Source organism: Nakamurella endophytica, assembly GCF_014646215.1.
GTDB classification, from domain to species: domain Bacteria; phylum Actinomycetota; class Actinomycetes; order Mycobacteriales; family Nakamurellaceae; genus Nakamurella; species Nakamurella endophytica.
The window spans coordinates 395796-452048 of the sequence record NZ_BMNA01000004.1; the positions used below are offsets into that span (position 1 = coordinate 395796).

56 protein-coding genes (1 of these 56 cut by a window edge) are annotated in these 56253 nt (G+C 76.1%); 18 read left to right on the forward strand and 38 right to left on the reverse strand.

Translation table 11 applies throughout. The features are described 5' to 3' along the window. Window positions 1–773: 773 nt before the first annotated feature. Complete coding sequence (locus IEY37_RS12350; RefSeq protein WP_188941877.1) at window positions 774–2048, forward strand: isochorismate synthase; 1275 nt, start codon at window positions 774–776, stop codon at window positions 2046–2048. 77 nt (window positions 2049–2125) lie between these two features. On the opposite strand, the gene menD is transcribed toward IEY37_RS12350, so the two are convergent. The 7 genes from menD to IEY37_RS12385 all read right to left on the reverse strand — a co-directional run bounded on the left by menD (window position 2126) and on the right by IEY37_RS12385 (window position 9505). Further along, window positions 2126–3880 carry a 2-succinyl-5-enolpyruvyl-6-hydroxy-3-cyclohexene-1-carboxylic-acid synthase gene (gene menD / locus IEY37_RS12355; RefSeq protein ID WP_188941879.1) on the reverse strand — a complete coding sequence of 585 codons (1755 nt, stop codon included), beginning with the start codon at window positions 3878–3880 and terminating at the stop codon, window positions 2126–2128. Next, window positions 3877–4905, reverse strand: coding sequence for an o-succinylbenzoate synthase (locus tag IEY37_RS12360; protein WP_188941881.1), 1029 nt, complete (start codon window positions 4903–4905; stop codon window positions 3877–3879). The genes menD and IEY37_RS12360 overlap by 4 nt, the downstream gene beginning before the upstream one ends. Beyond that, on the reverse strand, window positions 4902–6038 hold the full coding sequence (locus IEY37_RS12365) for a winged helix DNA-binding domain-containing protein (protein WP_229674345.1): 1137 nt from the start codon (window positions 6036–6038) through the stop codon (window positions 4902–4904). Before IEY37_RS12365 ends, IEY37_RS12360 begins: the two co-directional genes overlap by 4 nt. 59 nt (window positions 6039–6097) lie before the next feature. Further along, window positions 6098–7552, reverse strand: a complete 1455-nt coding sequence (locus IEY37_RS12370; RefSeq protein WP_229674346.1) for a sensor histidine kinase — start codon at window positions 7550–7552, stop codon at window positions 6098–6100. Further along, on the reverse strand, window positions 7542–8252 hold the full coding sequence (locus IEY37_RS12375; protein WP_188941883.1) for a response regulator transcription factor: 711 nt from the start codon (window positions 8250–8252) through the stop codon (window positions 7542–7544). The genes IEY37_RS12370 and IEY37_RS12375 overlap by 11 nt, the downstream gene beginning before the upstream one ends. Window positions 8253–8342: 90 nt before the next feature. Then, window positions 8343–8828: a hypothetical protein gene (locus IEY37_RS12380; protein WP_188941884.1), complete on the reverse strand. Its 486-nt coding sequence runs from the start codon at window positions 8826–8828 to the stop codon at window positions 8343–8345. 194 nt (window positions 8829–9022) lie between these two features. Then, on the reverse strand, window positions 9023–9505 hold the full coding sequence (locus tag IEY37_RS12385) for a hypothetical protein (protein WP_188941887.1): 483 nt from the start codon (window positions 9503–9505) through the stop codon (window positions 9023–9025). Window positions 9506–9809: 304 nt separating this feature from the next. On the opposite strand from IEY37_RS12385, the gene IEY37_RS12390 reads away from it, so the two are divergent. The 5 genes from IEY37_RS12390 (at window position 9810) to IEY37_RS12410 (ending at window position 15052) form a co-directional block, all read left to right on the forward strand. After that, complete coding sequence (locus tag IEY37_RS12390) at window positions 9810–10763, forward strand: 1,4-dihydroxy-2-naphthoyl-CoA synthase (RefSeq protein WP_188941889.1); 954 nt, start codon at window positions 9810–9812, stop codon at window positions 10761–10763. 28 nt (window positions 10764–10791) lie between these two features. Next, window positions 10792–12054 carry an o-succinylbenzoate--CoA ligase gene (gene menE, locus IEY37_RS12395; RefSeq protein ID WP_188941890.1) on the forward strand — a complete coding sequence of 421 codons (1263 nt, stop codon included), beginning with the start codon at window positions 10792–10794 and terminating at the stop codon, window positions 12052–12054. A 155-nt stretch (window positions 12055–12209) separates the two neighbouring features. Then, window positions 12210–13226, forward strand: a complete 1017-nt coding sequence (locus tag IEY37_RS12400; protein ID WP_188942377.1) for an adenosine deaminase — start codon at window positions 12210–12212, stop codon at window positions 13224–13226. Window positions 13227–13370: 144 nt separating this feature from the next. Then, window positions 13371–14243: a 1,4-dihydroxy-2-naphthoate polyprenyltransferase gene (locus IEY37_RS12405; RefSeq protein WP_188941892.1), complete on the forward strand. Its 873-nt coding sequence runs from the start codon at window positions 13371–13373 to the stop codon at window positions 14241–14243. A 152-nt stretch (window positions 14244–14395) separates the two neighbouring features. Continuing rightward, window positions 14396–15052, forward strand: coding sequence for a hypothetical protein (locus IEY37_RS12410; protein ID WP_188941894.1), 657 nt, complete (start codon window positions 14396–14398; stop codon window positions 15050–15052). Window positions 15053–15058: 6 nt separating this feature from the next. Here IEY37_RS12410 and menC read toward each other — a convergent pair whose 3' ends face one another. From menC to IEY37_RS12435, 5 genes are read right to left on the reverse strand one after another with little or no spacing between them, the layout of a single operon-like run. Continuing rightward, window positions 15059–16213 carry an o-succinylbenzoate synthase gene (gene menC / locus IEY37_RS12415; protein ID WP_188941896.1) on the reverse strand — a complete coding sequence of 385 codons (1155 nt, stop codon included), beginning with the start codon at window positions 16211–16213 and terminating at the stop codon, window positions 15059–15061. Further along, entirely contained in the window at window positions 16210–17175 is a 966-nt protein-coding gene (locus IEY37_RS12420) for a GNAT family N-acetyltransferase (RefSeq protein ID WP_188941898.1), read from the reverse strand. The genes menC and IEY37_RS12420 overlap by 4 nt, the downstream gene beginning before the upstream one ends. Further along, entirely contained in the window at window positions 17168–18268 is a 1101-nt protein-coding gene (gene cds1 / locus IEY37_RS12425; protein ID WP_229674348.1) for an L-cysteine desulfhydrase Cds1, read from the reverse strand. Before cds1 ends, IEY37_RS12420 begins: the two co-directional genes overlap by 8 nt. A 50-nt stretch (window positions 18269–18318) precedes the next feature. Next, window positions 18319–18726, reverse strand: coding sequence for a DUF4229 domain-containing protein (locus IEY37_RS12430; RefSeq protein ID WP_188941900.1), 408 nt, complete (start codon window positions 18724–18726; stop codon window positions 18319–18321). A gap of 23 nt (window positions 18727–18749) precedes the next feature. Then, on the reverse strand, window positions 18750–19217 hold the full coding sequence (locus tag IEY37_RS12435) for an Lrp/AsnC family transcriptional regulator (RefSeq protein ID WP_188941902.1): 468 nt from the start codon (window positions 19215–19217) through the stop codon (window positions 18750–18752). A gap of 570 nt (window positions 19218–19787) precedes the next feature. On the opposite strand from IEY37_RS12435, the gene IEY37_RS12440 reads away from it, so the two are divergent. Together IEY37_RS12440 and IEY37_RS12445 are read left to right on the forward strand one after the other, a co-directional pair. After that, window positions 19788–19988: a BldC family transcriptional regulator gene (locus IEY37_RS12440; protein ID WP_188941904.1), complete on the forward strand. Its 201-nt coding sequence runs from the start codon at window positions 19788–19790 to the stop codon at window positions 19986–19988. 429 nt (window positions 19989–20417) lie between these two features. Then, entirely contained in the window at window positions 20418–20618 is a 201-nt protein-coding gene (locus IEY37_RS12445) for a hypothetical protein (RefSeq protein WP_188941906.1), read from the forward strand. A gap of 340 nt (window positions 20619–20958) precedes the next feature. On the opposite strand, the gene ccsB is transcribed toward IEY37_RS12445, so the two are convergent. From ccsB to IEY37_RS12505, 12 genes are all read right to left on the reverse strand, one after another. Continuing rightward, entirely contained in the window at window positions 20959–22059 is a 1101-nt protein-coding gene (ccsB, locus tag IEY37_RS12450; protein WP_188941908.1) for a c-type cytochrome biogenesis protein CcsB, read from the reverse strand. Between the two features lie 5 nt (window positions 22060–22064). Beyond that, entirely contained in the window at window positions 22065–23840 is a 1776-nt protein-coding gene (gene resB / locus IEY37_RS12455) for a cytochrome c biogenesis protein ResB (RefSeq protein ID WP_229674349.1), read from the reverse strand. Window position 23841: 1 nt separating this feature from the next. Continuing rightward, window positions 23842–24666 carry a cytochrome c biogenesis CcdA family protein gene (locus IEY37_RS12460; protein ID WP_188941910.1) on the reverse strand — a complete coding sequence of 275 codons (825 nt, stop codon included), beginning with the start codon at window positions 24664–24666 and terminating at the stop codon, window positions 23842–23844. Window positions 24667–24708: 42 nt separating this feature from the next. After that, window positions 24709–25299 carry a TlpA family protein disulfide reductase gene (locus IEY37_RS12465; RefSeq protein ID WP_188941912.1) on the reverse strand — a complete coding sequence of 197 codons (591 nt, stop codon included), beginning with the start codon at window positions 25297–25299 and terminating at the stop codon, window positions 24709–24711. Then, window positions 25296–25952, reverse strand: coding sequence for a histidine phosphatase family protein (locus tag IEY37_RS12470; protein ID WP_188941914.1), 657 nt, complete (start codon window positions 25950–25952; stop codon window positions 25296–25298). Before IEY37_RS12470 ends, IEY37_RS12465 begins: the two co-directional genes overlap by 4 nt. 280 nt (window positions 25953–26232) lie before the next feature. Next, window positions 26233–26550, reverse strand: a complete 318-nt coding sequence (locus IEY37_RS12475; RefSeq protein WP_229674350.1) for a hypothetical protein — start codon at window positions 26548–26550, stop codon at window positions 26233–26235. Window positions 26551–26677: 127 nt separating this feature from the next. Further along, window positions 26678–27400, reverse strand: a complete 723-nt coding sequence (locus IEY37_RS12480) for a hypothetical protein (protein WP_188941918.1) — start codon at window positions 27398–27400, stop codon at window positions 26678–26680. 159 nt (window positions 27401–27559) lie between these two features. After that, window positions 27560–28327, reverse strand: a complete 768-nt coding sequence (locus IEY37_RS12485) for a hypothetical protein (RefSeq protein ID WP_188941920.1) — start codon at window positions 28325–28327, stop codon at window positions 27560–27562. A 215-nt stretch (window positions 28328–28542) separates the two neighbouring features. Continuing rightward, entirely contained in the window at window positions 28543–30066 is a 1524-nt protein-coding gene (locus tag IEY37_RS12490; protein WP_188941922.1) for a bifunctional uroporphyrinogen-III C-methyltransferase/uroporphyrinogen-III synthase, read from the reverse strand. Window positions 30067–30202: 136 nt separating this feature from the next. Further along, entirely contained in the window at window positions 30203–30910 is a 708-nt protein-coding gene (locus IEY37_RS12495; RefSeq protein WP_229674351.1) for a redox-sensing transcriptional repressor Rex, read from the reverse strand. Window positions 30911–31123: 213 nt separating this feature from the next. Next, the gene (locus tag IEY37_RS12500) at window positions 31124–31384 is read right to left on the reverse strand and encodes a glutaredoxin family protein (RefSeq protein WP_229674352.1); all 261 of its coding nucleotides are present in this window, start codon (window positions 31382–31384) and stop codon (window positions 31124–31126) included. A gap of 47 nt (window positions 31385–31431) precedes the next feature. Beyond that, window positions 31432–33222 (reverse strand): class I adenylate-forming enzyme family protein, encoded by a 1791-nt coding sequence (locus IEY37_RS12505; protein ID WP_188941924.1) that lies wholly within the window; start codon window positions 33220–33222, stop codon window positions 31432–31434. 135 nt (window positions 33223–33357) lie between these two features. Between IEY37_RS12505 and IEY37_RS12510 the strand changes: the two genes are divergently transcribed. Continuing rightward, the gene (locus tag IEY37_RS12510) at window positions 33358–34251 is read left to right on the forward strand and encodes an HAD family hydrolase (RefSeq protein ID WP_188941926.1); all 894 of its coding nucleotides are present in this window, start codon (window positions 33358–33360) and stop codon (window positions 34249–34251) included. A gap of 58 nt (window positions 34252–34309) precedes the next feature. Here the strand turns inward: IEY37_RS12510 and IEY37_RS12515 are convergent, their stop codons facing one another. The 4 genes from IEY37_RS12515 to IEY37_RS12530 form a co-directional block, all read right to left on the reverse strand. Next, window positions 34310–35359 (reverse strand): lysophospholipid acyltransferase family protein, encoded by a 1050-nt coding sequence (locus IEY37_RS12515; protein ID WP_188941928.1) that lies wholly within the window; start codon window positions 35357–35359, stop codon window positions 34310–34312. After that, window positions 35356–36546: an NAD-dependent epimerase/dehydratase family protein gene (locus IEY37_RS12520; RefSeq protein WP_188941931.1), complete on the reverse strand. Its 1191-nt coding sequence runs from the start codon at window positions 36544–36546 to the stop codon at window positions 35356–35358. Before IEY37_RS12520 ends, IEY37_RS12515 begins: the two co-directional genes overlap by 4 nt. A gap of 34 nt (window positions 36547–36580) precedes the next feature. Next, entirely contained in the window at window positions 36581–36682 is a 102-nt protein-coding gene (locus tag IEY37_RS12525; RefSeq protein ID WP_015746237.1) for a 30S ribosomal protein bS22, read from the reverse strand. A gap of 269 nt (window positions 36683–36951) precedes the next feature. Next, on the reverse strand, window positions 36952–37176 hold the full coding sequence (locus IEY37_RS12530; protein ID WP_188941933.1) for a helix-turn-helix domain-containing protein: 225 nt from the start codon (window positions 37174–37176) through the stop codon (window positions 36952–36954). 232 nt (window positions 37177–37408) lie between these two features. On the opposite strand from IEY37_RS12530, the gene IEY37_RS12535 reads away from it, so the two are divergent. Further along, the gene (locus IEY37_RS12535; protein ID WP_188941935.1) at window positions 37409–37804 is read left to right on the forward strand and encodes a DUF952 domain-containing protein; all 396 of its coding nucleotides are present in this window, start codon (window positions 37409–37411) and stop codon (window positions 37802–37804) included. A 7-nt stretch (window positions 37805–37811) separates the two neighbouring features. Here IEY37_RS12535 and proC read toward each other — a convergent pair whose 3' ends face one another. Beyond that, complete coding sequence (proC, locus tag IEY37_RS12540) at window positions 37812–38618, reverse strand: pyrroline-5-carboxylate reductase (protein WP_188941937.1); 807 nt, start codon at window positions 38616–38618, stop codon at window positions 37812–37814. 49 nt (window positions 38619–38667) lie between these two features. Between proC and IEY37_RS12545 the strand changes: the two genes are divergently transcribed. Beyond that, window positions 38668–40035 carry an MFS transporter gene (locus IEY37_RS12545; protein ID WP_188941939.1) on the forward strand — a complete coding sequence of 456 codons (1368 nt, stop codon included), beginning with the start codon at window positions 38668–38670 and terminating at the stop codon, window positions 40033–40035. A gap of 45 nt (window positions 40036–40080) precedes the next feature. Here the strand turns inward: IEY37_RS12545 and ispD are convergent, their stop codons facing one another. Both ispD and IEY37_RS12555 read right to left on the reverse strand, forming a co-directional pair. Beyond that, window positions 40081–41256 carry a 2-C-methyl-D-erythritol 4-phosphate cytidylyltransferase gene (gene ispD / locus IEY37_RS12550; protein ID WP_308426382.1) on the reverse strand — a complete coding sequence of 392 codons (1176 nt, stop codon included), beginning with the start codon at window positions 41254–41256 and terminating at the stop codon, window positions 40081–40083. Further along, window positions 41253–41735 carry a CarD family transcriptional regulator gene (locus IEY37_RS12555; protein WP_188941941.1) on the reverse strand — a complete coding sequence of 161 codons (483 nt, stop codon included), beginning with the start codon at window positions 41733–41735 and terminating at the stop codon, window positions 41253–41255. Before IEY37_RS12555 ends, ispD begins: the two co-directional genes overlap by 4 nt. A 347-nt stretch (window positions 41736–42082) precedes the next feature. Here IEY37_RS12555 and IEY37_RS12560 point away from each other — a divergent pair, with 347 nt between their 5' ends. The 3 genes from IEY37_RS12560 to disA all read left to right on the forward strand — a co-directional run bounded on the left by IEY37_RS12560 (window position 42083) and on the right by disA (window position 45790). Then, window positions 42083–42646 carry a copper chaperone PCu(A)C domain-containing protein gene (locus IEY37_RS12560; RefSeq protein ID WP_188941943.1) on the forward strand — a complete coding sequence of 188 codons (564 nt, stop codon included), beginning with the start codon at window positions 42083–42085 and terminating at the stop codon, window positions 42644–42646. A gap of 214 nt (window positions 42647–42860) precedes the next feature. Then, complete coding sequence (gene radA, locus IEY37_RS12565; RefSeq protein WP_188941945.1) at window positions 42861–44327, forward strand: DNA repair protein RadA; 1467 nt, start codon at window positions 42861–42863, stop codon at window positions 44325–44327. A 374-nt stretch (window positions 44328–44701) separates the two neighbouring features. Next, window positions 44702–45790 (forward strand): DNA integrity scanning diadenylate cyclase DisA, encoded by a 1089-nt coding sequence (gene disA, locus IEY37_RS12570; RefSeq protein ID WP_229674354.1) that lies wholly within the window; start codon window positions 44702–44704, stop codon window positions 45788–45790. Between the two features lie 21 nt (window positions 45791–45811). On the opposite strand, the gene IEY37_RS12575 is transcribed toward disA, so the two are convergent. After that, a complete protein-coding gene (locus IEY37_RS12575; RefSeq protein WP_188941949.1) occupies window positions 45812–46180 on the reverse strand; it encodes a hypothetical protein in 369 nt (122 codons plus the stop codon). Between IEY37_RS12575 and IEY37_RS12580 the strand changes: the two genes are divergently transcribed. The 3 genes from IEY37_RS12580 (at window position 46179) to IEY37_RS22135 (ending at window position 48565) form a co-directional block, all read left to right on the forward strand. Beyond that, complete coding sequence (locus tag IEY37_RS12580; protein ID WP_188941951.1) at window positions 46179–47033, forward strand: hypothetical protein; 855 nt, start codon at window positions 46179–46181, stop codon at window positions 47031–47033. The two genes, IEY37_RS12575 and IEY37_RS12580, sit on opposite strands and share 2 nt — an antisense overlap. A 126-nt stretch (window positions 47034–47159) precedes the next feature. Continuing rightward, complete coding sequence (locus tag IEY37_RS22130) at window positions 47160–47672, forward strand: beta-class carbonic anhydrase (protein ID WP_229674355.1); 513 nt, start codon at window positions 47160–47162, stop codon at window positions 47670–47672. Then, window positions 47672–48565 carry an HhH-GPD family protein gene (locus IEY37_RS22135; RefSeq protein WP_229674356.1) on the forward strand — a complete coding sequence of 298 codons (894 nt, stop codon included), beginning with the start codon at window positions 47672–47674 and terminating at the stop codon, window positions 48563–48565. Before IEY37_RS22130 ends, IEY37_RS22135 begins: the two co-directional genes overlap by 1 nt. 160 nt (window positions 48566–48725) lie before the next feature. Here the strand turns inward: IEY37_RS22135 and IEY37_RS12590 are convergent, their stop codons facing one another. The 3 genes from IEY37_RS12590 to lysS all read right to left on the reverse strand — a co-directional run bounded on the left by IEY37_RS12590 (window position 48726) and on the right by lysS (window position 53965). Continuing rightward, the gene (locus IEY37_RS12590; protein WP_188941955.1) at window positions 48726–51269 is read right to left on the reverse strand and encodes an ATP-dependent Clp protease ATP-binding subunit; all 2544 of its coding nucleotides are present in this window, start codon (window positions 51267–51269) and stop codon (window positions 48726–48728) included. Window positions 51270–51870: 601 nt separating this feature from the next. Next, window positions 51871–52236 carry a histone-like nucleoid-structuring protein Lsr2 gene (locus IEY37_RS12595; protein WP_188941957.1) on the reverse strand — a complete coding sequence of 122 codons (366 nt, stop codon included), beginning with the start codon at window positions 52234–52236 and terminating at the stop codon, window positions 51871–51873. Between the two features lie 214 nt (window positions 52237–52450). Continuing rightward, entirely contained in the window at window positions 52451–53965 is a 1515-nt protein-coding gene (gene lysS, locus IEY37_RS12600; protein WP_229674357.1) for a lysine--tRNA ligase, read from the reverse strand. A 71-nt stretch (window positions 53966–54036) separates the two neighbouring features. Between lysS and IEY37_RS12605 the strand changes: the two genes are divergently transcribed. Continuing rightward, a complete protein-coding gene (locus IEY37_RS12605) occupies window positions 54037–54957 on the forward strand; it encodes a 3-methyladenine DNA glycosylase (RefSeq protein WP_188941959.1) in 921 nt (306 codons plus the stop codon). A 124-nt stretch (window positions 54958–55081) separates the two neighbouring features. On the opposite strand, the gene IEY37_RS12610 is transcribed toward IEY37_RS12605, so the two are convergent. The 3 genes in view from IEY37_RS12610 to folB are tightly spaced (each overlapping or abutting the next) and all read right to left on the reverse strand, a layout consistent with a single transcriptional unit that may run on beyond the window. Continuing rightward, window positions 55082–55585 carry a DUF3180 domain-containing protein gene (locus IEY37_RS12610; RefSeq protein ID WP_229674358.1) on the reverse strand — a complete coding sequence of 168 codons (504 nt, stop codon included), beginning with the start codon at window positions 55583–55585 and terminating at the stop codon, window positions 55082–55084. Further along, window positions 55575–56063 carry a 2-amino-4-hydroxy-6-hydroxymethyldihydropteridine diphosphokinase gene (folK, locus tag IEY37_RS12615; RefSeq protein WP_188941961.1) on the reverse strand — a complete coding sequence of 163 codons (489 nt, stop codon included), beginning with the start codon at window positions 56061–56063 and terminating at the stop codon, window positions 55575–55577. Before folK ends, IEY37_RS12610 begins: the two co-directional genes overlap by 11 nt. Then, window positions 56060–56253, reverse strand: partial view of a dihydroneopterin aldolase gene (gene folB / locus IEY37_RS12620; RefSeq protein ID WP_188941964.1) — the 3' portion only. 199 nt of this gene lie beyond the right edge of the window; 194 of the gene's 393 nt are visible here — the last part of the coding sequence; its start codon lies off the right edge, out of view; it ends in the stop codon at window positions 56060–56062. The genes folK and folB overlap by 4 nt, the downstream gene beginning before the upstream one ends.

Sequence of the window (56253 nt, forward strand, 5' to 3'; positions counted from 1 at the left end):
ACCCGACGCCGGCGGTGCGGAGCCGGCGCGGTCCGCGCAGCCGCCGGCAGGCCCACCACAGCAGCCCGACGACCAGCCAGGTCAGCACCGCCGTGCGGACGATCATGGTGGTGCCGACCGCCGCGGTGCGGCCGGCCACCCGCACCACGTCGGGATCGGCCGTCGAGTACTCGACCAGGAACCGCTCCCCGACGGACAGCAGCCCCGGATAGAGGACACCGCCGGGTGGGCGCACGGTGAGACCGGCGGCGTCGACGAACTCGATGCCGGTGCGCAGCGGCGACACGGTCAGCACGGTGGCGGTGGCGGTGGCCAGGTGCGCGTCGATCTCCCGGTCGTCGATGCGCAGCGCCGCGAACAGCGTCACGCAGAGCACGGTGACCACGACGCCGACGCCCAGCACCAGCCGCTCGAGGCGCCGGCGGACGACCGTCCGCGGCGGCCGGTCCCGGCGGTCGGTCCCGCGCGGCCACCGCCGCCGAGCGGCCGGTGCGTCCGGGCCGCCGTCCCGCCGCCTGGCCATTCCGGCGAGTCTAGGTCCCGCAACCGGGCAGCAGGAGGCCCGCGCCGGCGGCGGGCGGCGCCGCGGGGTGCGAGAGCGGAAGCGCTCCGGGTGCACCGGGGCGTCGCGGGGTGCCCGGGGCATGTGGCGGGGTGCCCGGGGCATGTGGCGGGGTGCCCGGGGCATGTGGCGGGGTGCCGAAGGGGTGTGGCCACCGCCGCAGTTCGCGGCGCCCGGTCGCCGCGGCCGCCGCGATTAGGCTGCGAGGACCATGACCGCGTCCCGTTCCGCCACCGGCAGCGCACCCGCGCGGCGACCGGCACCCGGGACGCGCCCCTCGACCACCCGCCCGGTCGATGCCGTCACCCGGGTGCTGCCGGACGGCACCGGCGACCTCGTCGGGGCCATCCCGGCGCCGACCGGGGTGCTGGCGTTCGTCTCCGGCGGCGAAGGGCTCGTCGGGTGGGGCGAGCACGCCCGGCTGACGATCACCGGGCCGGGCGCGGCCGACCGCATCGCCGCCTGGTTCGCCGACGTGGTGGACGGGCTGCGGGTCCGGGACGAGGTCGCGGCCGCCGGGTCCGGGCCGGTCGCCTTCGTCTCGCTGGGGTTCGAAGACGACGACGAGTCCGTCGCCGTGGTGCCGTCCGTGGTGCTCGGCCGGCGCGGCGGCGTCACCTTCTCCACGTCCATCGGGACGCCGCCGCTCGCCGCGCCGGTGCCGGTGCGGTCCCCCGGACAGGTCCGGTACTCCGACGGGGCACTGTCGGCGGCGGGGTACGCCGGCGCCGTCCGGGCCGCGCTGGCCCGCATCGCGGCTGGCGAGGTCGACAAGGTGGTGCTGGCCCGGGACCTGCACGCCCGCACCGAGCGCCCGGTCGACGAGCGCCACCTGCTCGCCCGGTTGGCCGCCGGCTACCCGAGCTGCTGGACGTACGCGGTGGGTGGGCTGGTCGGGGCGAGCCCGGAGATGCTGGTGCGCCGGCACGGCCGGACGGTGACGTCCCGGGTCCTGGCTGGAACGGCCTGGCCCGGCGGCACCGGCGCGTCGTCCTCGGCCGCGCTGATGACCAGCAGCAAGAACCTGTCCGAGCACGGCTACGCGGTGGCGTCGGTCGCCCGCGCGCTCGGGCCGGTCACCGAGACGCTCGCCGTCCCCGACGTGCCGCACCCCCTGGTACTGGCCAACCTGACGCACCTGGCGACCGACGTCACCGGGACGCTGATCGCCGACGCCCCGGGAGCCCTGGCCCTGGCGGCGTCGCTGCACCCGACGGCCGCCGTCGGCGGCGCGCCGGCGGCCGCGGCCCGGCGGGTCATCCGCGAACTGGAGCCGGTCCGGCGTACCCGCTACGCCGCGCCGGTGGGCTGGCTGGACACCCACGGCGACGGTGAGTTCGCGATCGCCCTGCGCTGCGGGCAGGTGTCGGGCACCTCGGTCCGGCTGTTCGCCGGCTGCGGCATCGTCGCCGGGTCCGATCCCGCCGTCGAGGCCCGCGAGTCCCAGGTCAAGATGCTGCCGATCCGCGAGGCGCTGGAGGGCTGAGCCCGGCCGCCCGGCACCCGACTGGTGCTGGGCGGAAACCGGGCCGAGGCCGGGCCGCGGTGATGCGCTCCGGTCGCTCAGCCGCCGGCGCCGACGGCCCGCGCCACCGCCGCGCGCAGTCCCGCGTGCTGCGCGCGCAGGTCCGACCGCTCGACCCGCACCCGGACCACCCGCAGCCCGCGTCCCGGACGCACCGCGTCCGCCAGCTCCGCGCGGGCTCCCGTCGCGGCCCGCGCCAGGTCCACCACCTCGGCGCCCGCCGCCCGGGCCAGCGCGGCCGGGTCGGCCTGCACCGGCGTGCCGAACACCCGCTCGAACACCGCCGCGTGCGCGGGACGTCCCGGCTCCAGGGTGTGGAAGATGCCGCCACCGCCGTTGTCGGCGACCACCAGCACCAGGTCCGGGCGGGGCTCGGCCGGCCCGACGAACAGGCCGGTCACGTCGTGCAAAAAGGTCAGGTCGCCGACCAGCGCGACGGTCGGCCGGCCGCTGCCGAGGGCGTGCCCGGCCGCGGTGGAGATCGTCCCGTCGATGCCCGCGACGCCGCGGTTGGCCCGGATACGCAGCCCGTCGCGCGCCGCGGACGCCAGCCCGACGTCGCGCGGACCCTGGGACGAACCGAGCACCAGGTCGGTCCCGGACGGCAGGGCCCGGACCAGTTCGGCGGCCAGCCGCGGGCCGGCGCCCGGGTCGAGCGCCGCGACGGCCGCGGCGAGCGCGGGCGCGGCCCGGTCCTCGGCCCGGCGCCACCGGGCTGCCCAGTCCGCGTCGCCGGTGGGGCCGACCGGACCGATGCGGGCCAGCCGCGGGGCCACCCGGCGGGCCAGCCCGGCCGGGTCCGGCCAGGCCGTCACCGGGGCCACCACGTCGACGGCCACCCGGGCGTCGCGGAGCAGCGCGGTGAGCGGCCTGTGCAGGGTCAGCCGGCCGAGCACGACGACGCGGTCCGGCCGGTGCTCCGCCAGCCAGTCGGGCAGGCCCAGCAGGTGGACGCCGGTGGACAGCACGGCGGCACCGGCGGCGCCCCCGGCCTCGGCGACGACCGGGTGGCCCAGGGCGGCGACGGCGCCCGCGGCCGGGTGCTCGAGGTCGGCCAGGAACAGCACCCGCTCCCCCGGCGCGGGCGGGGGCACGGCCGGTCCGGCCGACCCTCCCGGGTCGTCGGCCGTTCCGTCACCGGCAGCGGGGTCCCCGGGCACCGGGACACCCGCGACCCGCACCCACGGGCCGTCGCGTCCGTCGAGCGGTTCCGGCCAGGGCTCGGCGCCGTCGTCACCCCCGGGCAGCAGCGGCTCGACGAACGGCACGTCCAGCTGCACCGGGCCGGGCAGTCCCGCCGCACCGACCGCGGCGGCGACCGCCCGGCACACCACCGCCCGCCATCCCGCCTGCTGACCGTCCCGGCGGGCCGGCACGCCGAACTCGTGCACGAACCGCGTCGCGGAGCCGAAGATCCCGGGCTGGTCCACCACCTGGTTGGCGCCGACGTGCCGCAGCTCCGGCGGCCGGTCCGCGGACAGCACCAGCAGCGGGACCGCGGTGTGGTGGGCCTCCAGGACCGCCGGGTGCAGGTTGGCGACCGCGGTGCCGGACGTGGTGACGACCGGCACCGGCCGGCCGGACCCGCGGGCGAGCCCCAGCGCCAGGAAGCCGGCGGTGCGCTCGTCGACCCGGACGTGCAGCCGCAGCCGGCCGGCCGTGTCGGCGGCCACCAGCGCCAGCGACAGCGGCGCGTTCCGCGAGCCCGGGGACAGCACGGCGTCCCGAACGCCGTTGCGGACCAGCTCGTCGACCAGGACGCGGGCGAGCGCCTCGGACGGGTGGACGGTCACAGCAGCGCCGCCACCCGGGCCAGCCGGCCGAGCCACCAGCGGCGGGTCGCCAGGTCCGCCACCACCCGGGACCGCAGGTCCGGTTCGGGCGCGGCCCGCGGGACCGGCAGCCGCCCGGCGTCCGGGCGGACGGCGGCGCTGCTGACGTCCGCGGCCAGCAAACTGCCGGTGCCCAGCCCGCAGGCGAACGGCAGCTCCGGAAGCGCACCGGCCAGCGCGGCTCCCGCGGCCAGCCCGACCGCGGTGTCGACCGCGGACGACACCACCACCGGCAGTCCGGTCTGCTCCGCGATGCGCAGCGCGGCCCGCACGCCACCCAGCGGCGCCACCTTCACCACGGCGATGTCCGCCGCGTCGGCCCGCACCACCTCGAGCGGGTCGCGTTCCCGCCGGATCGACTCGTCGGCCGCGACGGCGACGTCCACCCGGCGCCGCACCGCGGCCAGTTCCGGGATGCTGCGGCAGGGCTGCTCGACGTACTCCAGCTGCCCGGCCGCCCGGTCCAGCACCCGGATGGCCGCGACGGCCGCGTCCTCGGTCCACGCGCCGTTGGCGTCGACCCGGATGCGGCCGGACGTCCCCAGCGCCTGCCGGACGGCGGCGACCCGCTCGGCGTCCGCGGACAGCGGCACGCCGGGCTCGGCGACCTTGACCTTGGCCGTCCGGCAGCCCGAGGCGGCGACGAGCGCGGCGGCCCGGTCCGGGTCGAGAACCGGCACGATGGCGTTGACCTCGAACCGGTCCCGCACCGGCGCCGGCCAGCCGTCCTGCGCAGCCTCCAGCGCCGCCCGCAGCCAGGGCACGCAGTCGGCGTCGGAGTACTCGCGGAACGGCGCGAACTCACCCCACCCGGCGGGTCCGCGCAGCAGCACGCCCTCCCGCTGCAGGATCCCCCGGAAGCGGTGGCGCAGCGGGATGCTGACCACCTCGGCCGAGGCCAGCACCGCCGCCGTATCACCCGTCGCGCCACCGTTGGGGCCGCCGTCCCGGGCCGCGCTCCCGTCCCCGGCCGTCGCGGCGGTCATGCCGACCACTGGACGGTGTGCCGCCCGCCCGGCGCGAGCCAGCCCAGCGCGCGGCGGACCTCGGTGTCGACCGCGGCGCGGTCGTCCCGCGACCACGCCGACAGCGGCTCGACCTCGGCGCCGGCGGTGCTCGGCGTCCACCGCACCTTCCACGCTCCCTGCACGAACCCGTCCAGCAGCACGCCGCCGCGGATGATGCCGTTCTCGGTGAACACCTGCCGCCGGACGTCCTCGTCCATGATCCGCGAGCGGTCGCGGTGACCGAGCAGCACGCTGTCCCATTCGGCCAGCAACCGGACCGGGGCGGGGGTGTCGCCCGGCGGCCGCGGCGCGTCAGGCACGTCGAACAGCTCGGCGCCGTCCTCCGACGTCCAGGTGCACAGCCGGGGACGCAGCCGCTCGAAGACGGCTGCCAGCCGGGTGAGCCCGGACCACGCCTGCATGTCGGCGGGTGTGGCGGGGCCGAACGCGGCGAGGTAGCGCAGCACCAGGCCGTCCGGGTCGGGCTCGGCCGCCATCGGCCGGCCGAGCCAGTGCTCGGCGGAGGTGCAGGCGGACCGCCCGGAGCGTCCCCACAGCCCGCGCGGCGGTACCTGGACCAGCGCCAGATCGACCCGGGCCGCCATGCCCAGCGCCGTCGGGTCGCGGCCCGGCAGCTCGCGGACCAGGGCCGCGCCCAGCTCGGCCGTCGTCAGCGGCCGCTCCTCGACCAGCTCGCGCGCCCGCCGGGCCAGCAGTTCCCGGTCCACGCCGGCGAGGGCGCGGCCGTACGGGGACCCGGGCGTCAACCCGCGGGCGACGGCCGGCTGCAGCACGGGCCGCAGCGCCAACGCGTCCTCGGCGGTGACCAGGTGGACGGTCGAGCGCTGCAGCGCCAGCCGCACCGCGCGCCGGGACTCCAGCAGCACGGACAGGTCCAGGGGGGCGACCTGGGCCATCCGGCTCCACAGGGCCAGGTACGGCGGGTACGGGCTCTGCGCCTGCAGGCCCAGCAGGTGCGTCAGCACGGACTCGACGGTGGTGCCCGGCGGCGCCGGCTCCAGCAGGTACTGCCGGGCGAGCAGCGCCCGGTTCAGCTCACGCCGGGTCAGCACGCCGCCGTTCACGGCTCGCCGCCCCGGGACCTGTGGCACCCGGCCAGTCAAACACGGTCCACCGACACCGCCCGCCGAGCGGTGGACCGCCCGTCCCGTCAGGCGGGCAGCTCGATGGTGACGGCCAGGCCGCCCTCCGGAGCGGGCCCGGCGGCGATGGCTCCGCCCAGCCGGCGGACCAGGCTGTCGGCGAGCGCCAGCCCGAGGCCGGCGCCGGACGGGCGGTGGGCGCGGTACCGCTCGTGCAGGACGCCGGGCAGGAACGCGACCGGATAGTCGTCGGGCGCCAGACCGGGACCGCCGTCGCGCACCTGCAGCCGCACGGATCCCGTGGCCGGGACCGGCTGCACCCCGAACACCAGCGGGCGTCCCGGCTCGAGCAGGCGCAGCGCGTTGTCGGCGAGCCCGTCGAGCACCTGCCGCAGCCGGCGCGGGTCGGTCACCACGACGACCGGCCGGTCCGGCACCTCGACCCGCAGGTCGACGCCACGCTCGCGGCAGCGGGGCCACCAGGCCGCGGCCGTCCCACGCGCCAACGCCGCCAGGTCGGACGGCGCCGGGTCGAGCGGGAAGGCGTCGGCCCCCAGCCGGGCCAGGTCGAGCAGGTCGCCCACCATCCGGCCCAACCGCACCGACTCCGCGACCACCGTCCGGCCGACGTCCGGCACCTCGTCCGCCGGCACCAGGCCGTCGGCCAAGGCCTGGCCCTGCCCCTGCACCGCGGTCAGCGGCGTGCGCAGCTCGTGCGACACGGAGGCCAGGAAGGCGCGCTGCCGGGCCTCGCTGCGGGCCAGCGCGTCGGCCAGCTCGTTCACCGCGGCGGCCACCTCGGCCGCCTCGCGCGGACCGCCGGCCGGCACCCGGACGTCGCGGGCCCCCGCACCCAGCGCCCGGGCGGCCAGGGCGGTGCGCCGCAGCGGCCGGGCGACGAGCGCGGCCAGCACCAGACCCCCGGCGACGGCCACGGCGAGCCCGATCGCCAGGGCCAGCAGCACCCGCCGTTGCAGCGCCTGCTGGGTGGCCGCACCCAGGTCCGGGGACGCCACGAGGACGAACCCGCGGTGCGGCAGCGACCGGCCCTCCAGCAGCACGGCGTGACCGCCCTCGTCGGCCGTCGCGGACAGGTTGCGGCCGCCGGCCAGTCCCGCCGCGCCCGCGGCGGCCGCCGTCCGCACCGCGGCCGGGTCGTCGCCCGCCAGCACCCCGCGACGGTCCACGGTCACCACGGACACGCCCTGCTGGGCCAGCACCTGGGCCAGCTTCGACAGGCCGATCCGGTACCCGGGCTGCTCGCCGGCGAGCTGCCCGGCGATGACGTCCGCCTGGTCGGACAGGTACCCGCGGGTGGCGTCGGCGGCCGCGTCGCGGACCAGCGCGGTCCCGACGATGCCGGCCAGGCCGGCCACGGCCACCGCCACCGCGACGACCAGCAGCGTCAGCCGGACCGCCAGCGTGCTGCGCCACCCGTGCCGCCGGTGCCGCCGGTGCCGCCGGTGCCCGCTGCGGCTCGGGTGCGGCCGGCCCGCCGGCCCGGCTGCGGGGTCAGGGCTCAACCGAGTACCCGACGCCGCGGACGGTCCGGATCGGGCTGGCGTCGCCGAGCTTGCCGCGCAGGGCGGCGATGTGGACGTCCACGGTCCGCGCTCCCGCCACCGCGGCGTGTCCCCAGACGGCCGACAGCAGCCCCTGCCGGTCGAACACCCGCCGCGGGTGGCGCATCAGGTGCACCAGGAGCTCGAACTCGGTGGCGGTGAGGACCACCTCCGCGTCGTCGACCCAGGCGCGGTGCTCGTCGGGGTCGGCGCGGACCCGGCCGGCGGCGAGCACGGCGCCCCGCGTCGCCCCGGCCGGACCACCGCGCCGCAGCACGGCGCGGACCCGCGCCACCAGCTCCCGCGGATGGAACGGTTTCACCAGGTAGTCGTCGCCGCCGAGTTCCAGGCCGAGGATGCGGTCGACGTCCTCGTCGCGCGCCGTGACGAACAGGACGGGCGTCCAGTCGCCGGCGGCGCGGAGCTGCTGGCACACCGCCAGCCCGTCGACGTCCGGCAACCCGATGTCCAGCACCACGGCGACCGGGCGGTCCCGGCGGACGGCGGCCAGGGCGGCGGCGCCGGTGGACTGCACCTGCACGCCGAAGCCGGCGGCCGCCAGGTAGCGCCGCTCGACGTCCGCGATGGCCGGCTCGTCCTCCACCACCAGCACCAGCCCGCGGGCGTCGGCCGGCGCCGGGTCGCGGCCCGTGTCCGCCATGGTCGGCTCCCGTCCGCGGCGCGCCGCCGGTCCGGTGCGCTGCCCGCCAGCATCCTGCCCTGCCGCCCTCCGGCCGTGCTCCGGAACCGGTCAGCCGCAGTCGGCCGCCACCAGCTTGGCCAGGTCGGCCTCGGTCTTGGTGAGCGTGGCGAGCTGGGCGGCGCGGCGCTCGGCGTGCGCCGTCAGCTTCGCCGCCTGCGCTGCCTTGCCGGCCTTGGTGGCCGCGGCGGCCTTGGCCTTGAGCGCGGCCACCGATCCGGCGGTGGTCGCCGGTCCGTTGCCGCGGGCCAGCATCTTCTTCATGCGGGTGTCGGTCCGGGTGAGGATCCGGCAGCCCGGGCCCTTGCCGCCCTCGGTGGCGGCGGAGCGGACGGCAGCAGCCGGCACGGAGAGCACGGCGTCCGTGGCGCCGGACGCCAGGACGGAGTCGGCGTCGGCCCCGGCGGCGGGGACGGACCGGGCTGCGACGGTCGGGCTGCCGGCGACGCCGGCTCCGGCCGCCGGTGCGGCCACCGCCACGACGGCGGCGGTGAGGACGGCGGCGCCGACGGCGGCCGCGGTGCGCAGGACAGGCATGGTGCTCCTCGCTCGGCTGGATCCACCGGCGGATGCCGGCGGGACCAGCGTCGGCGCGGGCCGTCCGGGTCGGGTACGCGGCATGTTCGGATCCGATGAAGCCGGACGCCGGACACCAGAAGCCGGACGCCGGATCGGTCGGTCGGTCCGGTCGGTCCCGCACCGCCCGGCCGGGTGGGGACGCGGTTCCGCGGTCAGCGGTCGCCCGGCACAGCATCCGGCGGCGGCACGGCACGCAGCCGCCGTCCCGCTCCCGTCCCGGCCCCGGCGGGCGCGCCGGGCGGCTGCACCGGCCACGGCCGGCCGGTGTCCGCCGGGTCCGCCGGGTCGGCCGGGTCGGCCGGGTCGAGGGCCGGGGCGTCACTCGTGCGCGGGGGCAGCGGCCGGCGTGGCTCGCGGTCACCCGCTCCCCCGCCACCGTCCCTGCGGAACCGCACCACCACGGTGTCCCCGCGGAACCGCATCTCCCCGGCGGCCGGCTCCTGGGACACCACCGACCAGAACGCCGAGTCGAGGAGAGCGGTCGCGCCGGACGCCGGTTCGGCCACCGCCAGGCGCAGCCCGACGTCCCGGGTCCGGTGCAGCGCGCCGCGGGCGATGGTGCCGATCAGGTCCGGCACCACAACCCGGTCCGGCGCCCCGTCCAGCTCGTCGGCCCTGGCTCGTTGCCGTCCCACCGCACACCTCCGCCGCTCGGCGACCTCGTGGCGGCGACGCTAGCCCCGCGCGGCGACGCCGGACAGGGGCCGGGACCGGCGATCGAGCCGGTTTCGCCCACGGCGCAGCGCCGCCGCTGCGGGCCGGTGCCGGCAGGCGACCCGCCAGCCGCGGCGAGGCGGCGGCGGGAAGCAACAGGGAGCGGTGACAGGCGGCGGACGGGCGGCGGCAGGCGTCCCGACGGACGGACGGACGGCGGGCGACCCGGCGGGACGGGCGCCCTGCGGGCCCGGCACCGTCGGCCCGCGTGCCTAGAGTGCTGGCATGGGTGCCACCTCGGGCCGGCCGGACCGGGTCAGCGAGCTGTTCGACGCGACGCGGTGGCGGCCGGTCGAGGTGCCGGGGCTGCCGCCGTTCACCGACGTGACCTACCACCGCGAGATCGACCCGGCGACGGGCCGGGACCGGCCCACGGTGCGGGTCGCCTTCGACCGTCCCGAGGTGCGCAATGCCTTCCGCCCGCACACGGTCGACGAGCTGTACGCGGCCCTCGAGCACGCCCGCACCACGTCGTCCGTCGGGTGCGTGCTGCTGACCGGCAACGGCCCGAGCCCGCGGGACGGCGGCTGGGCCTTCTGCTCCGGCGGCGACCAGCGGATCCGCGGCCGGGACGGCTACCGCTACGCCAGCGGCGAGCAGGCCGACACCGTAGACCCCGGCCGGGCCGGCCGGCTGCACATCCTCGAGGTGCAGCGGCTGATCCGGTTCATGCCCAAGGTCGTCATCGCGGTCGTGCCGGGTTGGGCCGCCGGCGGTGGGCACTCGCTGCACGTGGTCTGCGACCTGACGCTGGCCAGCGCCGAGCACGCCCGGTTCAAGCAGACCGACGCCGACGTCGGCTCGTTCGACGCCGGCTACGGCTCGGCCTACCTGGCCCGGATGGTCGGTCAGAAGTTCGCCCGGGAGATCTTCTTCCTGGGCCGCGAGTACACCGCCGCGCAGATGCACGCCATGGGGGCGGTCAACGAGGTGGTGCCGCACGCCGACCTGGAGTCCGTCGCTCTGGACTGGGCGGACCGGATCACCGGCAAGTCGCCCACCGCGCAGCGGATGCTCAAGTACGCGTTCAACCTGCCGGACGACGGGCTGGTCGGCCAGCAGCTCTTCGCCGGCGAGGCGACCCGGCTGGCGTACGGGACGGACGAGGCCGTCGAGGGCCGGGACGCCTTCCTGGGCAAGCGGCCCGCCGACTTCGCCGCCTATCCCTGGGCCTACTAGGCCCGCGTCCCGAGCACCCGGACAGCCCGTGCCCGCCGCCTCGCGCACCGTCGAGCTGCTGCCCGTCCCGACCGGCCGGGCGGTGCTCGACCTGCTGCCGGTCCTCGCCCGGGCCGCCGCCGGCGAGGGACCGGCTTTGCTGCCGGTGCCGGCGGGCGGCGATGCCACCGGCGTCGCCGGGCTCGGGCCGGGCGAGCCCCTGGGACCCCGCGAGGACGACGACGCCGACCCGACCGCCCTCGTCGTCGCGACCTCCGGGTCGACCGGTGCACCCAAGGGCACCCTGCTCCCCGTCTCGGCGCTCGCGGCGTCCGCCGACGCCACGCAGCGACGGCTCGGCACGGCCGGCAGCTGGCTGCTGGCCCTGCCGGCGCAGCACGTCGCCGGTCTGCAGGTGCTGCTGCGGGCCGCCCGCAGCGGCGCGCAGCCGGTGGTGCTCGACACGGCGGCACCCTTCACCGCCCGAGCCTTCCTGGCCGCGGTCGGGCGGATGCCGGCCGGCCGGGGGTTCGTCTCGCTGGTGCCCACCCAGCTGCGCCGGGTGCTGGCCGACGGCGAGGCCACCGCCGCGCTGGCCGGCTTCGCCGCCGTGCTGGTAGGCGGGGCCGCCACGCCACCGGCACTGGTCGCCGCGGCCCGCGCCGCCGGGGTCGCCGTGGTGACCACGTACGGCATGAGCGAGACCTGCGGCGGGTGCGTCTACGACGGCCACCCGCTCGACCGCGTCGAGGTGGCGGTGGAACCGGTCGACGGGTCCGCCGCGGCGTCCCCCGGTGGTGCGCCGGACGGGACCGGCCGGGTGGTGCTGTCCGGTCCGGTGGTCGCCCGCGGGTACCGGGGGCGCCCGGGTGACCCCGCCTTCCCGCCCTCCGGCGCCGGCGGCGCGCGGACCGGACACCGCCGGTTCCGCACCGCCGACCTCGGCCGGATCGGCCCGGACGGCGTGCTCGAGGTGCTGGGCCGCACCGACGACGTGGTGGTGTCCGGCGGTGTCAACGTGCACCCGCAGGCCGTCGAGGCCGTGCTGGCGGCCCTGCCCGGCGTCGCCGAGGTGGTGGTGGTCGGCGTGCCGGACCCGGAGTGGGGCCAGCGGGTGGCGGCCGCCGTCGTCCCCGCGACGGGCCACCCCGACCCGGAGCTGCCGGAGCTGCGCACCGCCGTCCGCACCCGGCTCGGCCCGGCCGCGGCCCCGTCGCTGCTACGCGTCCTGGCCCGGGTGCCGGTGCTGCCGTCCGGCAAGCCCGACCGCCGGGCGATCGCCGGGCTGTTCGGACCGGTCCCGCCGGCCTGACGGCCGTGCCGCGGCGGAGCCGGACCCGGCCGCCGTGCCACGCTGGCCCGGTGACCGACCCGTCCGTCGCCGCGCACCCCGGCCCGCACACCGGCCCCGACCTCGACCGGGACCTGGACCTGGACCTGGACCTGGACCTGAACCTGGACCTGGACCTGGACCGGCATGCGGAGTGGATCGCCGGCTTGCCCAAGGCCGAGCTGCACGTGCACCACGTCGGCTCCGCCGCCCCCGCGGTGGTGGCCGGTCTCGCCGCCCGCCACCCGGAGGCCGGCGTCCCGGCCGACGAGGCCGAGCTGGCCGACTACTTCCGGTTCACCGACTTCGACCACTTCATCGCCGTCTACCTGAGCGTCATGGACCTGATCCGGGACGCCGAGGACGTCCGGGCGCTCACCTACGGCGTCGCGGAGCAGTTGCACGGCCAGCAGGTCCGCTACGCCGAGCTGACCGTGTCGCCGTACTCGCACATCCACCGCGGCATCCCCGCGGAGGCCGTCGTCGAGGCCGTCGAGGACGCCCGCCGCAGCGCCGAGCGCGAGCTGGGCCTGGTGCTGCGCTGGTGTTTCGACATCCCTGGCGAGTCGGGGATCCCGGCCGCCGACGTCACCCTGGACACCGCGCTGCGGCTGGCGCCCGACGGGCTGGTCAGCTTCGGCCTGGGCGGCCCGGAGGTCGGAGTGCCGCGGCCACAGTTCCGGGACCACTTCGCCGCCGCCCGGGCCGCCGGGCTGCACAGCGTCCCGCACGCCGGGGAGACGACCGGGCCGCAGACCGTCTGGGACGCGCTGACCGCGCTGGGTGCCGAACGGATCGGCCACGGCATCGCCGCGGCGCAGGACCCGGCCCTGCTGGCGCACCTGGCCGAGCGCCGCATCCCGCTCGAGGTGTGCCCGACCTCCAACGTCGCCACCCGGGCTGTGCCGTCGCTGGCGGCGCACCCGCTGCCGGCACTCGTCGCCGCCGGCTGCGTGGTGACCGTCAACTCCGACGACCCGCCGATGTTCGCCACCGACCTGAACCGGGAGTACGCGGTCGCCGCCGCGCTGCTGGACCTGGACCGGGCGGGCATCGCCGAGCTGGCCCGCACGGCCGTCCGGTCGTCCTTCGCGCCCCCCGACGTCGCCGCCCGGGTGCTCGACGAGATCGACCGGTACCTCGCCGCGGGCTGACGCGTCGCAGCGCGTGCGGGCACCCGCGCCCGGCGCCGGACCGGACGTCCGGCCGGGGGATCCGGCCGCTGTGGAGCCTCCCGGGAGATCCGGCCGGTGGACGGCGGCGTCCGGCCCGTCGCGGCCCCGCTAAGGTCGGTGCACGTGGCAACCGCGCGGCAGTGGCTCTCGGCGTCACGGCCCCGGACCCTTCCCGCGGCGGTGGCCCCCGTTCTCGTCGGCTCCGGCGCCGGCGCCTTTCTGGGTGGGTTCTCCTGGTGGCGCGGGCTCGCCGCGCTGGTCGTCGCCCTGGCGCTGCAGGTCGGGGTGAACTTCGCCAACGACTACTCCGACGGCATCCGCGGCACGGACACCGTCCGGGTCGGCCCGATGCGGCTGGTGGCGTCCGGCGCGGCCGAGCCGCGCGCGGTCAAGCTGGCCGCGTTCGGCTGCTTCGCGGTGGCGGGGGTGGCCGGGCTGCTGCTGGCCCTGGCGACCGCCTGGTGGCTGCTGCTGGTCGGTGCGGCCGCGGTGGCCGCGGCCTGGTTCTACACCGGCGGCCCGAAGCCCTACGGGTACTCGGGTTTCGGCGAGGTGTTCGTCTTCCTGTTCTTCGGGCTGGTGGCCGTGCTGGGCACCACCTACGTCCAGGCCGGCCGGGTGTCCGGGGCCGCGGTGGCCGGCGCCATCGGCATCGGGTTGCTGGCCTGCGCGCTGCTCATGGTCAACAACCTCCGCGACATCCCGACGGACACCGAGGCCGGCAAGCACACCCTGGCCGTGCTGCTCGGCGACCGGCTGTCCCGGCGGGTGTACGTCGTGATGGTCGCCGGCGCCTTCGTGGCCGTGCTGGTCATGGCGCTGACCGAACCGTGGTGCCTGCTGGGGCTGCTGGCCGCACCGCTGGCGCTGGGCCCGGTTCGCACCGTGCTGTCCGGCGCCACCGGGCGGCAGCTGATCGCCGCGCTCGGCGCGACCGGCCGGCTGGAGTTCGTCCAGGCCGCGCTGCTCGCCGTCGGGTTCCTGCTGGGCCGCTGACCGGCGGGACCGCCGGCGGCCTGCCGGCCGGACCGCTGGACACCCTCGCCGCGGGCCGACGGACACCTCCGGCCCGGACGCGGCACGGTCTCCCGGGACGGGTCGGGCACCGGGCGTGGCGTCGGGCCGGTCGGCGGCGGCACCATGGAGCGGTGTACATCGCCGGCACGGAGCGGTGCCAGATCGCGGTCGAGGAGCCGCTCGAGCTGGTCGTCGCCCTGTACCTGCGGGAGGTCGAGGCGCTGAGCCCGGAGCTGCCCTACGAGCTGCCCCCGGTGGAACCCGCGACGACCGTCTGGCCGGTGTGGGCCCGGCGCGCCCCCGTGGGCTGGCAGCCGCCGGTGCTCGGGTCCTCCGGGCTGGTCGACCCGCGGCAGGCGGCGGCCGAGTGGGCGGAGTGGTGGACCGGCCTGCTGCAGGGCGAGGCCGCCTGCTCCGAGCTGCGGCCGCCGACCTTCCGCGAGTTCCGCGCTCGGCCGTCGCTGCGGGTGCTGCTGCAGCGCCACCACGAGGCGGCCGTCCGGTGGTCCGAGGCCATTCTCGACGACCCGCGCAGCAAGCGGGAGCTCACGGCCGCCCGGCCGGGGATGGGGCGGCTGGTGCGCCGGCTGCTGTCCGAGGTGGCCGGCCCGGCGGCGTTCCGGCTGCGGCTGACGGTGGTGCCGGTGCGGGCCAAGCACGCCTGGCCGCTCGCCGCCGACCACGTCCTGATCAGCCTGCGGCTGCTGGCCGACATCGACAACGTGCTCGACTGGCTGTGGCCGCGGCTGCGCGGCCTGGCGATCGAGCCGTCGGCGATCCCCGGGTAGCGCCGCTCAGCCCCCGACCGGGCCGTCCGGCGACAGCACCTGCCGCCAGGACGTCCACTCCGCCAGCAGCTCCGGCACCGGCTCGACACCCAGACCCGGACCCGTCGGCACCGCGACGTGGCCGTCCTCGAGGACGAACGGCCGGGTCAGGTCGGTCTCGTAGAAGCGGGACGACGCGGAGACGTCCCCGGGCAGGGTGAACCCGGGCAGCGCGGCCAGGGCGGCGTTGGCCGCCCGGCCCAGCCCGGTCTCCAGCATGCCGCCGCACCAGACCGCGACGCCGTTGGCCACCGCGACGTCGTGCACCCGCCGGGCCTCGAGGTAGCCGCCGACCCGCCCCGGCTTGACGTTGATCACCCGCGCCGCGCCCAGCCGGATGGCGTCCGCCGCCGCCCTGGCGGACACCACGGACTCGTCCAGGCACACCGGGGTGCGCAGCATCCGGGCGAGCTCGGCGTGCTGCACCAGGTCGTCCTCGGCCAGCGGCTGCTCGATCAGCAGGAGGCCGAGCTCGTCCAGCCGCTGCAGCAGCGGCGCGTCGGCCAAGGTGAACGCCGCGTTCGCGTCGACCTGCAGCAGCAGGTCGTCGCCCCACCGCTCGCGCACCGCCCGCACCGGCTCCAGCACCCACCCCGGCGCGATCTTGAGCTTGATCCGCACGTAGCCCTCGTCGAGGTAGCCGGCCACCACGTCCAGCAGCTCCGGGACGGACGGCTGGATGCCGACCGACACCCCGGACGGCACCCGGTCCCGGACGGCACCCAGGTGCTCGGCCAGCGGGACGCCCCGGGCGCGCAGCTCGGCGTCGAGCACGGCCATCTCGACGGCCGCCTTGGCCATCCGGTGCCCCACCACGCCCGCCAGCAGCGGGCCGACGCGCTCGGCGGTCACCGCGTCGCCGGCGGCGAACAACCGGGGGGCGAGGAAGTCCCGGGTCACCTGCACCGCACCGGCCACGTACTCCGCCGAGTACAGCGGCTCCTCCATGGCGACGCACTCGCCCCACCCGCCGGTCTCCACCCGGTCGCCGCCGGGGCCGCGGAGGTCGCCGCGCACCCGCACGAGCAGGGCGACCTTCTCGGTCTCCACGCCGAACGACGTCCGGAACGGGCTGCGCAGCGGCATCCGGACGATCCGCAGTTCGATGTCCCGCAGTCTCACCGGTCCCGTCCCCTCGTCCCACCGGGCGGCCGCGCCACCAGGTACCCCTCCGGCCGCCGGAAGCCGACCACGGACCAGCCGGCGGCGAGCAGCGGCGCCACGGTCTCGCGCACCGCCAGGCGCCACCGCAGCGCGGTGGCGGGATCGGCGCCGCGCAGCGCCTCGACATCGTCGGGCACGGCGACCGACACCACTTCGGCGTCCGTCGCGGGACGGGCGACCGGCCGGCCGCCCTCGTCGACCAGCACCGGCACCGCCCGGGGCGGCGCGGTCCCGGAGCCGGGGTCCGGGTCACCCGGGTGCACCGGGTCGGTGCCGCGCCCGGCGGAGGCGACGGCGGGGCTGCGCAGGTCCCAGTGGGCCAGCAGCCGGTCGCTGGGCTGCCCGGCGTTGCGGCCGTCGGTCATCGTCCCGTAGAAGTCCGTCAGGTACTCCACCGCCGTCGCGCGCAGCCGGTGCAGGTTGAAGTGGGCGTTGCGGGCGATGAGCGGATCGAAGGTCCAGGTGACCCACCGGGCACCGGCCGCCAGCGTCCACGCCCGCTGGTGCCACTTGACGGCCGCGCCGACGCCGCGGCCGCTGCGGTCCGTCAGCACCCCGGTGATGTGCGAGTGCAGCGACGACGTGCTCGGCGCACCGAAGAAGCCGACCGAGGCCGCCACCAGGTCCGGTCCGGACCAGGCACCCACGACGTAGCTGCCGCTGTGCCGCAGCGCCCGCAGCAGCGGCGGCTGCATCTCGGACGGATCCCCCGGCCTCGTCTGCCAGACCTCGTCGAGCAGCCGGCACGCCCGCTCCAGGTCCGCCAGGTCGTCCAGGGCGGCGATGCGGATGCCGGCCCGCTCGGCCCGGCGGGCCGCCACCTGCCGGGCGTCCGCGAGCACGGCGTCCGCGAGCATGGCGTCCGCGGACACGGCGTCCGAGGGAGCGGCGTGCTGCAGCACGGTGGGCCGGTCAGCCATCCCAGGCTCCGGTGGCCAGGAACCGGTCCAGCACGGCGGCCGGTCCGGACAGGTCCAGCCCGGCCGCGGCGACCCAGGCGTCGTCGCCCCAGGTGGCCGCGTAGCGCTCGCCGCTGTCGCAGAGCAGGGTGACCACCGAGCCGGCGGTGCCGGTGGCGGCCATCTCCGCCATCAGCGCGAAGGCGGCCCAGAGGTTGGTGCCGGTGGACGGGCCGACGGGGCGGCCCAGCACCTGCCCGGCGGCGCGCATGGCGGCGATCGAGCAGCCGTCCGGCACCCGCACCATGCGGTCGACCACCTGGCCGACGAAGGACGGTTCGACGCGCGGCCGGCCGATGCCCTCGATGCGCGACCCCGAGGCGGTGCGGGCCGGGTCGGAGGCGCACCACGCGTCGAAGAACGCGGAGTTCTCCGGGTCCGGCACGCACAGCCGCGTCGGGTGCCCGCGGTACCGCAGGTAGCGCCCGATCGTCGCGCTGGTGCCGCCGGTGCCGGCGGCCACGACGATCCACTCCGGCACCGGGTGGGGTTCCAGCGACAGCTGCGCGAAGATCGACTCGGCGATGTTGTTGTTGCCGCGCCAGTCCGTGGCCCGCTCGGCGTGGGTGAACTGGTCCATGTAGTGGCCACCGCACTCGGCCGCGAGCCGGCGGGACTCGTCGTAGATCGCCGCCGCCGAGTCCACCAGGTGGCAACGGCCGCCCTGCCGCTCGATCAGCGCGATCTTCTCCCGGGACGTCCACGCCGGCATGACGGCGACGAACGGCAGGCCGACGAGCCGGGCGAAGTACGCCTCGGAGACGGCCGTCGAGCCCGACGACGACTCGATCACGGTGGTGCGCGGCCCGATCCAGCCGTTGCACAGCGCGTAGAGGAACAGCGAGCGGGCCAGCCGGTGCTTGAGCGACCCGGTGACGTGCGTCGACTCGTCCTTGAGGTAGAGGTCGACGCCCGGCACGGCCGGCACCGGGAAGCGGACGAGGTGGGTGTCCGCGCTGCGCTGGGCGTCGGCCTCGATCCGGTGCACGGCGTCGGCGACCCAGGCGCGGACCTCCGGGTCGGACCGGTCGACGGTCACGGCACGGTCGGGCACCCGCAGAGCCTACGGCCCGCCCGGCGGGCACCGGCCCGGCCGGGCGGCGCTCAGCCCTCCAGGGAGCGACGCAGCCGCTCGCGCTCGGCGCGGCGCCGCCCGGCGGACCGGGCCAGCGACTCGTTGGCCCGCTGCCGGAACCGGCCGAGCAGGAACCACGCCAGCGGCAGCTGCAGGATGACCGCGAACAGCGCCGCCACGATCAACGGCATGAACAGCGCCAGCACGACGGTGAGCAGCACCAGCAGGGCCAGCCGGAGCAGCGAGTAGACCAGCAGCGGGTGGCCGGGCAGCGGCGCCGTCGGCTGCGGGTCGAGGTCCGCCGGCTCCGGCGGCCGGGCGGCGCCCGGCACGGCGTCGCCGTACGACCCGGTCACCGGCGCCGAGACGTCCGGGGCGGCTTCGGGGGGCACGGACCCGCTCACGGTGAACGTGTCGCGACGGGGCTCGCTGGGCACCGTCCCAGGGTAACGACCGGCGGTCAGCTGCCACCGTCCGTCGGTGGCCGGTCGGGCCGCGGACGGCCCTCGAACACCGTCGAGAGCACGACGGTGGTGCGGGTGCGGGCCACGCCCGGGATGGCTCGCAGCCGGCCGAGCACCTGGGACAGCTCCTCGATGTCGGCGACCCGCACCACCACCACGAAGGCGTTGTCCCCCGCCACCTGGTAGCAGCTCTCGACCTCCGGCGTCGCGTCCAGGGCGGCCGCGATCGGGTCGTCCTGGCCGTTCTCGCCCGGCTCGATGCCGACGATGGCGGTGACGCCGATGCCGACGGACACCGGGTCCACGACCGCCCGGTAGCCGGTGATCACGCCCGCGGTCTCCAGCTTCGTCACCCGCTCGTGCACCGAGGAGGCGGACAGGCCGACCGCGCGGGCCAGCTCGGCGTAACTGGCCCGGCCGTCCGCGCGCAGCGCCGCCACCAGCCGGCGGTCCGTCCGGTCCATCGCCACCTCCCGGGCCAACCTAGCGACCGCCCCAGACCCGCCGGCCGACCGCCTGCCTGCCGGTCCAGGCCGCTGGCGGCCGGCCCCGGTGGGCGTCGTCCTGATCGGGACGGGGCGGGCCGCCACCCGTGCACGGGGTTCATCCGGACGGGCGACGGAGGTCTGCGATCACCGCTGTCCGAGCCGCTTCGGCCGACCACGACGCGCCGGACGGCCCGTCCCGGGGAGAAGTGTGAGGATGCCGTGAGCACTGCTCCGGGACCGAGACCGTACTGTGACCACCGGGCGGTCCGCCAGGACCCGTCCCGGGTGCCCGGCCCGTCCGACACCCCTGTGACCTGCGTAGATTGCCCTGCTGGCGAGACCGGCGAGTCCGCCCGTGACCGTCCCGCGGCGCCGGACCGTCGCGTCCGCACCGGCCTGGGAAACGCTCTTTCCCGTCTTTCGGTACCTATGAGACGTTGCGCATACAGAGGATGCCTCGGCATGCTTCTGCCACAGGTGCACAATGGGTCGTCGCCAACCGGCGAGACGAGGCCAGTCGGGGCCTACAGGAGGTGGCACGCAGCCATGGAGAAGAACGATCGACTACTCACCCCGGGTGAGGTGGCGTTGATGTTCCGTGTCGATCCGAAGACCGTGACGCGGTGGGCGTCGGCCGGCCGCATCGGTTCCATCCGGACACCCGGCGGCCACCGTCGGTTCCGGGAGTCGGAGGTCAGCGTCCTGCTGGCCGACCTGACCGTGGAGGCCAACCAGCAGCAGCGGTGAGTCCGGCGCGCCGGGTGCACCGGCGCGCGCCATGCCACCTCGTCGACAGGGCGGGACCCTCGGGTCCCGCCCTGTCGGCGTCCTCGCCCCGATCGGCCGCGAGCGCTGCCCGGGCCGCGGTCGCCGGACCGGGCGGTCCGCCCGCCGGGCCGGTCCCCTGGCCTCGCCTCGTCGGGCCGCGAAGCGGGGCCGGTCGGGGACCGCCCGGTCCCGCCACTCGTCGTCCGCACCCGGCCGCTGCCGTCCGGTCCCTGCCGCCTCCGCCGGTCCGGGCCCGCCGTGGACGCGGCTTCGGGGTCGGGCGTCGTGCCAGCACGGTCGGCGGTCCGCCGGGTCGCGGTCCCGGACAGGAGACGGCCGCGAAGGCAGGCCACCGGTGCTGGTCATGCGTACTGTGGGGGTGTCAGCAAGGGAGGTGTCGGGTTGTACATGCTCATCGCGATCGCCGTGACCGTGCTCGTGATCACCCTGGCGTGGCGCGGCTTGGGCACCCGGACGCCGGGCGACTCGCCGGAGCAGCCGCGGCCGCGCACCCCGCGGACCCGGACGCGCACCGTCGCGCCCGACGACGACCCCGACTTCCTCCGCGAGGTCGACCGCAAGCTGCGCGGCGAGGACAAGAGCAGCTGAGCCGCGACCGGCGGCCCGCCCGGAAGCCGCGGTAGCGCAGCTGCAGCCCCGCCGCTGTGCCGGCGGCCCCGTCGCCCCTTCCGCGGGCTCGACCGCCGTCACCGGGAGACGGTCTCGCACCCTGGCCTGCCCGCGCCGGGGTCGGCCGCGGCCCGGCTCCGGTGCCGCCGCCGCCGCGAGCCGCCACGGCTCCGGCACACCTCGCGCCGGGCGGACACGGTCGCGGAGCCGCACGGCCGCCGGCAGCGGGCACGGCGCCGCCGCCTCCCGCAGCACCCGACCGGCCCGCCGCCGGCGCCAGACGGCTCCCGCCGGTCCCGTTGCGGTCGGACCCGGTGACTCAGTTCAGGCCGGCGTAGGAGTGCAGGCCGGACACCACCAGGTTGATGACGAACAGGTTGAAGATCATCGACACGAAGCCGAGCACGGAGATCCAGGCCGCGCGGGTGCCGCGCCAGCCGGCCGTCGACCGGGCGTGCAGGTAGGCGGCGTAGCAGACCCAGGTGACGAACGCGCAGGTCTCCTTGGGGTCCCAGCCCCAGTAGCGGCCCCACGCGACGTTGGCCCACATCGCCCCGGCGATCACCGCGAAGGTGAACACCGGGAACGCGACGATCGCGCTGCGGTACGCCAGCCGGTCCAGGGTGGCCAGCGAGGGCAGCGCGGCCAGCCGGGACCGCTGCGTGACGAGCGCCTCCGGGCCGCCGGGCGTGCCCGCGGCGTCCGGCAGGGCGGCGTCCGGCACACCGTGCAGGTGGTGCTCCGCCCACTCCCGCTCGGCGGCCAGCTTGCGCTCGTAGCGGGACCGCAGCAGGTACAGCACGGAGGCGACACCGGACAGCATCAGCACGCCGCTGGACAGCGAGACCGCCAGCACGTGGATGACCAGCCACGACGAGTGCAGCGCCGGCACCAGCGTCCCGGCGGCCGCGTACAGCACGCTCTGCGCGACGTACATCAGGATGACGACCGGGATCATGACGAAGAAGCCGACCGTGCGGGTGCGCCAGCGCAGCAGCACGAACAGGAAGCCGGCCACCGCGGCGGCGCAGATCATCGCTGAGAACTCGTACATGTTGCCCCAGGGCACCCGGTGCGCGGCCAGCCCGCGGGTGACCAGCGACAGCAGGTGCGCGGCGAAGCCGACGACGGTCACGACGACGCCGGCGCGGCCGAACCGCAGCCACATCGGGGCCGTGCCCCGGCGGTCGTCGGTGACCCGGCCGATCGCCGGCGGGGTGGCCGCACCGCGGTCGAGCACCGCGACGCCGCCCGAGCGGCGGGAGGCCCGCAGCTCGGCGCTGCGCTGCTCCTGCTCGGTCGGCACGCCCCCGCGGTGGGCCGCGAACTCGATGCCGAAGCAGACCAGCGCGACGATGTAGCCGGCCAGCGCGCACTCGAACGCCAGGTCCGACAGGTGCGCCAGGGACTCGTTGACCACGGGGACTACCGCCCTCTCCCTCTGCCCGGCCCCCCGGCCCGGGCGCCGCCGCGGCGGCCGCCCGGCGCGGGGCCGGTGTCCGGTGCCGCGAGCGCGGCCAACCGTTCGAATTCTCCGCCGTACCCGGCCTGGTCGGTCCGGGCCAGCCCGCCGACCTGCACCGAGACGTGCCCGAGCCCGTCGCCGCGCAGCCGGTACCAGACGCGCCGCCGCTTGATCAGCAGGGACACCATCAACCCGACCAGCAGGAGCACCGCGAAGACCAGCGCCCAGCCCTGTGCCGGATCGTACGACGTCTGCAGCGACACCCACTCGACGTACCCGTCGAAGGTGACGGTGGTGCCGTCCGGCAGGGTGGTCGACTCGTGCGGCGCCAGGTTGGTCCTGGCCTTGCGCACCAGCTTGCCCGAGCTGACCTGGTCCTGGTCGATGGCGAACACGGACTGGCTGGCGCCGTCCTCCATGCCCAGGTCGCCCTGGTAGACGTCGATCGCGACACCGGGGTCCGTCGCGGCCGGGTAGCTGGACGTCATGATCCCGCCGTGCACCACGGCGGTCGGCGCGAAGATCCCGGTGATCGCCAGCTGGTGCTCGGTGATCCGGTCGGCCGGGTAGCCGGGCGGATCGGTGAACTTCACCGCGCCCTGCGAGGTGAACATCGAGTCCTGCGGCTGGAACGGCTGCGTCCGCCGCTGCACCTGCCCGTCCGGGAACCGCACGCTGAAGGTCGGGCTGTAGCCGTGGCCCAGCAGGTACAGCCGCTGGCCGTCGATGCCCAGGGGGTCGTTCACGGCCAGCGACGTGCTCTGCCAGCGACCGCTCGCCACGTCCTGCCCGGTCTGGTAGCGGATGGACGCCAGGAACGCCGTGGCCTGGCCGGTGTCGCTGTACTGGGCGGTGAAGCCGTCGACCTGCACGCAGAACGGCGACAGGTCGGTGCCGTCGACCGCGAGGCCGGGACGGAAGCTGTCGTAGCTGGCCGGCGAGGACGAGCAGAAGCCGGTCACCGCGCCGCTGTCGGCGCCCCCGGCGTTGACGATGATCGAACCCTCGTAGCCGAAGAGCTTGCCGACCGCGACCGCGACCAGCAGCCCGAGCAGCGACAGGTGGAAGACCAGGTTGCCGATCTCGCGGAGGTAGCCCTTCTCGGCGGAGACCGTCACCACCGACACCGGAGTCGCCGGGCCGGCGACGGGGACCGACGTGGCCGGCGCCGCCGCGGCCGGACCCCCGGCCGGGGGGACCTCGACGCGGCGAGCGGTGCGCCAGCCGCGCAGCCCGTGCAGCACCCGGTCGGTGACCTCGTCGACGGTGCCGTCGACGGACAGCTCCGCGTGGTGCGGCAGCCGGCCGAGGTTGCGCGGGGTGGCCACCGGCGGCTGCCGCCACTGGCCGACGAACTCCCAGGTGCGCGGCAGCAGGCAACCGACCAGCGAGGTGAACAGCAGGAGGTAGATGGCGGCGTACCAGGGCGAGCCGAAGACGCCGAAGAACCCGAGCCGGTCGAGCAGCGGACCCCAGAACGGGTGGTCGAGCACCCATTGGGCGGTCTTGGCCTGGTTCTGCGTCCACTGCGGCAGGAGCGCTCCCGGCAGCGACGCCAGGGCCAGCAGGAACAGCAGGATCAGCGCGACCCGCATGCTGGTCAGCTGCCGCCAGATGTTGCGGGCGCCGGCCAGCACGCCGGGCAGCACGCCGCGGCGCCGCCCCGGCGGCGGCGGCGCGGTGGCCGGCTCGAGGGTGGTGTCGGCCGACAGGTGGGTCTCGTCGCGGACGGTCACGTCACAGCACCGTCCCGGTCCCGGCGACGCGCACCTGCAGCCACGCCACCCACTGCCCCCACAGGCCGGTGACCATCGCCAGCCCGATGGCCACCAGCAGCACGGCCCCGACGACCTGGACGGTGCGCGCGTGCCGGCGCAGCACCCCCAGCGCCCGGGATGCCCAGCTGAACCCGAAGGCCAGGAGCAGGAACGGCACTCCCAGGCCAGCGCAGTAGCAGACCACCAGGGCCAGCCCGCGCCAGGCGTTGCCGTTCCACTCCGTCGAGGCGGCGAGCGCGAGCACGCCGGCCAGCGTCGGGCCGATGCAGACGGTCCAGCCCAGGCCGAACACCGCGCCGAGCGCCACGGCGCCCGCGGCGCGGCCGCCCGGCCGCGCGTGCCAGCGGCGTTCGCGTTGCAGGGGACGGATCCACCCGAGCATCGCCAGCCCCATGACGACGGTCACCACGCCCCCGACCCGGGTCAGCACCTCGGCGTTGCGGAGCAGGAACCGGGCGGCACCCAGCACCAGCGCCGACTGCGCCAGGAAGACCAGGGTGAAGCCCACGACGAACAGCGCGGTCGCCCCGACCGCGCGGGTGCGCAGCGCCACCGCCGCGCGGCGCCGCGCGCCGCCGGCCGCACCCGTGGTCGCCGGGCGCGCGCCGCCGCGGCCGGCCGCCACCGGCACCGCCGCGCCCTCCGCGCCGACCAGCGAGGCCAGGTAGGACAGGTAGCCGGGCACCAGCGGCACGACGCAGGGCGAGGCGAAGGACACCGCACCGGCGGCCACCGCGAGCAGCGCGGCGACCAGGAAGGGACCGTCCAGCACGGTGTCGGTCATCGGTCCTGCACCTCCCTGCCCTGACCCGCGTCCACGTCCGGCCTACTTCTCGGCGGCGATCGGGACGACGGCCGCGACCAGCTCCGCCCTGGTCACCGCCCCGAGCCAGATGTGCGCCACCCGGTGCCGGCGGTCCAGCACGATCGTCGACGGGATCGCCGACGCCGGGTAGCCCTGGATGGACAGCAGGGTGCGCATGAACGGGTCGAAGATCGACGGGTAGGTGACGCCCTTGGCGGCGTCGAAGGCGGCGCCGGCGCCCTTCTCGTCCTTGACGTTCAGGCCCAGGAACTGCACGCCCTGCGGCGCGAGCTGTGTCGACGCGTCCTGCAGCTGCTGCGCCTCCGCCCGGCACGGCCCGCACCAGGAACCCCAGAAGTTCAGCACGACCACCTTGTCCGCGAACTGCGCCACGGACACCGTGCCGTCGCCCTCCAGCGCCGGACCGGACAGCTCGCCGATCGGCCGGCGGTCCTGCGCGGCGTAGGAGAACTCGGTCCGACCACCGGGCGAGACGAACTGGAACGACGCGGCGTCCCCCCCGCCGGTGCAGCCGGACAGGACCGCGAGCAGCGACACCAGCAGGGCGGCAGCGGCACGCGGGGCGCGGCGTGCCGCGCGGACGGCGCTCATGCCCCGGCCTCCGGCCCGCCGGCCTCGGCCGGGTCGTCGAGCGCCTCGATGTGGCCGACCGGCTCCCGGTAGGTCAGCGAGGTGAAGACCCCGTCGGCGAAGTGCAGCGAGGTCAGCGACGCCAGCGAGCACTGCCGCCGGCTCGGGTCGTGCCAGAGCCGGCGACCCTCGAGGTACCGGCGCACGGTCCAGATCGGCAGCTGGTGCGAGACCAGCACGGCCTCGTGGCCGGCGGCGGCCTGCACGGCCGTGTAGACGGCGGCGAGCATGCGGTGCGCGATCGCCAGGTACGGCTCCCCCCACGACGGCCGGGTCGGGTTGCGCAGCTTGGCCCAGTTCCCCGGCCGGCGCAGCGCGCCGTCGCGGGTGCCGACGACCATGCCCTCGAAGACGTTGCCGGCCTCGATGACCCGGTCGTCGGTGCGGACCTCGAGGCCGTGCGCGGCGGCCAGGGGCGCGGCGGTCTGCTGGGCCCGCTCCAGCGACGACGCGGCCAGGTACACGATGTCGTGGCCGGCCAGCTCGGCGGCGACGCCGTCGGCCATGGCCAGCCCGGACGCGGCCAGCCGGTACCCCGGCAACCGGCCGTACAGCACCCCGGCGGGGTTGTGCACCTTGCCGTGCCGCAGCAGGTGGACCACGGTCGAGGTCATCGGCGGCTCCCGCGGACGACGGGACCGGACGGCACGACGGGCAGCGGGTGCACCGAGAGCACCGACGGCACCGGGGTCGCCGACGCGGTCGCGGGAACCACGGCCGCGGTCGGCGCTCCGGGCGCCGGCGGGGGCGCCGCGTCCGCGGGCCGGGACGGGGCGGTCTGCACCCCTTCATTGTTCCTGCGTCCCGGTGGGGACGATGTTGGTCCGCGGCGGGCGGCGGGGCGGCCGCCGGCCCGCGGCCGGGCGGGTCCGGCCGCGCCTCCCGGCCGTCCGGTCACCGGCTCGCCCGCACCATCCGGCGCCATCCCAGCAGGTCACGGGCCGCGCCGACAGCCAGCAGCCCCGCGACCAGCAGTGCGCCGCCCGCCCCCGCGATCCACGGTCCGGAGTAGCGGGTGATGGTCGTGCCGGTGGTTCCGGCGACGTAGGGCGGGAACGTGTCGTCGCGCACACCGTGCCGGTAGGCCAGCACGGCCGCCACCACCAGCAGGACGGCGACGGCCGCGAGCACGGCGCCGCGGACCAGCAGCGTGCGGCCGAGCTCGTGGGCCGCACGGCGGACCGCCTCGGGCGGCCCGGGCGGCGACGGCACCACCGGCTGCGGCTGGGTGTCGTCCGGCGACGGCCGCCGGCCCCGCCCGGAAGGGACGGCTCCGGACGGCATCGGGGAGGCGGGCCCGGGGACGTCGGGACGCGTCACGGTCGCCGGCCGGGTGTCGTCAGTGCCTGGCCCGGCGGGCGGCCAGGCGCAGGAAGTACATGCCACCCTTGCCGACGAAGGTCAGCAGGATGCCGACCACCAGCAGGAACGTGGCCAGCAGGGTGAGCGTGGTGGACACCTGCAGCAGCAGCGCCAGCAGCATGGACACCACGGCGGCGGCGATGAGCAGGCGGCGGGACCACTTTGCGCCGCCCCGCAGGAACCAGCCGCCGACCAGGGCGGCGATCCCGATCACGGCGATGATCGCGCTGAGCACCGAGATCTGCGTGCGGTACGACCCGGCCTGCGCGTCGGTGATGTTCGGGCTGGTCAGCTGCACGCAGGTGGACGCGAGACCGGTCAGGCTGGCGGTCGCCGACGGCGTGGCCGTGGCGCCGGGGGACGGCGTGGCGACCGCGCCCGGCGTCGGGGTGGGGGTCGGCTGCTCCGTGGCGGCGATGCTGGACACCGCGCTGCCGTAGGTGCCGTAGCTGTTCTGGCACTGCTGGACCACGTCGGCGTAGGCGGTGCGCAGCTGGTCGACCTGGCTGCCGGCCGAGGCGACGGAGACGAGCCCGACGAAGAGGAAGACCAGACCGGACAGCATGGTCAGCACCATCGCCACCAGGACGGACCGCGGCCGGACGATGGGCGAGCCGTCGTCCTCGGGCAGGACCGGGGCCATCGCTGCGCTGAAGTTGGACAGCCAGCTCCGTCGCGGGCGGGGTCCGGGGGTGGTCATTTCGGCAACCCTACCGGCCGCGCCGGGATGTCCCCGGCATCCCGGACGCTGCGTCGCCGCTGCCCGGGACGCCGTCGGAGCGCCGGACGCGGCGGGCCGGGACCGGCCCGGCCGGGTGCCGCACGACGAACGGCGGACCCGGTCCGGGACCCGGACGGGTCAGCGGTACTGCTGCTGGCGCGCGGCCTTGGACTGGTTGAAGTACTGGTTCGACGCCGGCAGGAACATCAGGATGATGGCCACCAGGGCGAGCAGCCCGCCGATCCACCCGGTCCACTGGCTGCTGGTCGCGGTATAGGTCGTCCCGTTGACCGTCACCGACGTCGTCGACCTGGTGAACGACGAGATGATCGACAGCGCGGACAGCACAGTCAGCACGATCCGTGCCCAGTTCCGGCCGGCCCGCATCTTGAACGCGAACAGCAGGTAGAGCCCGGCGACGATCACGAAGATCACCACCGCGGTGATCTTGAGCGTGCGGATCAGCGCGTTGACGTCCACGCCGCCGGTGTCCTGGCGCGCCGCCGCGTCGGCCACGGCCTGGTCGAAGACGTTGCTGGTCAGCACGAAGATCAACGCGAGCAGCAGCAGCAGCGCGTTGAGCAGGTAGATGGCGAAGGCGCCGTTCACGGGCCCCGGCGCCTTCGGCGGCGCGGCCGGCCCGCCGTAGCCGCCGCCGTACGGCTGCCCGTACTGCTGCGGGTAGGGGTTCTGGCCGTACGGCTGCTGCCCGTACGGCTGGCCCGAGTGCTGGGTCGGCTGGCCGTATCCCTGCTGGCCGTAGCCCTGCTGGCCGTAACCCTGCTGCTGGCCGTAACCCTGCTGCTGGCCGTAGCCCTGCTGCCCGGAGGGCTGCTGGCCGGACTGCTGCCCGTAGGACTGGCCGGACTGGCCCTCGCCGTACGAGGGGTACTGAGGCGTCGACATGGGGTCACCGTAGTGGGCACACGGGACATCCGTCCCGGGAACGGACGGCGCGCCGCGATCTCGCCCGGACCGGCCGGGCCGGCAGCGCGGCCGGGACCGATCACCAGGAGTCCCCCGCTCCCCCGCCGGGCCGACGGGATCGGCTGGACGGTGTCGCCGGTCGGGCGGGCGGGCGCCCTGATGGGGCGCCTGCCGGCCCGACCGGCGTCCCGACGTCAGCGGCGCCGCGGCGACTTCCGTGGCGGGGGCAGCGCACCCTCGGCCCGCAGCCGCTCGGCGTGGCCGACGAGCGCCTCGACCAGCGCGTCGACCTCCGGCACCTCCGGCTGCACGTCGACCCGCAGGCCGAACTCGCGGGCCGTCTCCGCCGTCTTCGGGCCCAGGCAGGCGACGAGCGACCGGGCGTGCGGCTTGCCGGCGATCCCGACCAGGTTGCGCACCGTCGACGCCGAGGTGAAGCACACCGCCTCGAAGCCGCCGGCCTTGATCGCCTCACGGATCGGCGCGGGCGGCGGGGCGGCGCGCACGGTGCGGTAGGCGGTGACGTCGTCGATCTCCCAGCCGCGCTCCCGCAGCCCCTCCGCCAGGGTCTCGGTCGCGATGTCGGCGCGCGGCAGCAGCACCCGGTCGACCGGGTCCAGCAGGTCGTCGAAGTCCGGGAAGTCGTCCAGCAGCCCCGCGGAGAACTCCGGGTGACCGGAGACCAGCTCCGGCGTGATGCCCAGCGCGGTGACCGCGTCGCCGGTCGCCCGGTCCACGCAGGCGATCTTGACGCCGGAGAACGCCCGGGCGTCCAGCCCGAACTCGCGGAACTTCTCCCAGACGGCCCGGACGGAGTTCACCGAGGTGAACACCACCCACTGGTACCGGCCGTCGACCAGGCCCTTGACCGCCCGCTCGATCTGCGCCGGCGTCCGCGGCGGCTCCACCGCGATGGTGGGGACCAGCTCCGGGATGGCGCCGTGGGCCCGCAGCTGGGCGAGCATGCCCTCGCTCGAGTCCCGGGTCTGCGGGACCAGCACGCGCCAGCCGTACAGCGCGCGGGACTCCCACCAGGAGAGCCGGCCGCGCTGCGAGGCGCCGGCGCCGACGCTGACCACGAGCGGCCCGAGCAGGTCGCGACCCATCCCGCCGAGGGTGGCCAGGGTGCCGTCGACGGTGCGCTGGGTGGGCAGCGACGTCCCGCTGGTGATGCAGGCGGGCGTCTCCGCGGCGATGCCGGACTCCGCGAGCAGGGTGGCGGTGTCGGTCAGGTGCCCGGCCCCGGCCTGCAACAGCAGGGTGCCGGGGGCCCCGGCCAGCCGCGCCCAGTCCGAGGTGGACCGGACGTCGGCGACGGTGTGCACCGAGCCGACCGCGATGCCCGCGTAGCAGGCGGCGGCCGCGGCCACCGAGATGCCGGGGACGATGTCGAACGGCACGCCGCTGCCGGCGACCACCCGCAGCTCCTGCACCACCGGGTCGGCGGTCAGCACGTCACCGGCCACCAGCCGGACGACGACGGCTCCGCCCTGCGCCGCGGTGATCAGGTTCTGGGCGACGTCGGCGGCCTCGCCGACGGCCGGCTGCACCTCGGCCGCGGACGCCAGCGCGACCACCTCGGCGGGCACGTCGGGGTCGTTGACCAGCACTTCGGCGTCGGAGAGGGCCTGGGTCGACCGCACGGTGAGCAGCCCCGGATCCCCCGGGCCGGCTCCGACGAAGACGATCCTGCCGACGGTGCGGTGGGCACGGGTCATGTCCTGCTCCTTTTCTCGGGCAGCACTGCTCCCGCCTCCGGCGACGGCTCTTTCAGCGCCGAGAGGTCGGGACGGAACGTGCACTGCTGGTCCGGTCGCGGACGACCGGCACGTGGGGGGAGGCCGGCGGGGCCCGTCACGGGGCCGGCACCGGCGACGCGCGGCGGGTCTCGTGGAAGGCCAGGATCTGCAGCTCGACGGCCAGGTCGACGCGCCGGAGCTCCACGCCGGGCGGGACCCGGAGCGGGCCCGGCGCGAAGTCCAGGACGGAGCGGACGCCGCCGCGGACGAGGGTGTCGGCCACTTGCTGGGCGCACTCCTCCGGCGTGGCGATGATCCCGATCGTCACGCCCTCGGCGCGGCACACCGCCGGCGCGTCCGCGATGTCGTGGATCGGCAGGTCGCCGATCCGGCGGCCGATCTTCGCCGGGTCGGCGTCGAACAGGGCGGCGATGACCAGGCCGCGGGCGGCGAACCCGGCGTAGCCGGCCAGTGCCTGGCCGAGGTTGCCGAGCCCGGCCAGCGCCACCCGGTGCGACCGGCCGGCACCGATGGCCCTGCGGATGGAGTCGGTGAGCGCCCGCACCGAGTAGCCGACGCCGCGGGTGCCCTGGGAGTCCAGGAACGACAGGTCCTTGCGCAGGCCGGCCGGCTTGACGCCCGCCGACTCGGCCAGCTCGGCGGAGGAGACCACCGCGTCGGCGGGCAGCACGGCCAGCACCCGCAGGTAGGTCGCCAGCCGGGCGACGGTGGCCTCGGGGATGGACCGGACGGCGCGCGACGTGTCGGAGGTGGCCGCCGACGGCGCACCGCCGTCGAGCACTGCCGCCGTCTTGACCGTCACAGTCCTGCCGCCGCCTGCGTGGAATAGGGCAGCGGAGAACCGCCGCGAACAGTGGTGACGCGGGTGTCATACCCCGTCACCCAAGGTCTCAACCCTAGCCAGACGAAAGGTCAGTCTCCAAGTCGCGACGACGCCGCCCCGCGCCGGCCGGCCGCTCGCCGTGCGGCGGACCCACGCCGTTCACCCCAGGGTCGGCGCGCGGTCACGCAGCGGTCACCGGCGGCCCGCGACCGCCTCGGCGAGCCGGTCGCCGTCGATGTGGAAGTAGCCCTGGCAGACGCCGTCGACCAGCACGACGGGCACCATGTCGCCCCACTCCGCCCGGAGCTCCGGGTCCAGGTCGACGTCCAGCTCCCGCCAGCCGGCGCCGGTGCGCGCGGCGACCTGCTCCACGACCTGCCTGGCCGCCTCGCACAGGTGGCACCCGGCGCGGCCGAGCAGCTCGATCCGGACACCGCCGTCGGTCGACTGCACTCCCGGCTCCTTCCCGGCGACCCGTGCCGCCGTCCTCCGACCTGCTCTCAGAACATGTCCTCGTCGCTGTCCTGGACGGACCGCCGGCCCGGGCTGCCGGCGGCCGGCAGCCGGGTGCCGAGCCGTCCCGGTGGGGCGGTGACCGGCGGGACGGCCTCGGCCGGCTCCCCGGCGGCCAGCCGCGGCGCGGAGGTCACGCCCGGGTCCGGGTCCGCCAGGTACGCGCGGCGGACGGCGTCGCGGTCGACGCGGCCGACGGGCGTCCGCGGCAGCCGGTCCACCAACCGGTAGCGGACCGGGCGCTTGAACACCGGCAGCCGCTCGGCGACGAACTCGTCCAGGTCGGCCGGGGTGGGCCGGGTGCCGCGCTCTGCCACCAGCACGGCCAGCACCGACTCGCCGGCCCGGTCCGGGACGCCGACGACCGCCGCGTCGCGGACGTAGGGGTGGTGGGTGAGCACGTCCTCGACCTCGCGCGGGTACACGGTGAACCCCGCGACCTGGAGCGACTCCCCCACCCGGTCCACCAGGTGCAGCTCGCCGCGGTCGTCGAGGTAGCCGACGTCGCCGGTGACGAACCAGCCGTCCTCGCCGGGGCCGCCGGCGCCGTCCGGCCAGTACCCGGAGAACAGCGTGGCGCCGCGGACGGCGATCCGGCCGACCTCGCCGCTGCTGAAGGCGTCGAGCACGACGTCGCCGTCCGGCTCGCCCGCGCGGGGCGGCCCGGCCGCCGGCTCCAGGTCCTCGTCGTCGTCGCCGACGATGCGCAGCTCGACGCCGGGCAGTGGCCGGCCGACGGAGCCCGGGTGCGGTGCCGCCGTCATCAGGCTGCTCGACACCACCGAGGCGGATTCGGCGATGCCGTACCCCTCCCACACCGGCTGGCCGGTGAGCGCCCTGACCCCGGCCGCGTCGCCCGGGTCGAGCGGCGCGGCCCCGGAGGTCATCAGCCGCACCGGCGCGAGGGCCCGCTCGACGTCCGGCGCGTCCCGCAGCCGGCGGTACAGGCCCGGCGCCGCCGGCACCACGGTGACCCGCTGGGTCCGGATGGTCGACACCACTGCGTCGATCCACGGGCCGGACGCCGGGTCGTGGTCCGGGACGACGAGCGCGGCCCCGACGCCGCACAGCGGCAGGAACGCGGTCACCCAGCCGGCCAGGTGGTGCAGCGGCAGCACGGCGATCGCCCGGTCGTCGGCGCGCAGCCGCAGCCCCGGCATCCGCCCGATGGCGTCCACCGCTGCCAGCAGCGCGCGGTGGCTGAGCATCACCGGCGCGTCGCCGGACGCGGCCCGGGCCAGCACGGCCAGGTCCTCGCCACCGGTAGCGGCCTCCGCGGCCCCCGCGGCGACGGGATCCCGGTCCGGCAGCCGTTGGCCCGCGGCCGCGGCCGGACCGCCCGGCGACCCGGCCCCGGGGGGCTCGCCCGGCTCCGCGGCAGCCTGCCACCACCGGCCGACGTCGGCCGGCCGGACGCCGACCGGTCCGGGCGGCGGGTCGGCGGCCACCACCGCCGCCGCGTCGACGCGGCCGGCCACCGCGGTCAGGTCCACGCCGTCGGGCGGCACGGGCACGGCCACCAGGCCGGCCCTGGCCACCGCGAACAGCACCGCAGCGATGTCGGCGCCGGTCGGCAGGGCGACCACGACCCGGTCCCCGGGGGACAGTCCTGCCCCGGACAGCTGCCGCGCACCGGCGTCTGCCGCGCGGTCCAGGTCCTGCCAGCCCACCGCGCGGTCGGCCTCCAGGACGGCGGGTCGACGGCCGGCCGCGGCCGCGGCACGGCGCAGCAGGTCGGCCACGTTGCGGGCCGGCCCGGCACCGGTGTCAAGGCTCACCCGAGGCACGATATCGAGCGCCCGCGACACCCGCGCCCCGCCGGGGCGGGTGGCTAGGCTGGGCGCGCCGCGGCCCCGGCGACCGGGGGCGGCGCCGGCGTGCGGCCCGGCGGCAGCGGCGAGAGGGGGCGAGGCGTGCGGCTCTGGCGGACCTCGACCCGGCGCGAGCAGCTGGCCAGGGCCGAGCTCGCCGGGGAGGCCTCGGCCGAGGCCGCCTACCAGGCCGAGCACGCCGACGAGGGCCTCGGGCTGCCGGACGCCGACCTGACCGCCGCAGCGTTCTTCGACGTCGACAACACCCTGATGGCCGGTGCGTCGACGTTCCACTACGCCCGGGGCCTCGCCGCCCGCAAGTACTTCACCACCAGCGACCTGGTGCGGTTCGCCGTCCGGCAGGTCCGGTTCCGGCTGGGTGGCGAGGACGCGGCGGACATGACCTCGGCCCGCGAGGAGGCCCTGTCGTTCGTCGCCGGCCGGTCGGTCGCCGAGATCGTCCGGCTCGGCGAGGAGATCTACGACGAGCTGATGGCGGACCGCATCTACCCGGGCGCGCGCGAACTGGCGCAGCGGCACCTGGACGCCGGGCAGCGGGTGTGGCTGGTGACCGCGACGCCGGTCGAGCTGGCGCAGATCATCGCCCGGCGGCTGGGGATGACCGGGGCACTGGGCACCGTCGCCGGCACCGAGGACGGCGTGTACACCGGCCGATTGGTCGGCGAGCTGCTGCACGGCAAGGCCAAGGCCGCCGCCGTGCGCGGGCTGGCCGCGCGCGAAGGTCTGGACCTGCGGCGCTGCACCGCCTACTCGGACTCGGTCAACGACGTCCCGATGCTGTCGGTGGTCGGCACCGCGGTGGCGGTCAACCCGGACGCGCAGCTGCGGGACGTGGCGCGACGGCGGGGCTGGCAGATCGTGGACTTCCGGACCGGCCGCAAGGCGGCCCGCATCGGCGTGCCGTCGCTGCTCGGCGCCGCGCTGCTCGCCGGCGGGTTCGCGGCCGGGGTGGCCGTCCGCCGCAGGTTCCGCTGACCGTCGCCGCGGGAGCGAGCACGGCCGCCGGTGCCGCGGACCGCCCGGCGCGGCAGGCTCAGCGCAGGAAGGGGTGCCCGCGCCGCAGCAGCAGCCGGTACAGCGACTGCTGGATCGTCTCGCGGACGCTGTCGGCCATGTTGAACACCACCATCGGGTCCTCGGCGGCGCCGTCGGGCAGGTCGTCGGTGGACACCGGCTCGCCGAACTCGATGATCCACTTGCTGGGCAGCGGCACCGCGCCGAGCGGCCCGAGCCACGGGAAGGTCGGTGTCACCGGGAAGTACGGCAGCCCCAACGCCCTGGCCAGCGGCTTGATGGAGCCGAGCAGCGGGTAGATCTCCTCGGCGCCGACGATGGAGCAGGGCACGATCGGCACGCCGGAGCGGATGGCCGCCGAGACGAACCCGCCGCGGCCGAACCGCTGCAGCTTGTACCGCTGCGAGAACGGCTTGCCGACGCCCTTGAAGCCCTCCGGGAACACCGAGACGCACTCGCCGCCGCGCAGCAGCCGCTCGGCGTCCTCGTTGCAGGCGAGGGTGTTGCCGGCCTTGCGGGCCACCGGGCCGACCACCGGCGTGTCGAAGACCAGGTCGGCGCCGAGCATCCGCACCGGGCGGTGACGCGGGTGGTGGTCGTGCACGGCCACCGAGAGCATGAGGGCGTCCACCGCGACGGTCCCAGAGTGGTTCGCCACCAGCAGCACGCCGCCGTCGTCCGGCAGGTTCTCGACGCCGAGGACCTCGACCCTGAACCATTTCTCGAACAGCAGCCGCAGCGGCGGCAACCAGACGTGCTCGGTCCAGTCCTGGTCGAACCCGAACTCGTCGATCTCGTACTCGCCGGTCAGCCGGCGCCGCAGGAACGCCAGGGTCCCGGCCAGCCGCTCCTGCCAGGCCGCGCCGGCTGCCTCCGACCCGTCCGGACGACCGGGACCGGCCGCCCCGTCGTCCGCCGCGCCGGGGACCGGTCCCGACGGGTCGGCCGGCTCGGGCGGCGCCGCGGACGGGTGACCGGCGACGGCCGCCGCCAGCCGGGCAGCCGCCGACCCGGACCGCCGGGCGGCCGTGTCCTCGTGGCGGTCCGGACCGTCCCCGTCGCCGCTCATCGCCACCTCCCCGGCCGTCGCGGTGTGCCACCGGCCTGCCCGTCGATGCTCACCAGATGGCGCCGTCCCGGCGACGACGCCCCGGACCGGGCGTCCGGTGCCGGTACCCGGCCGGATCCGCCGGGACGCGTCGCGGCCGCCGACCACGGGTCCTCCGGCCTCGCACCGAGCGCTCCGGCCAACCGGACCTCGACGTCCCGGACCAGCCGCCGGTCCAGAGCCGGCGTCAGCGTGCGGGCGAAGTCGTCGAAGGCCTGCACGGTGGTCATCGCGGGCCGGTAGCCGACGTCGCGCTGCAGCCGGCCGAGGTCCATCACCCGGCCCGCGGCCAGCGACCGCACCACCTCGGGTTGGAAGCCGCCGATCCGTACGGCCTGCAGGCCCCGGGCCCACAGCCCGAGTCCCGACGACGGCACCGGCAGGGGGATGCGACCGGCCCGGTGCACCGCCTGGACCACGGTCAGCGCGCCCTCGCCGGCCACGTTCACCACGCCGGCGAACGGGCCGAGCGCCAGTCGCTGCAGCACCGCGACGGCGTCCGCCTCGTGCAGCACCTGCAGCCGGGCATCGCGGCCGGCCAGGACCGGGACGGCGGGATACAGCGAGAACAGCCGGGTCAGCGGCGTCCGGACGGTGGGCCCGACGACCTCGGCCAGCCGGGGCACGGCGACCCGCACGTCGGGCCGCCGCCGGCCGAAGCTGCGGACGTAGCCCTCGATGTCGATCGCGTCCCGTCCGGGTCCGGTGCCGGGGACCGACCGCGGCTGGGTGTCCTCGGTGGCGACCGCCGGGTCGCGCGGCGACCCGCCGTAGACGGCGGAGGTCGACCGGACCACCACGTGCGCCACCGAGGGCGTGCGCTGGCAGGCCGCCAGGAGCTGGAGAGTCCCGAGGACGTTCATCTCCTTGGCCATCGTCCTGGCGGCCGCCGACGCCGGCGTGGCGGACGCCGACGCGTGCACCACGGTGTCCACGCCGGCGGCGTCCAGCACTCGGGCGATCAACGGATTGCGGATGTCCGCCCTGGCGAACTCGGCCGCCCCCATCCGGGCGCGGGCCGCCGGCTCCGGGAGCGCGGCGTCCACGCCGATGACGCGGTCGACGTCGGGATGGGCGGCGAGCTGACCGGCCAGCGCCGACCCCAGGTACCGGGTGACCCCGGTGACCAGGATCGTCCGGCCCGTCATGCCTCCCGACTCTGCCACCGCCCCGCGGGGAGGGCTACTTGCCGGCCTTGCGACGGGCCACCCGGGTCTTGCGCAGCAGCTTGCGGTGCTTCTTCTTCGCCATCCGCTTGCGCCGCTTCTTGATGACCGAACCCATGCCCGTACCTCGCTCGCTCGTGGGGATGCCGGCGCAGGCGCCGGCCGGACCCGACCGATGGCGCGGCGGACGTCCGCCGCGCACCGGTGTGATCTCGACACTGGAAGTCGACGCTGGACATCGACACCGTCACCCGGCCGGTCCACGGACGTGGAGGGGCGGCGGCCGTTCGATCCTACCGTCAGCCGAGGGCCGCCCGTCCCGGGCAGCCGCGGGCGGCCGGGGACACCGGAGGCCCTGGGGACTCCGGTCGCCGCCGCGCCGACAGGTCAGCCGACGTCGTTGTACGCGCTGCGCAGGTAGTCGTGCACGGCCCGTTCCGGGACCCGGAACGACCGGCCGAAGCGGTGCGCCGGCAGCTCGCCGGAGTGCACCAGCCGGTACACCGTCATCCTGGACACCCGCATGACCGCGGCCACCTCGGCCACGGTCAGGAACTTCATCTCGGACAGGGGTGAGTCCCGACTCCCCGGTTCGTTGGTCTGTGACGCCATGAGGGCACCGTCTTCCGGCACGCATCGCGCCGTCGGCTTCCCCACCGGCGGGCACTGTTCGCGCTCGTGCTGCGTGCACTCTAGCGGTACTGGTGGGACCAAAGCGACAGTTGCCCTGGGTCCGATCCTGCCTGCGCAGCCCCGGCGGCCGTCCCTCGGCCGTGCGGCCGCCACTCCAACGGCCCCGTCGACCGGAGGGTCGCGGCGCCGCCCGGTGGCCCATAGTGGCGGCATGCGGATCCTGCACCTGGCCGAGCGGGCCGACTGGGACCGTGCGGTCGCCGGCGGCGGGTACCGCACCTCCACCCGCGGGCAGTCCCTGGACGACGCCGGCTTCCTGCACGCCTGCACCACGGCGCAGCTGGCCGGCGTCCTCGAGCGGTACTACGCCGACGCGGACCTGGGCCGCCACGTCGTGCTGGTGGTGGACGTGGACCTCTGCGCCGCGGCCGGGTCGCCGGTCCGCTGGGACCCGGTCGGACCCGCCGGCGAGCGCTTCCCGCACGTGTACGGGCCCCTGCCGGTGCCGGCCGTGGTGGCGGCGCTGCCGGTGACCAGGGCTCCGGACGGCCGCGCCGTGGTCCCCGACGTGGCCGGGCTGGACGTCGCCGGGGCGCCGCCCGAGTAGCCCGGCCTCAGTCGTGGGCCCGGCCCAGCTCCGCCGACCGCAGCGCCGCCGCCTCGATCGCCGACAGCAGGGCGGCCCGCACCCGGTGGTTCTCCAGCTCCCGGACGGCCGCGATGGTGGTGCCGCCCGGCGACGTGACGGCCTCCCGCAACGCGACCGGGTGCTCGCCGGAGTCGCGCAGCATCACCGCGGCGCCGACCGCCGACTGGATGATCAGCTGGGTGGCGACGTCCCGCGGCAGGCCGAGCAGGATCCCGGCGTCGATCATCGCCTCGACCAGGAAGAAGAAGTAGGCCGGACCGGACCCGGACAGCGCGGTGACGGCGTCCTGCTGCCGTTCCGGGACCCGGACCACCTTGCCCACCGCGGACAGCAGGTCCTCGACGACGGCCAGGTGCTCGGGACCGGCGTGGGTACCGGCCGAGATGGCGCTCATCGCCTCGCCGACCAGCATCGGCGTGTTGGGCATCACCCGCACCACCGGCGTCCCGGCCGGCAGCCGCCGCTCGTACAGCGCGGTCGGCAGCCCGGCGGCGAGCGAGACCACGAGGGTGCCGGGCGTCACCGCGGTGGCCAGCGTGTCCAGCAGCACCTCGATGTCCTGCGGTTTGACCGCGACCACCAGCACGTCCGCGTCGGTCGCCGCGGTGGCCGTGTCCACGGCGCGGACGCCGTACCGCTCGGTCAGCTCCGCGGCCCGCTGCGCGTAGCGCTCGGTGAACAGCAGGTCCTCCGGCCGGCGGCCGGCGGACAGCAGCCCGGACAGCAGGGCCTCGCCGATCTTGCCGGCACCCAGGACGGCGATGGTCGTCATGGCCACAGCGTGTCATGGCGGCCGGTCGCCGGCGCCTACCCTCGTCGGAGTGACCAGCGCACCCCCGCCCGGACCGTCGGGCGAGGGCATCGCCGTGGCCGACGACACCACCGCCACCCGCCGCGGCGGCGCGCACCCGGCCGTCCCCGGCGGCGGTCGCGCGGCCGCCGGTCCCGGTGCCGGTCGCAGGCCCTCCCGCGGCGGCCGGTGGCTGGTGGTGACGGCGGTCGTGCTGTTGTCGCTGACCCTACGCCCGGCGGTCAACGGGATGGGCGCCGTGGTTCCGGAGCTGCGGGCGGCCACCGGGCTGACCGGGTCGGCCGGCGGCGTGCTGCTGGCGCTGCCCACGTTCGCCTTCGCGGTGATGGGGGCGGTCGCCGCCGCCATCGCCGCTCGCGTCGGGACGCACCGGACGGTGGTGCTGGCCCTGGTCGCGCTGACCGCCGGTCAGCTGGTGCGGGCGGCGGTGCCCGGCACGGCCGCGCTGTTCGGCGGCTCCGCCCTGGCGCTGGCCGGCGTCGCGGTCGCCAACGTGCTGCTGCCCGGCCTGGTGCGGCTGCACTTCCCGCAGCACGTCACCGCCATGACCGGCGTCTACACCACCGCGATGTCGGCCGGCAGCGCCGTCGCCGCCGGCGTGACGCTGCCGCTGGAGCACGCGTGGCACGGCGACTGGCGGCTGGGCATCGGCATGTGGGCGGTGACGTCCGCGGTGGCGCTGGCCTTCTGGGTGCCGCTGGTCGTCGGGCCCCGGACCGGCGGGACGGCGCCGGTGGCCGCGCAGCCGCGGCGGCTGGGCATCCGCGACCTGCTGCGCGCCCCGCTCGCCTGGGTGATGGCCGGCTACTTCGGCACCCAGGCCCTGCAGGCGTACGTCCTGTTCGGCTGGCTGCCGGCCATCCTCACCGACGCCGGCATGTCCGACACGGTGGCGGCGCTGTACGTCTCGCTGCTGGCCCTGGTCGGTGTCGTCGTCGCGGCCATCGCGCCGGTCCTGCTGGCGCGCCTGCCGGTCGCCGCGGTGGTCAGCGTGCTGGCCGGCTGCTACCTGGCGGGTTACCTCGGCCTGCTGTTCGCGCCGGCGCGGCTGACGTGGCTGTGGTGCACCGCGGTCGGGTTCGGGTCCGGAGCGTTCCCGGTGGCGCTCACCCTGGTCGCCTTGCGCGCCCGGACGGCGGCGGGCACCGTCGCACTGTCCGCGTTCACCCAGTCGCTGGGCTACCTGCTCGCCTCGGTCGGCCCGTTCCTGTTCGGCCTGCTGCACGACCTGGTCGGCGGCTGGACGGTGTCGCTGCTCGCGCTGTGCGGCCTGCTGGTCGTGCACCTGGTGTTCGGCCTGTGGGCCTCGCGCCCGCGGCAGATCGAGGACGAGCTGCCGCGCGCGGTGGTGGAGCGGCCCGGCGTCGCCGCCGGCTGACCCCCGACGCCCCGTCTCCGCGCCGGCGGCCGCCGCGCGCCCGGCTCAGCGGGGCAGCAGCAGCGCGGTGGCGGTGGCCGACCGGCCCTCGCCGCGGCCGGTGGCACCCAAGCCGTCGGTCGTCGTCCCGCCGACGGACACCGGCGCGCCGACGGCCGCGGACAGCACCGCCTCCGCCTCGTCGCGGCGCGCGGCCAGCTTGGGCCCGTTGGCCACCACCTGGACAGCGGCGTTGCCCACCCGGTAGCCGGCGTCGGCGACCCGGCGCACCACCTCGCCGAGCAGCGCCGTCCCGGAGGCACCGGCCCAGCGCGGGTCGTCGGTGCCGAACACCGCACCGAGGTCGCCCAGCCCCGCGGCGGACAGCAGCGCGTCGCACAGCGCATGGGCGGCGACGTCGCCGTCGGAGTGGCCGGCGCAGCCGTCGACCCCGTCGAACAGCAGACCGGCCAGGTGGCAGGGCACTCCGGATTCGATCCGGTGCGCGTCGCTGCCGATGCCGACCCGCGGCAGCCCGGCGGCCGGCACCGCGGCCAGCCGGCCGGCCTCGGCCAGGTCGTCCGGCGTGGTGATCTTCAGCGCCGCGCGGTCCCCCGGGACGACGGCCAGCGGGACGCCGAGCCGTTCCACCAGGCCGGCGTCGTCGGTGGCCGTGGCGCCGTCCTGCCGGGCCTGCCGGTGGGCGCGACGCAGCACGTCCGGCCGGAAACCCTGGGGGGTCTGCACGATGCGGAGCGCACCGCGGTCGACGGCCGGCCCGACGGCGCCGGAAGGGGTGACGGTGCGCACGGTGTCCACGACGCCCAGCACCGGCACCACCGCGGGGCGACCGTCCCGCACGGCGGCCACCACGGACCGGACGACGGACACCGGGACGAAGGCCCGCGCGGCGTCGTGCACCAGCAGGACGTCCGGCTTGTCGTCGGCCACGGCGGCCAGCGCGGCGGCCACCGAGGCGGTGCGGTCCGCACCACCCTCGACCACGACGGCCCGGTCCCCGAGCAGCCGGACGGCCTCCGCGCGGCGGTCCGCGCCGACGGCGACGACCACCCGGTCCACGCCGGAGTCCCGCAGCCGCTCGACGGCGTGCACGAGCAGTGGCACGCCACCGACCTCGACGAACGCCTTGGGCATCCCCTGCCCCAGCCGTTCACCGAGCCCGGCGGCCGGTACCAGCGCGACGACCGACCCGCCCGGCGGGCCGGCGTGCAGCGCGGTCAGGAGGCGAGCACCTCGTCGAGGATCGTCTCGGCCTTGTCCTCGTTGGTGCCCTCGGCGAGCGCGAGCTCGGACACCAGGATCTGCCGGGCCTTGGCCAGCATCCGCTTCTCGCCGGCGGACAGCCCGCGCTCGCGATCGCGCCGCCAGAGGTCGCGGACGACCTCGGCCACCTTGTTCACGTCACCGGAGGCCAGCTTCTCGAGGTTGGCCTTGTAGCGGCGCGACCAGTTGGTCGGCTCCTCGGTGTGCGGGGCGCGCAGCACGTCGAACACGCGGTTCAGGCCGGTCTGGTCGACGACGTCGCGGACGCCCACGATCTCCGCGTTCTCCGCAGGGACCTTGACCGTCAGATCGCCCTGGGCGACCTTGAGGACCAGATAGAGCTTCTCGACACCTTTGATGACTCGGGTCTCGGTGGCCTGGATCAGAGCCGCTCCGTGGTGCGGGTACACGACAGTCTCGCCGACATTGAAAACCATGTGTTCGGTGCCCCTTTCGATACACCCATGTTAACACGTCCGGCGACCGGTCCGCGCCTGTCGTCGCAGGTCAGGGGCATGGCCGCCGACCGGCGGCCCGGCCGGACGCCTTGACAACCACCGTGCGGACGTGCATACGGGTCGCCGCGCACCCCGCCACGGTCCTGCCGGTGACGCACGGTGAGCGGCGCCCCGGCCGCGGATCCGGGCCGTCGCGCCGCTCCCCAGCCCGGCGCCACCCGACACCCCGGCGCCCCGCCCGGAGTGCCGAGCGCCCTGTCCCCCGTCTACGCTGATCTCCTGGCCGCCGGTGCGGCGGCCGCTGCTGCGACCGAAAGGGTGCCGACGTGAGCCGTACCGTCCGCCCGCGCGGGGCCACGCTGGCGGCGTGCGTCGTCGCCGCCGGGCTGGTGCTGTCCGGGTGCGCCGCCGGGCAGATCTCGCAGACCGCCATGGAGGCCGCGGCCGTCGACGGCGGCAACGCGAACGCGGGCAACCTGTCGGTGCTCAACGTCGAGTTCTCCCAGACCGGGCCCGGCGGGTACGCCGCCGGGCAGGACGCGCCGCTGCAGCTCGTGCTGTCCAACAGCGGGCTGCAGAGCGACACGCTCACCGCGATCAGCTCGACGGTGGCCGGGTCCGGCGCCATCACCGGCCAGGCGGTCATCCCCGGCCAGTCCCTGGTGCAGGTGGGCTCCGACACCCCGGTCAAGCTGTCGCTCAAGGGTCTGACCGCCCCGATCCTGTACGGCAAGTCCGTGCCGGTCACCTTCACCTTCCAGAACGCCGGCCAGGTGACGCTGTTCGTGCCGATCGCCATCCCGGCGGAGCGGTCCGGCGAGCGTCCCACGGCCGACATCCAGCCGCCGGAGCCGACGGCGATCTGGGACCCGCACTCCTCCCAGGAGTGACCTCCGCCCGGTCGGCGCCCTCCGGCCGGAGCTGACCGCGCGGCGCCGTCCCGCTGCCGCCCCGCCCGGATGGGCTGCGTGCGCCTCGGCTGTCGACCGCGTCGCCGGCCGCGGCCGGTGGGACAGCCCGTCCGTCGCGCCCGGCTCTGCCGGCCGGCCCGCAGGTCCGCGCGGCGCAGGGGCACTGTCGGAGGTTCGATCTAGTGTTCGAGCCATGTCCACGACGCTGCCCCCGTCCTCGTCGAGTCGTTCCACAGCCGGCCGCTCGGCCGGCTCGCGGCCGCCGCGGGCCGCCTTCCGGTGCACCGAGTGCGGCGCCACGGTCCCCAAGTGGGCCGGCCGGTGCCCGCAGTGCCAGGCGTGGGGATCGCTCACCGAGTCCGGCGGCGGGCCGGCGTTGCTGCGCAGGGTCACCCCCGGCCCGGTGACCGGCGGCGCGCGACCCATCGCCGAGGTCGGCGCCGACACGGTGCGGTCCCGGCCGAGCGGGCTGGCCGAGTTCGACCGGGTGCTGGGCGGCGGCCTGGTCCCGGGCAGCGTCGTCCTGCTCGCCGGCGAACCCGGTGTCGGCAAGTCCACGCTGCTGCTGTCCGCCGCGGCGGCCTGGGCCGCGACCCAGGGCACCCCGGCGCTGATCGTCACCGGGGAGGAGTCCGCGGCCCAGGTGCGCCTGCGCGCCGACCGGCTCGGTGCGCTCCAGCCCCAGCTCTACCTGGCCGCGGAGACCGAGCTGTCGGCCGTGCTGTCGCACGTCGAGCAGGTGGATCCCGGCCTGCTGGTGCTCGACTCCGTGCAGACCGTCGCGGCCGCGGAGGTGGACGGCGGCACCGGCGGCGTCACCCAGGTCCGCGCCGTGGCGGCGGCGCTCTCGGCGGTCGCCAAGGAGCGCGGCATGGCGTGCGTGCTGGTCGGCCACGTCACCAAGGACGGCGCCATCGCCGGTCCCCGGGTCCTGGAGCACCTGGTCGACGTCGTCCTGCACTTCGAGGGCGACCGCTCGTCGACGCTGCGGATGATCCGCGGCGTCAAGAACCGGTTCGGGCCGGCCGACGAGGTGGGCTGCTTCCGGATGGAGGCGGACGGGCTGGTCGGGCTGGCGGACCCGTCGGAGGTGTTCCTGTCCGGGCGGCGCACCGGGCTGCCGGGGACGTGCGCCACCGTCACGCTGCAGGGCCGGCGGGCGTTGCCGGTGGAGGTGCAGGCGCTGGTCGGCGCGGCCGCCGGGGAGGGCGCGCGGCGCACGCTGTCCGGCCTCGACGGGGCGCGGAGTGCGATGGTGCTGGCGGTGCTCGGCCGGTGGGCCGGGCTGGCCCTGGCCGGCAAGGAGGTGCTTGCCGCCACCGTCGGCGGCATGCGGCTCACCGAGCCGTCGGCGGACCTGCCGCTGGCCCTGGCCGTGTGGTCGTCGGACCGGGACACGGCGCTGCCGCCGGGCCTGGTGGCGCTCGGCGAGATCGGGCTGTCCGGGGAGCTGCGGCCGGTGACCGGGGTGCAGCGCCGGCTGGCGGAGGCGGCCCGGTTGGGCTTCGACCACGCCATGGTGCCGGCCGGTCCGGCGGTGGAGCGGCCCGCCGGGATGCGGGTGGACCAGGTCGCCGACCTGGACGGTGCGCTCCGCTGCATGCTCGGACCGGAGGCGGCCGCCTGGCTGGACCGCCGGGCGCGGCGCGCCGCGCAGTGACGCGGGTCCGCCGGCGCACCAGCGCGCCGGCGGGTGGTCCGGCCGCGCTCGTGCCCGGCACCGCCGGCCCGGACGGACCGGTCCCTCGGGCGGGGGTGGCGGACCAGGGGCCGGGCGTTCGGCTGCCGGTCCGGGCGCAGCGACGGCGGCGTCGCGGCGGCCGTCGGGGGCGGGTCGTGTGCCACCACCCGCCGGCGGTGTGCCGCCAGCAGCCGGCCGTGTGCCGCCAGCAGCCGGCAGTGTGCCGCCAGCAGCCGGCTGTCTGGCGTCACCGGCGGACGCCTGTGCCCGACGGCACGTGCCGGTGGGCGCCGCCGTCGGGGAGGATGGGCCGTCGTCGGTGTGCAGGAACGTCCGGAGCGGGGGTGCAGGCGGTGGACGATCGGCGGGACGTCGCGGCCCACCGGGCCGTGCTGGCCCGGATCGCGCCGGGCACCCCGCTGCGCGAGGGGCTGGAGCGCATCCTGCGCGGCCGGACCGGGGCGCTGATCGTCCTCGGTCACAGCCCGGCCGTGTCGGCGCTCTGCGACGGCGGCTTCCGGCTGGACGTCGAGTTCTCGCCGACCCGGCTCCGGGAGCTGTCCAAGATGGACGGCGCCGTCGTGCTCAGCGACGACGCCGAGCACATCGTGCGGGCCAACGTGCAGTTGATGCCGGACTCGTCGATCCCGACCGTGGAGTCTGGGACCCGGCACCGCACCGCCGAGCGGGTCGGCATCCAGACCGGCGTCCCGGTCATCGCCGTCAGCCACTCGATGTCGATCATCAGCCTGTACTGGGGCGGGGTCCGGCACGTCGTGGTGGACCCGCCGACGATCCTCGCCCGGGGGAACCAGGCCCTCGGCACCCTGCAGCGGTACAAGTCGCGGCTGGACGACGTCGCCCGCACGCTGTCGTCCCTGGAGATCGAGGACCAGGCGACCCTCCGGGACGCGATCACCGTGCTCCAGCGGCTGCTGCTGGTTCGCCGCATCGCCGACGAGCTGCACGGCAGCGTCATCGAGCTGGGCACCGACGGCCGGCTCCTCGGCCTGCAGCTGGACGAGCTGGTCGGCGGCACGGACGAGCTGCGCGAGCTGCTGATCCGCGACTATCTGCCCGCCGACCAGGCGGACCGGGATCCGGCCGAGGTGGTCGAGGGTCTGCGGCGGCTGGACGAGCCCGAGGTGCTCGACCCGCTCGTCGTGGCCCGGGTGCTCGGCTACCACGGCCCGGCCGACGTGCTGGACCTGCCCGTCGGGCCGCGCGGCTACCGGCTGCTGGCCCGCATCCCGCGGGTGCCACCCGCCGTCCTCGACCGGTTGATCGTCCACTTCGGCACCGTGCAGACCCTCCTCGGCGCCACCGCGGCCGAGCTGCAGGAGGTCGACGGGATCGGTGAGAGCCGTGCCCGGGTGCTGCGTGAAGGGCTGTCCCGGATCGCCGAGTCGTCGATCAGCGACCGGATGAACCTGCCGCTGTAGGCGCGCGCAGTCCCGTCCGGGTCAGCTGAGGGTGAAGGTGGCCGGCGCGGCCTTGAGCGAGCCGATCGTCACCTGCAGCACGTAGGTCCCGGGCGGCACGGTGAGCCGGTCGCCGGCGCAGTGCGGCTGCGACGTGGTGCCGGACCAGCGGATGTTGTACTGCAGCCGCTCTCCCGGCTGCAGGTAGCGGACGTCCGTGCCGGTCCCGGGGAAGCAGTCGGCGGTCGACCACACCCGGCTGCCGCCGGCCGTGTAGACCGTGAAGACCTGCAGCGGGCCGGACAGGTCCCGCACGCACGCCGTCGGGCCGGTGGTGCCGACCGAGACGCCCAGCACCGGCTGCGTGCCGGCGCGGAAGCTCGGGGCCCCGGTCGACGCCTTCAGGCTCATGACCGCGTCGGTGCACAGCAGCCGGCCCTGCGCGTCCGTGGTCGGGGCCGGCGGCGCGGCGACCGTGGTACGCGACGGCTTCACGGCACTGCCGGGTGCCGGACGGGTGGGGCGCGGGGCGGTCGCGGTGGTCCGCGCCGCCGTCCCCGGCGCGGCTGGGGTCGCGCGCGGCCCGGTGGTCGCCGCGGCCGGGGTTCGGGACGGGCCGGTCGGCGCGGCGGCACTACCGGTCCGCGCCGGGGCCGACGACGGCCGGGCCGCCGTGGTCGCCGCCGTCGCCGCCGTGGGGGCCGGCGCCGGGCGGCCGGGCGCCGAGTCGAAGGCGCCCGGTGCGCCGCCGACGGTGCCGGCGCCGGTCACCACCGACGGTGCCGGGCCGGAGGTCCGCGTGGGGCGCCCCGGCGTCGCGGTGGCCGCCGCCGATCCCGCGGAGGGCCGGGTGGCCGGCGTCGAGCCGGCGGGGGACGCGGAGGACGGGGTGGTCGGCGTCGCCGACATCGACGGCGTCGCCGACGTCGGCGATGGGACCGGGGTCGAGGACGTCGTGCCGGTTGCGGAGGCCGTGGTGGCCGCCGTCCCGCCGGCACTGCCGCCGGAGGCACCCGCGACCGCCGGGCTGGTCGGTGCCGGGCTGGAGGCGGCGAGGACGCCGGTCAGCGCCGGCACGCCGGTGCTGCTGCTGGTGGTCGACGACGCGGCCGACGGGGCGGACCCGCCACCGGCGCTGTGCCGCAGGACCACGAACACCAGGCCGACCAGGGCCAGCACCGCGAGGACGATCACCGAGACCCGCCTGGCCCAGTACACCCGGGACGAATGGGGACCCACGGGGTGCAACACGGTGCAACGGTAAGGTCTCGACTCGCCGGAGCCCGGGAGCAACGCCGCGGTCCGGCATCTTCCGGCGGCCCGGTGCGGAGCCCGCCGGTCACCACGGGCGTGACGTCGCCGCCCGTCCGGGAGGAGAAGGGACAGCAGGATGGCGGAGGAGCCGACCGGTACGGCCATCGAGGAGTTGCTGCGGCGCAACCGCGCCACGGCCCAGACCTACCCGCACTGGCTCGGGCCGACGCCCGGCATGAGGATCGCCGTCGTGCTGTGCATGGACAGCCGGGTGGACGTGCACGCGTCGTTCGGGGTGGCCCCGGGCGAGGCGCACATCCTGCGGAACGCCGGCGGCGTCGTCACCGACGACATGATCCGGTCGCTCGCCATCTCGCAGCACGCCCTGGGCACGCAGGAGGTGATGATCGTCCACCACACCGACTGCGGCCTGGCCCGGCTGGCCGAGGACGACTTCCGCGACCTGCTGGCGCAGCACGCCGGCTACCGCCCCACCTGGGCGGTGCAGGCCTTCCGCGATCCGCACGACTCGGCGCGGGAGTCGATCCGCCGGGTGCGGGCGTCGCCGTTCCTGCTGCACCGGGACACCGTGCGGGCGTTCGTCTTCGACGTCCGGTCCGGCCTGCTCGAAGAGGTGACCGTCGACTGATGCCCGCCGCGGCCGGCGCTCCCACGCCGGTGCTGGATCCGGAGCTGCTGCTGGACTTCTTCGCGCGGCACGGAAGGGACCTGCCGTGGCGCCACCCGTCCGCCGGCCCGTGGGCCGTGCTGGTCAGCGAGTTCATGTTGCAGCAGACCCCGGTGCGCCGGGTGCTGCCGGTCCACCAGGAGTGGCTGGCGCGGTGGCCGACGCCGGCCGACCTGGCCGCCGAGCCGGCCGGTGAGGCGGTGCGCGCCTGGGGCCGGCTGGGCTACCCGCGCCGGGCGTTGCGGCTGCACGCCGCCGCCACCGCGATCGCCCGCGACCACGGCGGGCGGGTCCCGTCGACGGTGCCGGAGTTGCTCGCGCTGCCGGGTGTCGGCGAGTACACCGCGCGCGCCGTGGCCGCGTTCGCCTTCGGCGCCCGGGAACCGGTGGTCGACACGAACGTGCGGCGGGTCCTGGACCGCGCCGTGCGCGGCGTGGACAGCATCCGCGAGCCCGCCGTCGCGGCCGACCGCCGGGACCTGGCGGCGTTGCTGCCCGTCGAACCGGCCCGCGCCGCGCGGTTCTCGGCCGCCGTCATGGAACTCGGCGCGCTGGTGTGCACCGCCGCCGCGCCGGCGTGCGACCGCTGCCCGCTGGTCGCGCGGTGCCGGTGGTACCGGGCGGGCCGTCCCGCCGGCACCGCCCGCCGGCCCGTGCAGACCTGGCACGGCTCGGACCGCCAGCTCCGCGGCCGGATGGTGGCGGCGCTGCGTGCCGAGCGCGCCGGCGTCGCGGCGGCCGAGCTGCTGCTGCTCGGCGACGACCGGGACCAGGCCCGCCGCTGCCTGGCGGCGTTGATCGCCGACGGGCTGGCCGAGCAGGACCCCGACGGCCGGGTGGACCTGCCGCGCTGAACCGGCGGCCCGCGGCGCCGGCCGGGCTGACCCGGCCGCTCGGGGCGCGGGCCCACGGACGACCGGGCCCTGCGGTCACCGACCCACGCACGACGGCGGGGCCGCCCGGAGTGGTCTCCGGACGGCCCCGCCGTCGGTAGTGCTGTGCCGCTGCCGCGCGTCAGTCCTTGCTGAAGTCGACCGGTCCGGCCGGCTCGGCGGTGACGCCGACGGCCACCGGCTCCTTCACCAGGGACTGCTTGGGCTCACCCCGGAAGGTGAACCGCTTGGCGTTCGGCGTCGTGGCGTCGGGGTCGTCCTCGACGTCCACGAGGACCACCTCGCCCGGCTTGACCTCGTCGAACAGGATCTTCTCGCTGAGCGCGTCCTCGATCTCCCGCTGGATCGTCCGGCGCAACGGCCGGGCACCCAGGATCGGGTCGAAGCCGCGCTGGCCGAGCAGCTCCTTGGCGGCGTCCGAGACGGACAGCGCCATGTCCTTGTTCCGCAGCTGCTTCTCGACCCGCTGCAGCATGAGATCGACCATACGGTGGATCTCCTCGGTGGTGAGCTGGTGGAACACCACCACGTCGTCGATGCGGTTGAGGAACTCCGGACGGAAGTGCCGCTTGAGCTCGTCGTTGACCTTGGCCTTCATCCGCTCGTAGCTGGACTCGGCGTTGGCCTGCGAGAAGCCCATGTTGTTCGCCCGGGCGATGTCCGCGGTGCCCAGGTTCGACGTGAACACGATGACGGTGTTCTTGAAGTCCACCGTCCGGCCCTGGCCGTCGGTGAGCCGGCCGTCCTCGAGCACCTGCAACAAGGTGTTGTAGATGTCCGGGTGGGCCTTCTCGATCTCGTCGAACAGCACCACGGAGAACGGCTTGCGGCGCACCTTCTCGGTGAGCTGCCCGCCCTCCTCGTAACCGACGTATCCGGGAGGGGCACCGAAGAGCCGCGACGCGGTGTACCGGTCGTGGAACTCGCCCATGTCCACCTGGATGAGGGCGTCCTCGTCACCGAACAGGAACTCGGCGAGCGCCTTGGTCAGCTCGGTCTTCCCGACGCCGGACGGGCCGGCGAAGATGAACGAGCCCGACGGGCGCTTGGGGTCCTTGAGGCCGGCCCGGGTGCGCCGGATGGCCTGCGAGACCGCCTTGACCGCCTGGTCCTGGCCGATGATCCGCTTGTGGAGCTCGTCCTCCATCTTGAGCAGCCGGGTGGTCTCCTCCTCGGTCAGCTTGATGACCGGGATGCCCGTCCAGTTCGCCAGCACCTCGGCGATCTGCTCGTCGTCGACCTCGGACACCACGTCCAGGTCGCCGTCCTTCCAGGCCTTCTCGCGCTCGGCCTTCTTGGTGAGCAGCTGCTTCTCCGAGTCGCGCAGCGACGCGGCCTTCTCGAAGTCCTGGGAGTCGATGGCCGACTCCTTCTCGCGGCGGACGTTGGCGAGCTTCTCGTCGAAGTCGCGCAGGTCCGGCGGCGCGGTCATCCGGCGGATGCGCATGCGCGCGCCCGCCTCGTCGATCAGGTCGATCGCCTTGTCCGGCAGGAACCGGTCGTTGATGTACCGGTCGGCCAGGGTCGCCGCAGCCACCAGCGCCTCGTCGGAGATGGTGATCCGGTGGTGCGCCTCGTACCGGTCGCGCAGGCCCTTGAGGATCTCGATGGTGTGCGCCACCGTCGGCTCGCCGACCTGGATCGGCTGGAAGCGCCGCTCCAGGGCCGCGTCCTTCTCGACGTGCTTGCGGTACTCGTCGAGCGTCGTCGCCCCGATGGTCTGCAGCTCGCCACGGGCCAGCATGGGCTTGAGGATCGACGCGGCGTCGATCGCTCCTTCGGCGGCACCCGCGCCGACGAGCGTGTGCAACTCGTCGATGAACAGGATGATGTCGCCGCGGGTGCGGATCTCCTTGAGGACCTTCTTCAGCCGCTCCTCGAAGTCACCGCGGTAGCGGCTGCCCGCGACCAGCGACCCGAGGTCCAGCGTGTAGAGGTGCTTGTCCTTGAGGGTCTGCGGGACATCGCCGCGGATGATCGCCTGGGCCAGGCCCTCGACCACGGCGGTCTTGCCGACGCCGGGCTCGCCGATCAGCACCGGGTTGTTCTTGGTGCGGCGGGAGAGCACCTGCATCACCCGCTCGATCTCCTTCTCGCGCCCGATGACCGGGTCGAGCTTGCCCTCGCGGGCCGACTGCGTCAGGTTGCGACCGAACTGGTCGAGCACCAGCGACGTCGACGGCGTGCCCTCGGACCGGCCGCCCTCGGCGGCCGCCGTCTCCTTGCCCTGGTAGCCGGACAGCAGCTGCAGGACCTGCTGGCGGACCCGGTTCAGGTCGGCACCGAGCTTCTGCAGCACCTGGGCGGCGACGCCCTCGCCCTCGCGGATGAGGCCGAGCAGGATGTGCTCCGTGCCGATGTAGTTGTGGCCCAGCTGTAGGGCCTCGCGCAGCGACAGCTCGAGGACCTTCTTGGCGCGCGGGGTGAACGGGATGTGCCCGGACGGGGCCTGCTGGCCCTGGCCGATGATCTCCTCCACCTGGGCGCGCACACCCTCCAGCGCGATGCCCATCGACTCGAGGGCCTTGGCGGCGACGCCCTCGCCCTCGTGGATCAGACCGAGCAGGATGTGCTCGGTGCCGATGTAGTTGTGGTTGAGCATCCGGGCCTCTTCCTGGGCCAGGACCACCACGCGTCGGGCTCTATCGGTGAATCTTTCGAACATGTGCACTCCTTACGGGCGTGCGCTGCGGAGGGACGTCCGTCCCCCCTGGTCGACCTACGGTCGCGCCGAGAGAATCGGATCACCCGAGTCTAGTCGCGCCGGGTGTCCGACCCGGCGTTTCCGTCCGGAGCGGCCCTGCGCACCTCTTCCCGCTCCGTGTCCCTCAACGCTGCCCCGGCCGGGACCGTTCCACCACGGCGGGCGGTACGCCGTGGGCGAACAGGCCCGGGACGGGGGCGGACAGGAGCCGGGACGGACGCCGGCGGGGCCGGCGGAGCGGCTGGACCACGGCCGGCAGGAGCGGTACCGGGCCTGGCGGCGGCGTCGAGGCCGCCGGGTGACCGGGTGGGTGTCCGGCACGGCATCGGTGACCGGCGCCCCGCGACGGAGACCGGCATCACGGGCTCCGGGGATCCGGCCCGGCACGACGGCGGTGGTCGCCGGCCGGGAGGTGGCCCGGTCGGGTCCGGAGACGGCAAGGGACCGGACGGGCTCCCCCGTCCGGTCCCCGGAACACGGCTGTCACGGGAGGGCGGCCCCGGTCGGGACGCCCGCCGCTCGCAGCGCCGGCGGTCCGCCGCGGCGGACCCGGCGCGCGGGCTCAGTGCGCGGCTTCGAACGCCTCCAGCACCGCGGCGGAGAGCCGCCCGCGCTCGGACACCTCGTGACCGTTGGCGCGTGCCCACTCGCGGATGGCGGCGGTCTGCTCGCGGTCCGGCGCGCTGCGGCTGGGCCGCGTCGCCTTGGCCTGGCGCGCGCGGGTGCGTCCGGCACCGGCCGCCCGGCGTCCCCCGTCGACGCGCCGGGCGTGTGCGACGTAATTGGCCATGGCGTCGCGCAGCTTGCGGGCATTCTTTTCGGTGAGATCAATCTCATAACTCGCACCATCGAGCCCGAAAACGACGGTCTCGGCGGCGGAGGTGCCGTCCAGATCGTCGAGCAGGCTGACAGTGGTCACGCTCGCCATGTGTTCCTCCTGTGTGGGCCGGACGGCCGTCTTTACCACGTCCAGACTAGTGGAGAAAAGGACGCCGCAGCAACGAATCGCCGCACGGCCCACCGAATTGTCGCGGACCGGCGGCGCGGAACGCCGCTCCATGCCCTCGCATGGTCACCGCACCGGCACCGCGGCCCCGACGGCCCGCCGTCGCCGACGGCGGGCGCGGCGCAGGGAATTGCGTTCAGTCCGCCGGGCGCACGAACGGGAACAGGATGGTCTCCCGGATGCCCAGACCGGTCAGCGCCATGAGCAGGCGGTCGATGCCCATGCCCACACCGCCCATCGGCGGCAGGCCGTATTCCATGGCGCGCAGGAAATCCTCGTCCAGCACCATCGCCTCGGCATCGCCGAGCCCGGCGAAGCGCGCCTGCTGCAGGAAGCGGTCGCGCTGCACCACCGGGTCGACGAGTTCCGAGTATCCGGTGGCGGTTTCCGCGCCGCGCAGGTAGAGGTCCCACTTCTCGGCCAGGCCGGGCACCGTGCGGTGGCCGCGCACCAGCGGCGAGGTCTCTGCGGGGAAGTCGCGCACGAAGGTGGGGGCCTGCAGCCTGTCCACCACCGTCGCCTCGAACAGCTCCTCGGCCAGTTTGCCGGGCCCGTAGTGCGGCGCCACCGGCACGTCCAACCGCTCCGCGAGCGCGACGAGGTCAGACATCGGAGTAGTGATATCGATCTGCTCCCCCACCGCCTCCGACAACGCGCCGAAGAGCGTGATGGACTCCCACTCACCGCCCAGGTCGTACTGCGAACCGTCGGCGTGCACCGCAGTGGTCGAGCCGAAGACGGTGATCGCCGCCTGCTGGATCAGCGTCCGGGTCAGTTCCGCCATTCCGTCGTAATCGCTGTACGTCTGGTAGGCCTCCAGCATCGCGAACTCCGGCGAGTGCGTGGAATCGGTGCCTTCGTTCCGGAAATTCCGATTCACCTCGAAGACCCGGTCGATCCCGCCCACCACGCAGCGCTTGAGGTACAGCTCCGGGGCGATCCGCAGGTACAGGTCGAGGTCGAGCGCATTCATGTGGGTGACGAACGGCCGCGCGGCGGCCCCGCCGTGCAGCAGTTGCAGCATCGGCGTCTCGACCTCGAGGAAGCCGCGGCCGGTCAGCACGGAGCGGACGGAGGCGTTGACGGCGGCCCGCATCTCCACGGTGCGACGGGCCTGCGGTCGGACGATCAGGTCGACATACCGCTGACGGACACGATTCTCCTCGGACAGCGGTCGGTGGGCGACCGGCAGGGGGCGCAACGCCTTGGCGGTCAACCGCCAGGAGTCGGCCAGCACGCTGAGCTCGCCGCGCCGGGAGGTGATCACCTCGCCGTGCACGAACAGGTGGTCGCCGAGGTCGACGTCGGCCTTGAAGGCGGCGAGCGCGTCGGCGCCCACGCCGGCGAGCGAGATCATCGCCTGCAGCTCGACACCCTCGTCGCCGGCGCCGCCCTCCCGCAGCGTGACGAAGCAGAGCTTGCCCGAATTCCGCAGGAAGATCACCCGCCCGGTGACCCCGACCTGTACCCCTGTCGCCTGGTCGGGCTCGAGATCGCCGTATCCGGTGCGGATCTCGGCGAGGGAGTGGGTGCGCGCGACGCCCACCGGGTACGGGTCGACGCCCTGCTCCAGCAGGCGGGCCCGCTTCTCCCGGCGCACCCGGAGCTGCTCGGGGAGGTCGTCGGTGTCCGCGGTCGGCTCGGTGCTCACGGAGATCGACCCTACTGGCCGGTCCGGGCGCCGGGCGGTGCCTGCACTCCCGCCTCGGGCACACTGGCCCCGTGGACGACGGGGCGCCGAGCACTGCCGACGCCGTCCCGCTCGTCCCCGGACCGGCGTGGCGGGCGATGGCCCGGGACCACGGGGCCGCGGTCGACGAGCTGACCGCCGGCATCCGGGCGCGCCGCGGCACCGGCGCGACGCACCCGGTGGAGGACTTCCTCTTCACCTACTACCGGCTGCGACCCGGGCAGCTGCGCCGCTGGCAGCCCGGTCCCGGCGTCGGCCTGCTGGATGCCGGCGACCTGGCCCGCCGCGAGTACCACCGGCCGGTCACCGTCGCCACCGACGGCGGCCCGGTGACGGCCGTCGTCGTCGACACGGCCGGGTACCTGGCCGACCACCGGGTGGCCGTCGAGGCCCTCGGCCGGCTGCTGCGCGCGACGGCCGAGCGGCCGGCGTCCTTCGGCTGCTTCGGCCTGCACGAGTGGGCGATGGTCTACGACGACGCGGGCGCCCGCCGGCACGCCCGGTGGCCCCTGCGGCTGGGCGCCGCCGGCACCGACGCCGTGGTGCGCAGCCAGACCGTCCGCTGCTCGCACCACGACGCGTTCCGGTTCTTCACGCCCGCGGCCCGGCCGCGGAACACGCTGCGGCCGACGGCCCAGGACCGGGTGGCGCTGGAGCAGCCCGGCTGCCTGCACGCGTCCATGGACCTGTACAAGTGGACCTACAAGCTGGGTCCGCTGGTGTCGGCGGACCTGGTGCTCCGCTGCTTCCGGCTGGCGCTGCGCATCCGGTACCTGGACATGCAGGCCTCGCCCTACGACCTGTCCGCGCTCGGGGTCGCGCCGGTGCCGATCGAGACGCCGGCCGGCCGGGCGGCGTACGTGCGGGCGCAGCGCGAGGTGGCCGCTCGGGCGGCGGTGCTGCGGGCGGCGCTGCGCCGGGCGGTGGAGCGGGCGCTCACCGCCCCGCGCTGACCCGGTCGGGATCCGCGGCCGGTGACCCGGCGGCGGCCCCGCCCGGGGTGCCCGGCCGCCGCCGCGCGCCCGACCGGTGGGGCTCGGCGCCACCCTGCGGCCGGCCCGGCCTCCGGGTCCGCGCTCAGCGGTCCCCGCGCCGCCCGTCGCCCGCGCCGGTGGGCGTGCGCAGGCAGTGTTCGAGGTACAGCGCGCCGGCCGCCATCACCAGCGACCCGACGATCCCGATCACCGCGGCCGGCACGTCGTCGCGGGCCGCCGACACCTGGCCGGCGATCGGCGCCACGTAGACCAGCACGCCCAGCCACAGGCCGCACAGGGCGGCCCCGGCGAGCGAGCTCGCCTTGGCGGTGAGCACCGCCCTGGCCGCCAGCAGCGGCGGAACCGGGCGCCGCTCCGACCGGTCGTCGGGATCGCGGGACGCCCGGATCCGGCTGCGCAGCCCCCAGCCGGCGACGGCTTCCGCCGCTCCCAGCACGGCCGCCGCCAGCCCGGCCAGCGACGGCAGCGGGGGGATCCGCTGGTAGCTCAGCCGCACCAGGAGGTAACCGGCCAGCAGCGACACCAGCCCGACGGCGGCCAGGTCGCGGATCCGGGTGAACTCCATCCGGCCGCGGTCAGTGGACACGGCCGACCCTGACCACGGCCGCGACCTCGGCGGGCGGCAGCTGCTCGAGGAGCCGGTCGATGCGGCCGTGCCCGGGGAGTTCCGCGGTGGGGTCCAGCTCGGCCCACGGCACCAGCACGAAGGCCCGCTCGTGGGCCCGGGGGTGCGGCAGCGTCAGGTCCGGGTCGGTGCTGACGACGCCCTCGACCGTGACGACGTCGACGTCGAGGGTGCGCGGCCCCCAGCGGACCGTCCGCACCCGGCCGGCCGCGCCCTCCAGGCGCTGGGCGCGCTGCAACCAGCCGCGGGCGTCGATCCGGTCGTCGTCGACGAGCACCACCAGGTTGTAGTAGTCGGGCTGCTCGACCGGCCCCCACGGCGGGGTCCGGTACACCGACGAGACGGCGCGGACGTCGTGACCGAGCCCGCGGACCGCCGCGGACAGGTGCGCCATCCGGTCCCCGACGTTCGACCCCATGGACAGCACGGCGGCGGTCATACCGGGACCACCCGACCGCCGCGTCCGCCGCCCGTCGACCGGCGGACGGTCACCGCCACGTCGGCGAAGTCCAGCGGGATGGGCGCCTCGGGCTTGTGCACCGTCACCTCCACGGCGTGCACGGGCCACCGTGCCATGACCGCGTCCGCGATCTCGGCGGCGACCGTCTCGATCAGGTTGCGCGGCGGCC

Coding starts and splice junctions, on each gene's coding strand:
- IEY37_RS12380 (WP_188941884.1), bottom strand. CDS start 8,828: ATGCCTGTCCTGCGCACCGCGGCCGCCGTCGGCGCCGCCGTCCTCACC.
- IEY37_RS12485 (WP_188941920.1), bottom strand. CDS start 28,327: ATGTCGACGCCTCAGTACCCCTCGTACGGCGAGGGCCAGTCCGGCCAG.
- folK (WP_188941961.1), bottom strand. CDS start 56,063: ATGACCGCCGCCGTGCTGTCCATGGGGTCGAACGTCGGGGACCGGATG.
- IEY37_RS12530 (WP_188941933.1), bottom strand. CDS start 37,176: ATGGCGTCACAGACCAACGAACCGGGGAGTCGGGACTCACCCCTGTCC.
- IEY37_RS12445 (WP_188941906.1), top strand. CDS start 20,418: ATGCTCATCGCGATCGCCGTGACCGTGCTCGTGATCACCCTGGCGTGG.
- IEY37_RS12350 (WP_188941877.1), top strand. CDS start 774: ATGACCGCGTCCCGTTCCGCCACCGGCAGCGCACCCGCGCGGCGACCG.
- IEY37_RS22130 (WP_229674355.1), top strand. CDS start 47,160: ATGGCGGAGGAGCCGACCGGTACGGCCATCGAGGAGTTGCTGCGGCGC.
- IEY37_RS12520 (WP_188941931.1), bottom strand. CDS start 36,546: ATGACGGGCCGGACGATCCTGGTCACCGGGGTCACCCGGTACCTGGGG.
- IEY37_RS12375 (WP_188941883.1), bottom strand. CDS start 8,252: ATGGCGGACACGGGCCGCGACCCGGCGCCGGCCGACGCCCGCGGGCTG.
- IEY37_RS12470 (WP_188941914.1), bottom strand. CDS start 25,952: ATGACCTCGACCGTGGTCCACCTGCTGCGGCACGGCAAGGTGCACAAC.
- IEY37_RS12575 (WP_188941949.1), bottom strand. CDS start 46,180: ATGAGCCTGAAGGCGTCGACCGGGGCCCCGAGCTTCCGCGCCGGCACG.
- IEY37_RS12555 (WP_188941941.1), bottom strand. CDS start 41,735: ATGGTTTTCAATGTCGGCGAGACTGTCGTGTACCCGCACCACGGAGCG.
- IEY37_RS12590 (WP_188941955.1), bottom strand. CDS start 51,269: ATGTTCGAAAGATTCACCGATAGAGCCCGACGCGTGGTGGTCCTGGCC.
- IEY37_RS12460 (WP_188941910.1), bottom strand. CDS start 24,666: ATGACCGACACCGTGCTGGACGGTCCCTTCCTGGTCGCCGCGCTGCTC.
- IEY37_RS12440 (WP_188941904.1), top strand. CDS start 19,788: ATGGAGAAGAACGATCGACTACTCACCCCGGGTGAGGTGGCGTTGATG.
- IEY37_RS12525 (WP_015746237.1), bottom strand. CDS start 36,682: ATGGGTTCGGTCATCAAGAAGCGGCGCAAGCGGATGGCGAAGAAGAAG.
- IEY37_RS12465 (WP_188941912.1), bottom strand. CDS start 25,299: ATGAGCGCCGTCCGCGCGGCACGCCGCGCCCCGCGTGCCGCTGCCGCC.
- IEY37_RS12480 (WP_188941918.1), bottom strand. CDS start 27,400: ATGACCACCCCCGGACCCCGCCCGCGACGGAGCTGGCTGTCCAACTTC.
- IEY37_RS12420 (WP_188941898.1), bottom strand. CDS start 17,175: ATGGCTGACCGGCCCACCGTGCTGCAGCACGCCGCTCCCTCGGACGCC.
- IEY37_RS12360 (WP_188941881.1), bottom strand. CDS start 4,905: ATGACCGCCGCGACGGCCGGGGACGGGAGCGCGGCCCGGGACGGCGGC.
- radA (WP_188941945.1), top strand. CDS start 42,861: ATGTCCACGACGCTGCCCCCGTCCTCGTCGAGTCGTTCCACAGCCGGC.
- IEY37_RS22135 (WP_229674356.1), top strand. CDS start 47,672: ATGCCCGCCGCGGCCGGCGCTCCCACGCCGGTGCTGGATCCGGAGCTG.
- IEY37_RS12490 (WP_188941922.1), bottom strand. CDS start 30,066: ATGACCCGTGCCCACCGCACCGTCGGCAGGATCGTCTTCGTCGGAGCC.
- IEY37_RS12580 (WP_188941951.1), top strand. CDS start 46,179: ATGACCGCGTCGGTGCACAGCAGCCGGCCCTGCGCGTCCGTGGTCGGG.
- proC (WP_188941937.1), bottom strand. CDS start 38,618: ATGACGACCATCGCCGTCCTGGGTGCCGGCAAGATCGGCGAGGCCCTG.
- IEY37_RS12390 (WP_188941889.1), top strand. CDS start 9,810: ATGGGTGCCACCTCGGGCCGGCCGGACCGGGTCAGCGAGCTGTTCGAC.
- IEY37_RS12535 (WP_188941935.1), top strand. CDS start 37,409: ATGCGGATCCTGCACCTGGCCGAGCGGGCCGACTGGGACCGTGCGGTC.
- IEY37_RS12435 (WP_188941902.1), bottom strand. CDS start 19,217: ATGGACCGGACGGACCGCCGGCTGGTGGCGGCGCTGCGCGCGGACGGC.
- IEY37_RS12595 (WP_188941957.1), bottom strand. CDS start 52,236: ATGGCGAGCGTGACCACTGTCAGCCTGCTCGACGATCTGGACGGCACC.
- IEY37_RS12515 (WP_188941928.1), bottom strand. CDS start 35,359: ATGAGCGGCGACGGGGACGGTCCGGACCGCCACGAGGACACGGCCGCC.